This is a genomic window from Mucilaginibacter sp. (assembly GCF_028288225.1).
Classification (GTDB): Bacteria; Bacteroidota; Bacteroidia; order Sphingobacteriales; family Sphingobacteriaceae; genus Mucilaginibacter.
In genome coordinates this window covers 57672-115342 of record NZ_JAQBOC010000062.1, presented here as the reverse complement: position 1 = coordinate 115342, position 57671 = coordinate 57672, and the positions used below count along the sequence as shown (strand labels likewise).

The window sequence follows — 57671 nt, the reverse complement described above, 5'->3', positions numbered from 1 at the left end:
TTATAGTTTCACTGCCGTTGTAATTATTTCAGCAAGCTGCTCCCGGTTGCCTATAGCATTCTTAACACCCAGCATTCCCGCGATCAGCGTATAAACATCAGCTGGCTTTTTACCAATTTCGCGCAGGTAATGTACCGAGACCGCTCCGGCAGACTTGGAAAGCTTTTTACCTTCGCTCATAAGCAAGGGGTGATGATAAAATGTGATATCAGAAAAACTATTTTTCCCGAGCGCATTTGCCAGTAAATGCTGTGCCAGTGTTGACGGCCACAAGTCTTCGCCCCTTACCACCAGATCAACCCCGAAAAAAAGATCGTCAATAACTGAAGTAAGCTGGTATGCCGGGAAACCATCCCTTTTTTTAACAACAAAATTGTGCATCTCTGCCGGCAGAGCAGCTTCAATCATTTGGCCGCCATAACTTTTAATCTTTAGATGCTTATTGTTTGATGTTAACAAACGCCAGGTTGAGTTTTCTGCAGATAAAGGATGCCTTTTGCCAGCACACAGGCACTCATTGCCCGAGTCTAACCAGCTGCGCGAACAGGTACAGGCAAAAACCAACCCTTCATCTGCTAATTGTTTAAGTGCGTCCCGGTACACGGGCATCCGGCGCAGTTGCGAATAATCATTTTCAAACTCTTTTAAATTACACGGACCTACATCCCAAGGGATCTCCAAAAAGTTCAGGGTATCAAAAATATCCTGCAGATACCGCTTATTCACCCTGGCCTGGTCCAGATCATCTATCCTCAACAATATTTTTGCCCCGCTTTTACGAGCCAGCCACGCAGTGACCGCAAATGACAGTACATTACCCAAATGCAGATAACCACTGGGGGTGGGGGCTATGCGGGTTTTGTTAAAACTTTGGAGCTTACCGGGCATTTATTTAATTGGATAAACATTAAATGTACTCATTCGGTGGCAATCTAAGGTGCTTTTCGATACATTGCTTTCTCCGGCTGAAATAATATGAACGGACAAATAAATTTCGCATCAGCTAATATTTGATGTTTTATTTTTCAGGGGTTTGAAAAATGATAGGATGTTAAATTCAGATTAAGAGAAAATAAACAAAACGGATTTTGTCTGCACTTTTATTTCGTAAATATTACCCCGAAATTATCATTCCGTTATGCAATTGTAATTCGCGTTTTAATTCAGAATTTACCCAGAATTGGGGCGGTTTCTTTGCGTTTTATTACGCACTTAGTTAAGATAAAATACCCCTGCATGAACCCGTTTTTACAATTTAAACACTACCTCGTACTATTTTTTTTACTTACAAGCTTCAACATTTCATCATTTGCCCAAACCATCAGGGGGAATGTTTCGGATGCAAAAACAAAAGAAACGCTTATTGGCGCCACTGTTCATATCGAAAAAGAAGATTTTAAATCAAATACCACTGTTAAGCTTGATGGCACTTATGTTTTTAAAAATGTTCCTGCCGGAAATTATAAACTACAAGTAAGTTTTATTGGATACAAAACCACCAGGGAATATACAGTAGAAGTATCGCAAACTAATATAGCAGTCTTAAATATTGCTATGGTTAATAACTCTACAGCGTTAAATGAAGTAACAATTACCGAGCATGCCAGCAGGGAAAGCGACAGGTCAGCCAGGAATGATGAAAAGAATGCTGATAATACCCTGAATGCGGTATCGGCAAATACAATAGCAATATCACCCGACGTGTTGGTTTCTAACGTATTGAGCAGGGTGTCGGGAATAACTATTGACAGGAACAATACCGGAGACGCAGAACATGTGATTATCCGTGGAATGGATAAACAATATAATACTACTTTAATAAATGGCATAAAGATCCCCAGCCCTGATAATAAGAACAGGTACGTGCCTTTAGATATTTTCCCGGCTGGCTTAGTTGAAAGAATAGAGGTTTCCAAATCACTTACGCCGGCAATGGAGGGCGATGCTTCGGGCGGCGTGGTTAATTTGGTAATGAAATCTGCACCAGACCGATTGAGGGTAGAAGGAGACTTTGGCACGGGTTATAGTCAATTATTTTTCAACAGGAGTTTCAGCAGCTTTAATGGCAGTACCGTTAATAGCAAGGCCCCGGGTGAATTAATGCCGGGATCACCAGCATTGATAAGCAATTTTCCATACCAAAACCTGTTAACCAAAACCGGAAATGCACCTCCAAATGCCAATGCAAGTTTAACGATAGGCGATCGCTTTTTGAATAATAAATTAGGAGTGCTTTTTTCAGGTACTTATCAAAACTTGTACCAGGGTAGTAACAGCTTTGTTGTTGTTCAGGAAAATACTGTAGGGCCATCGCCAGACATTAACACACCAAACCAGGAAACAGCTTTTCAAAGTTCTTATAACCGCCAGTATTCATCACAACTTAGCCGGTTAGGCGCAATAGCATCAATTGATTATAAATTTAATGAAAACAACGTTATAGATCTATTTGGCACTTACTTGCAATTAAATGAACACCGGGTGCGCCAAACCGAAAATTCAACTTATGGCGGATATTCATACCACGGATACTATGGCACAAACGGGGTTGATAATTTAACTGAAACCAGGACTGACCTGCAAAGTATTTATAACATAACCCTTAAAGGGAAGCATAAAATAAATAAGGCTTTTTCATTTGATTGGATTTTGGCAAACTCTAAAGCCAGTCATAAACAACCGGATATTGCAGAATTTAAAACCTCGTACCGAACAAATCCGGATACTGTTGTTGCTCATGGTTATAAGCAAGTGCCAGACCCCAACAACCCCGGTAGCAGAGTTTCTGTAACCCCGGACATCATAAATGATCCTGCATTGGTGGGTAATGAATCAAGAACATGGGCCCACAATACAGATAAAGATATTTCAGCTTATTTAAATCTTCATTTTGATACGAAAATTTTTGGCCGCAAAGCCTTATTTTCTGCAGGGGGAATGTTCAGACATAAAACAAGGGATAATTTTGTTGATAGTTATAGCTTACCTAATACCGTTGACCCCGGTACTAACAACGCTGAAACTTATGTTTCAATTCCGGCATCAACATTCACGTTTGATCAGCAGCCTTATAATGCATACGGCTCCTCAAGTACCGACCCCGGAGTGTACACCTTTACAGAAAATATAAAGGGCGTTTATGGAATGTTAAAATATTTTATAAACAGCCATTTCGATGTTTTATTTGGCTTAAGGTCTGAGAGTACAGATCAGAGTTATTATTCTAATCTGCCTGCAACATTTCCGGGAAAATCGGCAGCAATCTCCTATGTTGACTATCTGCCAAGCATTAATGCCAAATATTCCCTAACAGATAACCAGGCAATAAGGGCCTCTTATTTTCAATCGGTTTTACGGCCTGCCTTTGCGGATTTTATACCATATCCTGATGTAACAAGTGATAATCCTAATGCATTTTTAGGGAATCCTTATCTTCAGCACACTGTAATAAACAATTACGACTTAAGGTATGAGTTCTTTCCAGGTGTTTTTGATGAGTTTATGGCGGGTGGGTTTTATAAATACCTGGTCAATCCTATTGAAACAGTCCTTCAGCAAGGCGGGAGCGGGGCCACCTTGTTCCTTCAACCTGAAAACCTGGGTAATGCCCATAATTATGGAGTTGAACTTGAGGCAAAAAAGTTTTTTGGGAATATTGGTGTAGCTTTAAATTACACCTACACCCAATCGCAAATTACTACATCAAAAAGTATCGACGTTCAGGGAACTGTAGCTATGCGCTTGCAAACCAGGCCATTGCAGGGGCAGGCAGCCAATGTTGGCAATTTTTCCCTGTTATATAAAGATCAAAAAAATGGATTTGATGCGCAATTGTCTTTGGCATATACAGGCGAAAGAATAGCGGCTGTATCACAATATTTTAATTTAGACACCTGGGAAAAGGCGTCTACTTTTCTCGACTTTTCTGCACAAAAAACTTTAGGAAAACATTTTATTCTTTTTGTAAAAGCAAATAACCTCTTAAATACTCCTTACCAATTGTTTATCAAACAAAATAATACCAGCAATTATACTGGTTTATTGAAATATCCGCACCAGGAAAGTCCTAATTACACAACAGTAGAGTATGACCAATATTATTCCCGGTACAATTTGGGCTTAAGGTTCAAATTTTAATACAAATCAATAATTAAAATAATAGCAATACTTATTAATCATTCAATTCATCAGTTATGAAAAAATTAAAATTAATTTCATTTGGCCTGTCGTTTTTGGCGCTTGCTGCTTGCAGTAAGAAAAGCGATAAAGTTGTGGTGTCTGTACCACTAATCCAGGTAGGGAAGCCAATAAGCAACTCAGGAACATTGGCTGCAGGTACTTATAAGGGTACAATGCTGGCCAATGAGACTTATACTGTAGGCGGCGATATTACTATTAATGCAGGAGACACACTTTTAATACAAAAAGGTGTAACCATAAAAATGACCAATGGCGCTAACTTTATTGTAAACGGCGACTTAATTAGTTTGGGTACCAAAGATGCACCGGTTACTATTACCGACCCAAGCAAAACCAAACAAACAGGCGTATCTACAGTAGCCGCCGATCCGGCCTATGTAGGCGGATGGGGTGGAATTTACTGCAGTAACACCAGTAAATTAGTAGTGCTTAAATGGACGCATCTTGATTTTGGCGGCGCAGCTTTAAAAGCCCTTCCTTTTGCTGATGCGAACTCATTGAAAGCTGGCGCTCAATTCATTTTATACTTTGAAAACCCAACAGGTGTTTTTATAATGGAAGATTCATGGATCTATGGCTCACCTGATGATGCTACCCGGTTTTACGGTGGTTTCTTTAACATCATGAGAAATACGATGGAAAAATGCGGCGGAGTAGGCGGTGACGGTTTCAATGCCAAAGGCAGCGCTATTGGCAATATGGCCTATAATCTTATTATCGGTGGGGCAACTAATGGTACAAAATCAGCAAGTGATGGCACTACAGCAGGCGAATGCCAATTTGCTATGTATAATAATACTTACATTAACGATGGTTTCAGAAACACCGGGGTTTTTGGTGCAAGGAGCGGTTCTGTTGAGATAGAAAATAACTCAAGGGCCTTGGTTTATAATAACCTGATTGTTGATTGTGATTTTGGTGTACGTATTGCAGGCGGCCCTGGTGGTGCTAAAGTTTACCTGGCTGATACAACGCTAAACAATTCATCTGAAATTAAAAAAACTGCTTATGGGTATAATTTTTATTATGTTGATAATGCTGCCATGGCCAATCAAATTGTGCCAACAAGCATTGCTCAGCCGGTAGTTACTCATCCGCAGGCTACTGATATTCCAAATATGGCGGCTTTTTTACCAGGTTACACTTTTGGTGAAACTTATGATGGTGCTTCGCTGGTAGGAAAAAACAACCCAATGTTTGTAAATTATCCGCTTCCCGCAACCAGTAACTTCTGGGTAACACAGGCTTCTGTTGATGGTTATAATTTCCGCCTCCAGGCCGGTTCACCTGCAGCAGGCAAAGGAACAACCAATGCTGCTTTGATTAAGCCAATTACTACAAATATCCCTGTTGATCCAAACTTTGGTTCAAGCGAAATTACACTTCCCGGTGCAGATATGGGCTGTTACCAATTAAACGGAAAAGGAAATCAACACTAATACGAGTAAAACATGATCTTTAACATAACAACCCTTTTTAATAAAACATCAAAATGAATTATATTAAAAACGGGTTGTTATGTGTTTTAATACTTGCGGCAATTTCCTGCAAAAAATCAGGTAATTCAATTGTTCCAATAAAAGATCCTTCTGCAAACAATCCCCCGCCTGCCGGAGTAGTATTTTCAAAGCCATCCTACGATCCCTCTTCATTAGACGCCTCAAAGGCGTTTAGCCCCCAACCGGTTACCAACCCGCTTTTCAGGAAGGACCTGTTGGAAATATCGGGCGTCGCCGCAAGCAAAACAAATCCGGGGATCTTATATATTCATAATGATAGCGGTAACGCTAACCAGGTTTATTTAACTAATGGCAGCGGTGCAGATAATGGAACACTCACCATAACTCCATATGGTAACCGGGATTGGGAAGATATTGCTGTAGGGCCAGGCCCCATTGCAGGAAAAAGTTATATATACATTGGTGATATAGGCGACAATGATTCAAAATATGGGTCAGTGTTTATCTATCGTTTTCCTGAGCCCGATTTAAAGGGAACAGCTTTGCCCTTAATTTCGAACATTGCTTCTGTTGATAAAATAGAATTGAAGTATCCTGACGGCCCCCGCAATGCCGAAACACTAATGGTTGATCCACTTACAAAAGATATTTATATTGCCAGTAAGGAAAGTAATCTTTCAAAAATATATGTTGCCCGGTATCCGCAAAGCACAACCTCTCCTGCTGTTTTAACCCCGGTAGTTCAATTATATTTTAATAAGGCAACAAGTGGCGACATTTCACCGGATGGTACCGAAATTTTACTTCGGAGCAATGAATTGATATGGTATTGGAAACTTCCTACAGGCACCGGCATATCAGCAGGATTATTAACTAAACCACAACACGCGCCATATATTAATAATGAGCCGCAGGGCGAAGGGATTGGTTTTGCCGCAGATGGTTCAGGATATTATACCGATACCGAGGTAAGAGATCATCCCGGGAAACCGGCCACCGTCTCTTTTTATAAAAGAAAGTAGGCGGGAAAGAGTTGAAATTCAAATTTAATTAATCTTATTTTTATGCAATACCAATTTAAAAGCGTGCTTAAAACTCAAAAGCCGTTAATTACACTAACTGTTTTATTATTGATAACTATTAGCTTAATCTGCCCAAAAATGGCTGTATGCCAGGATGATGGATCGGCTATTATACAAATGGTATATACATCCGACGCTCATTACGCACTGACACGAAAAAAATTTCAGGGTGATACGAATGTGAGCGCCCACATGGTGAATGCAGCCATGATCAGGAAGATAAATAGCGTACCCGGGTTAACACTACCTGAAGATAAGGGTGTGAGTTCGGGTGGAAAAGCAGGACCTGTTGATTATTTGATCCAAACAGGTGATATCGCCAACCGGATGGAGATCCCTTACCAAAGTGCTGCAGCCAGCTGGTCGCAGTTTGAAACGGATTATATCCATGGAGTAACATTAAAAGATCATCAGCATAAGCCTGTTAAACTTTTATTGGCCCCGGGTAATCATGATATAACAAATGCAATAGGCTCAGCTAAATTAATGAACCCCAAAACCGATCCCACTGTTATGGTGAAGATCTATAACTTAATGATTAAGCCCGCTGAACCTAAAACAAACGATAATTATAATTACGCTAACGATAAGATCAACTATTCATTAAATATGAAGGGCGTACATGTGATGTTTATTACGCTGTGGCCGGACTCTGCAGAAAGGATCTGGATGCAAAAAGATTTAGATACCGTGGATAAAACAACACCGGTTATTATTTTTTGTCATGACCAGCCAACATGTGAAGCTAAACATTTCACAAACCCGGTTTCGCCATACAATATGACCAGTACCAACAAATTTGAAAATCTGACTGCCGAGCGTTATAAGGAGGGGATTGTTGCAGCGAGTGACAACGGTGCCACCGATATTGAACAACGCGGATGGGTTAAATTTATAAAGGCACATGCTAATATAAAGGCATACTTTCATGGCAACAGTAACTGGAATGAGTTTTACAACTACAAAGGGCCGGATAATGATGTTGATTTAAACGTTTTTAGGGTGGATTCGCCAATGAAAGGAGATGTCTCGGCTAAAGATGAAACAAAGTTGTCATTTCAATTGATCACAATGGACACCAAAAAGCAAATTATGACCGTTCGGGAATGCTTATGGAATACACTTCCTTCTGATCCCGCTCAAAAACCTGTCTTTGGCGAAAGTATGACAGTTTCTTTGAAGGTTAACAAATAGTAACGTTGTTATGAAGCAGGTTTTTTCTTAAAATCAGTAGGATTCATTCCCCGGTATTTTTGAAGATGCGGTTGAGGTGGCTTTTATCAGTAAAACCAAATTCATCGGCAATTTCCGTTATCCGCATATTACTGTGGAGCAACCTGTTTTTTACACATCAGCCAGCTCGATCCAAACCGGGCAATGGTCGCTTGTCTTTTCCCATCCCCGTACATCACGATCGACGCCAGCAGCAGTTAAGCGGCTGTTCAGGTGTGGGCTAAGCAGGAAGTGATCAATGCGTAAACCCGCATCACGCCCATATGCATTGCGGAAATAATCATAAAATGTATAGATCTTTTCGTGTGGGTGAAGTTTGCGGATTGCGTCTGTCCAGCCCTGATCAACAAGTGTTTTAAAGGCCGCGCGGGTTTCAGGCCGGAACAATGCATCATCCACCCAGCGCTCAGGTTTGTACACATCAAGTTCCGTAGGCATAACATTATAATCTCCGGTCAAAACCACAGGCATGCCAGATGCAAGCAATTCAGCCCCATGAAGCGTCAGCCGGTCAAACCAGCGCAGTTTATAGTCGAACTTTGGTCCGGGAGCAGGGTTGCCGTTTGGCAGGTAAAGGCAGCCAATAGTAATGCCATTTACAACTGCCTCAATATAACGGCTGTGCTCATCTTCAGGATCACCAGGAAGTACCCGCCTCACCTCATTGACATCGCTGCCACGCGCCAGGATGGCTACACCATTCCAGCTCTTTTGCCCATGCCAGATTGCATTATACCCTGCATCCAGGATAGCCTCCTCCGGAAATTTTTCCTGGGGTGCTTTAAGCTCCTGCAGGCAAACAACATCCGGAGCTGTTTCATTAAGCCAGCGGAGGAGTACCGGCAGCCTTCCGTTAACTCCGTTTACATTGTAGGTTGCTATTTTCATGATATATTTTGATTTGGGTTGAGGATATTATTATAAAAATCAAACCATATTTAATAGGATACTAAGCTAATAAAAAAAGCCGTTATGCTTTAATAAACGGCTTTGCAGGCCAACGGAAATATTTGGCTTTGTATATGTCATGATATATTCTATCAGGCAACTTCCTGAACTGATGGCAATGAAAAATAAAAACTGCTTCCTTCGCCAATTGCGCTTTCAACCCAAATGGTGCCCTGTTGTGCTTCAATAAAGTCTTTAGAAATAGCCAGCCCCAAACCGGATCCTGATTTGTTCTGACCGTCTGTTGGCACCTGGAAATAGCGTTCAAATAAACGTTTCTGATATTGTTCATCAATACCTCTGCCAAAATCCTTTACCGCAAAAATTACCTGGTTGTTTTTTTCGTGAAGCTCAATAACAACCTTTGATTTTTCTCCGCTGTACCGCAATGCATTCGAAAGAAAGTTAACCAGTACCCATGCGGTTTTTTCCATATCTACCTGTACTTTTGGAAGATGTGCATCAGCTTTTACCTGTAAGCCGATCCCTTTTTGCTCTGCCTGGAATTTTACTGAGTCAAGCGCATAATTAACAATTTCCAAAGGATCTGAAAGAACGAAATTTAACTGGATATTGCCTGTTTCTACCTGGGACAGATCAAGCAGCTCACTGGTTATTTTTAGTAAACGGTCGCTGTCATCTTTAATATGCTCAACCAGTTCCAGCTGTTGCTCATTCACAGGGCCTATGCGCTTGTCCTGTAATAGTTTTAAACTCATTTTGATGGAAGAAATGGGCGTTTTTAGCTCATGGGAAATAGTTGCGATAAAATTGGTTTTAGCTTCATCCCGCTCTTTAAATTCAGTTATGTTCCGGAGCATATAAACCCGCCCAACTGATTTACTGCCAATGCTCAATACATCTTCTGGTGTTGCATCCAGGTTAGGAATTACAATTTCCCGGCTGTCAAGCTGAAAATAAGATTCTTTACCATTAAGCACAATCTTAAATGATTTAATGGTTTGGTTTTCAATGATTGATTTAAACAGGTCGTTTGTCGCCGTAAATTTATTTACGTTTTGCCCTACCAGCTTTTTTTCTTTCAGATTTAAAACATCTTCAGCAACAGTATTGATAAACAAGATTTCTTGTTTTTCATTGACACCAATGATCGCGTCCTGCATTTGCTCGATAATTGTTTCAATCCGTTGCTTTTCAGAGAGTACCGTAGCCAGGTTACTATTTTCCCATTCTTTTAACCGGTCTGTCATTTCATTAAAGGCAGCGGCCACATCTGCAAACTCGTCATCGGTACTGAAATTTAGCCGTTGATCATAGTTTTTTTGACTGATCTCCCTGATTCCGTCTACCAGTTTCTTAAGCGGATTGGCTATAAACCCGGGGAAGTTGACACTAAAGCTGAACAGTATCAGGAAAGTAAACGTCCCGACCAGGCCCAATAAAACCGTAGCCTTATTTACCGAAGCCTGTGCACGATCATTTTTACGCACAATGGCCTTCATGTTTAACAATTCAACCTCTCGCAGCCGGGCCCTGGCCTGGTACTGTGCGTTCTCCTGATCTGCAGCGCTGCTGTTTGGGGCCTTCAATATGTTAAATGCTTTTCTTAAACCGGTAGTTGCCTCCGTCTCCCCCTTTTCGGTAATATTATTTTCCTGCCGCACCAGCTGGCTTTCAAAATCCGTTATCGCCATGCTGTTTAATGGCAATTTATTTTCATCCAGCACAGTCCGCATTTCGCGGGCAAAACTTAATGACTCATAGTTGTTTTTCAGAATTACTTTTGCGCTGTCTGAAATTTCATGGATATAAAATATGGCTACGATCCCGAAGGAAAGAACGATCAGGAAAAGGAATCCGAATCCTAACCGTAATTTATTTTTGATTTTCATTTTATTAGCTTTTTAATTATTTACCGGTCATGACAAAATAACCAGGTCGGTTGCTGTTGCTGCTATTTTCTTTAATAACTCGTTAAATACGGCCGTTCGCAATATTACCTGGAAAAGGTTTAAATGCGGTTTGCCAATGCATATTGTAGTGATCTCTCTTTCTTCGGCCACATTCATTATTGTTTGTGTAACCTGGTCGCTTTTAATTTTTACAACTTCGCCGCCAAGCTCCGTTGCCAGTTTAAAATTATTGATCAGGTGGCGTTGTTTATCCAGTTTTATCCGGTCGCCGCTTTCGCTGCTGCTTTGCACATATAAAACTATCCAGGGTGAACGATAATAAGACGCCAGCCGGGCCGTTTTACGGATCACCACCTTTGCCGTTTCCGCATTGGACGAGATACAGGCCAAAAACTTTTCAGGCCTGAGCTTAATTTGCTTTGGTATTTCAATGTCAATCTTTCTTTCCACATGGTGCGCTACTTCTTTCAGCGCAAGCTCCCGTAGTTGTAAGATCTTATCAGCCTGGAAGAAATTTTGCAATGCGGTGTTCACCTTGCTTTTGTCATAGATTTTTCCTTCTTTCAACCGGTCTATCAACTCATCGGCAGTAAGGTCAATATTAACAATTTCGTCTGTTAGCTCCAGCACTTTATCGGGGATCCGCTCGGTGATCGGGATTCCCGTGATCTCTTCAATTTCCTGGTTCATGCTTTCCAGGTGCTGAATATTTACAGCAGAAATAACACTGATCCCGGCTTCCAGTATATCCAGCACATCCTGCCAGCGTTTACTGTTTTTGCTGCCTTCCACATTACTGTGTGCCAGCTCATCAACAATAACAACTTCCGGGTGCCGGTTCAAAATGGCAGGCAGGTCCATTTCTTCGAGTTCCTTACCTTTATAAAAAATTTTTCTTCGTGGTATAACCGGCAATCCGGCTAATAAACTAGATGTTTCAGCACGATTGTGAGTTTCTATATAACCAATTTGAATATCAATACCGTTGCGTAAAAGTGCATGAGCTTCCTGCAGCATCCGGTAAGTTTTGCCCACACCGGCGCTCATGCCGATATAGATCTTAAATTTCCCCCGCCTGGATTTTTTTACCAGCTCAATAAAGGCTTTAACCTCATCATTCTTTTCTTCCGTTTTCATTGTAATTAAAATGAAACCGCTAAGCTGCCTGTAATTAATGGATTGTTTGCAACGTAACTATTATCTTTCAAAATATTTTATCTTTACTAGTGTTAAGTCAAACTTCTGACTTAGAACTCAAGACTGTCGACTCAAGACTAAGCGTCAATTCATGATTGACGCTACACTATTATAGGTCTTTCCTTCCAACCTTATATTACACTAATATAATTCTTCTTATTGCTTAATCAATATAAAGCAGAAAGCTGGCCATAAGATCAAATAACCGGCTTTCTGCTGCAGATGGTCTATTTCAACTGGTCAAGCGCTACGTTTAATTTTAGCACATTAACTTTCGGGGGGCCGAACAAACCCAACAAAGGCGCTTCAATATGGCTATCCACCAATGAGGCAACTTTTTGCTCATCCAGCTTCCGGAATTTTGCCACCCTTTTTACCTGTATTTTTGCAGCTTCGGGAGACACGTCCGGGTCCAGCCCGCTGCCGGATGCGGTAACCATGTCAGCCGGAATATCACTGCGCTTAAGGTAGGGGTGATATTTTAAAAGAGTGTCAATCCGGTTAGAAACATCTTTCAGATAATCAGGATTGCTTGGCCCTTTGTTGGATCCTGCTGACCCGGCTGCGTTGTAAGCCACAGCCGATGGCCTGCCCCAAAAATATTGGGGTTTGGTGAAGCTTTGCCCTACATTAGCGTAGCCAACTACTTTGCCGTTCACCACTATTGTTTCACCATCGCCTCCTCCTTTGGAGAGTTTTCCGGCCAGCGTAATAAATAATGGGTAGATAACACATAATACTATGGTAAGTACGATGGTGATCCTTATGGATGGAATAATATACTTTTTCATTGTGTTTAATTGTTTTTTCAATTGCAATTCAGCTATCATGAGCGCTATTAGTTTATTAAAAGGCAGCTCATGATGGTTTCATTTCTTTAATATTAAATGATGTGTGCAACAATGAGATCAATTAGCTTGATCCCTATAAATGGCGCGATCACACCGCCAACCCCGTAGATCATCAGGTTACGGCGCAACAGTGCGCTTGCTCCTATCGGCTTGTATTCCACGCCTCTTAGCGCCAGCGGGATCAGCATAGGAATAATGATGGCGTTAAATATAACTGCGGATAAGATTGCTGATTCCGGACTATGCAGCCCCATTATATTGATACTTTGCAATGCTGGTATGGAAGCCATAAACAGGGCAGGCACAATGGCAAAATATTTGGCCACGTCATTTGCTATCGAAAAGGTAGTAAGCGTTCCCCTGGTGATCAGTAATTGTTTTCCAATTTCAACAATCTCTATCAGTTTGGTTGGATCGTTATCAAGGTCGACCATATTACCTGCTTCTTTTGCTGCCTGGGTACCGCTGTTCATTGCAACGCCCACATCAGCTTGCGCAAGGGCCGGGGCATCATTGGTACCGTCGCCCATCATGGCCACAAGCTTACCGCTGTTTTGCTCCAATTTGATGTAGTTCATCTTATCTTCGGGCTTGGCTTCGGCAATATAATCGTCAACACCAGCCTTTTCGGCAATGAATTTGGCAGTTAAGGGATTATCACCGGTAACCATTACTGTTTTAACGCCCATTTTACGCAGGCGCTCAAAACGTTCAGAGATCCCGGTTTTGATGATATCCTGCAGCTCAACAACTCCCAGGATCTTTTCATTTTGCGAAACAACCAGCGGGGTACCGCCGTTGGAAGCAATGATCTTTACCCTTTCATCAACTTCATCAGGGAAAGGGTTGCCTGCTTTCAGCGCAATATTTTTGATGGAATCAGATGCTCCTTTACGGATGCGCAAGCCATCGGGTGTATTGATCCCGCTCGACCTTGTTTCGGCAGTGAATTTTACAAATTCAGAACCTTCAGGCGTTGCCGGTAATTTAAAATGAGTGGCTGCAAGCTCTACAATTGATTTACCTTCCGGTGTCTCATCTGCAAGGGATGACAGTACACAAGCAGTTATAAAATCGTCCGGTAACACTTTTAAGGCAGGCCAAAAGTGGGTTGCTTTACGGTTGCCTATAGTTATAGTGCCTGTTTTATCAAGTAAAAGTACATCAATATCACCTGCCGTTTCAACAGCTTTACCAGATTTGGTGATCACATTTGCCCTTAATGCCCTGTCCATCCCCGCAATTCCGATGGCGGATAATAGTCCGCCAATGGTAGTAGGGATCAAACATACAAACAGTGATATTAAAGCTGCTATAGTTATAGGTGTATTGGCATAATTGGCAAATGGCTGCAGGGTAACGCATACGATAATAAAGATCAGCGTAAAGCTGGCCAGCAATATAGTTAAGGCAATCTCATTTGGCGTTTTCTGGCGTGATGCACCTTCAACCAAAGCAATCATCTTATCCAGGAAGCTTTCGCCGGGCTGGGTAGACACCATTACCTTTATTTCGTCAGATAGCACCTTCGTGCCACCTGTTACGGATGATTTATCACCCCCTGATTCGCGGATCACCGGTGCTGATTCACCTGTTATGGCCGATTCATCGATGGTAGCTATCCCCTCGATGATCTCACCATCGGTTGGAATTGTGTCACCGGCTTCGCAAGTAAATACATCACCTTTACGCAAGTCGCTGGAAGATTTGGTTACGATACTTCCATCTTCCATAATAACCTTTGCAGGAGTTTCCTGGCGGGTTTTACGTAAGCTGTCAGCCTGTGCCTTTCCGCGTGCTTCGGCAATTGCTTCGGCAAAATTGGCAAACAGAACAGTTAAGAGCAGGATAAAAAATATGGCAAGGTTGTATCCGAATGATCCCTGGTCATGGTGCGAAAAGCTGTATACGCTTACCACCAGCATAACCAATGTGCCAACTTCCACGGTAAACATTACCGGGTTGTGGATCATTACCCTGGGGTCCAGCTTTATGAATGATTCCTTTAAGGCTGTCTGAACCTGGGCCGGTTCAAATAATTTATTTGATTGATTTTTCATTTTTTCTTACTTAAGCATGGAGAAATGTTCTGCCAGCGGGCCAAGGGCGAGGGCAGGGAAATAAGACAAGGCATTTAATACAATGATGACTGCAAAGGTCATTACTCCAAAAGTGAGCGTATCGGTTTTTAAAGTACCGGCAGATTCGGGGATGAATTTCTTTTGCGCCAGCAAACCTGCTATGGCAACAGGACCGATGATCGGCAAAAAGCGTCCCAATAACATCACAACTCCGGTTGTTACGTTCCAGAATATGTTGCCATCGCCTAGTCCTTCAAATCCGGAACCATTGTTGGCGTTTGATGAGGTATACTCATACAGCATTTCGGAAAAGCCATGGTATTTAGGGTTATTGAGCCAGGCGGATGGCTTTACCGCCCAATCGATATTTGGGTGAACTGTAACGATATAGCTGGCGAGCGCCGTTCCGGTCATGATTAGGAAAGGGCTTAGCAGCGTTATCAATGCCGCGATTTTTACCTCCCGTGCCTCCACCTTGTGGCCGAGAAACTCAGGGGTGCGGCCAACCATCAGGCCGGATATGAATACCGCAATTATTACGTATATGAAATAATTTAAAAGGCCCACGCCGCAACCACCAAAGAAACCGTTTATCATCATGGCCAGCAATTCCCATAAACCGGTAAGCGCCATGGTGCTATCGTGCATGCCGTTAACAGAGCCTGTTGAAGTAACCGTTGTTAATGTGCTCCAATAAGCTGTTGCCGTAGGTCCAAATCTTACCTCCTTACCTTCCATAGCACCGGTTGCCTGGCTTATACCCATTTTGGCAATTAAGGGATTACCGCCTAATTCGCTGCTAATACTGGGTAACATAAGCATCATTACACCTAACATCATCACGCTAAAAAACACCCAGGCTAACTTCTTACGGCGTATAAAATAACCGAAAGCCAGGATCATTGCTACTGGTATAATAAACTGGGAAATGATCTCAGTCATGTTGGTCTGGTAATTCGGATTTTCGAGCGGATGAGCCGAGTTGGCGCCAAACCAACCGCCGCCGTTGGTACCTAAGTGCTTAATGGCGATCATTTGTGCAGCCGGTCCGCGCGACACGTTTACCGTATCGCCTTGTAAGGAAATAAACTTATCCTTGCCGGCATAGCTGCTTGGGGTACCATTAAAGGTCAGTATTAAAGACACAACTATGGATAAGGGTAACAGCAAACGGGTAATGGATTTTAAAAAGAAATTCCAAAAGTTACCCAGATCTGTAGCTGTTTTATCCCTGAAGGCCTTAAATACAGCCACTGCGCATGCAATACCCGTTGCCGCACTCACAAAATGTAAAAACATAAAGATAAAGTGCTGGGTAAGATAGGTAGCGCCGCTTTCTCCTGAATAGTGCTGCAGGTTACAGTTCACCACAAAGCTGATGATCGTGTTAAAAGCAGTATCGGCTGTTTGACCTGCATTGCCGTCAGGGTTAAGCGGTAGTTTACCCTGGTACATCAAAACAAAAAAGCCATAAACCAGCCAGAAGATATTTATGGTCATCATAGCTTTGAGGAACTGTTTCCAGTTCATCGGTTCATTTGGGTTAATACCGGATAATTTAAAAATGCCGTTTTCCAGCGGCTTTAAAAAATCCGTCCATGTTTTTTCCCCGGCAAACATTCTGGCCAGGTACTTGCCCAGCGGGATTGCGATCAGCAGCGTGATGGCAAAGGAGGCAATAATTCCAAGTAGTTCAGTGTTCATTGTGTTTTACAATTAAAATTTTTCGGGTTTAAGCAGCACATATATCATGTATATGAAAACTGCAATTGCTACGATGAATAGGGCTAACATAATTTTTCAGATTTTTTCGAAATAGTCAATGGATTTAAAAATGAGCCAACAGCCAAGAAGCAGGGCCAGGAAAAGAATGATTGTGTTCATTGTCTTATAGTTTTATTGACCTTGGCAAAGGATATACCATCAATTTGAATAACTATTCAATTTGCTTATTATCAGTTAATTATATAGATACAAGCAGCAAATATTAAAAGCTAAAGCAAATAAACCCTATCAAAATGATAGGGTTTATTATCAAAAAGGATAGCAGCGGTTATAATTTCCGGTTGTTTTTTTTCCGAAACATTATCTACCAACGCGTTCCGGTCTGGCAGCGTGCTGTGAAGACACAGCCCAGTAGAGAATAAAAATCAACTACAAAAAAAGCCCCGGCAGTGCGGGGCTCTTCCTGAACAGGGTAGTTCAATCATATAGTCAATAGTTGTAAATTAAAGGCTGGCATGGGCCGCTACTTCCTTTTGCTGAAAGTAAAGGTATTTGAGTTTATATTGGTGGGCAAACTTATCGTAAGCCGCCAGGTCGGCATCCTGTTTAAAGTTGTTTTGAATGCTGTAGCGAAGCCCTGTTTGTCCCGGAAAACTGTTCCATAGGTTTTCAATAGTTAATTCGTGTATGGATTGATTTAAATTTACACTGTAAAAATATCTTTCAACCGGCATATACCCTTTTCCCTGCTGAGTTAGCTTATCTTTCTTATAAAGCATAAAGCCGGCAGTATCTACAATGCTGTAGGCCTCATTGTGAAAGAAGCGAAAGTCCTGGTTGTGCAGTCTGTAACCGAAAAGCCCGCTTTTAGGCAAGGTTAATTTTTTGCCCTGGTAAACAAGGGTAACATTTTTTCCATCCAGGAATTCATTTAGTTGCATTTTATCAGTTGGTGATAAGGTATAGGTTAATTTGTGTGATTTGTAATCCTGTTCAGTTAAATAGATGCCGGTTGATCCATTTGAAGTTTGTGCCTGTGAACGCAGTGCGGATAAACTTATTATTGCTATTACAATAAGTGTTTTGATTAAATTTTTCATTTTATATTTCTTTAATTATTCGGGGTGTTTTTGCCATTTTTTTTAATAAAAGCCGGGCGGCAAAACCCGGCTCTCTTATTCAACCTTAACTTACCTAAACAATGAAAGGTAAGTTAGTGCTACGCTTAATTGTTATCTTTATTTGTTTGATATGGATGGGTTATGCCATCCAAGTGCCAGATAAAAAATGTTAAACCTCCAATAATTTAATGCGCTGAAAATCAAATATTTAATTTTAGCGTGTATGATAATACTTTTCTATTTTCACTCGTATTGATAAAGGCCTATTATCATATTGAGGAAAGCATTTAGTGTTTCAGACCTTTCATAAAAAAGCCGTAGGCGGCTTTAACCCCGCTTACGGCTTAACATTTTAATTTATGTAGTGATAGGTTTTAAATCATTTTTAAAAGCGAACCAGTAACGCAGCTATAAACCTGGTTTCTGAATTCACCAGATCCGGTTTGAAATCTGATGGTACCGGGGTGGTGTTGTATCCGTCAGGAGAGGTTACGCCGCCGTGGCCTGCAAAATAAGGCACATTGGCATGTCTGTGCACCACTTCCAAACGGAAGGTTAAATAATCATTCGGCATAAGGTCCAAAGTAGTTGAGTAATCATATCCATGGAACTGGTCACCCGGGTTTGCAGTAAACGGATGCGAACCTGTTGCACCTGTGTTAATTGCCGGGATAGGGTTTGCATCACCTGTTGGATACAATACTAAATAACGGCCCGGATTATTGATCACGCCTCCGCCAATTGTCCAGCCATAATGGCCCTTACCAAATATTACACGGTTATAAGCCATACCGCTTGCAAAATATTGGGCCGGACCTTTGACCGGGTCAGCATGAAAACCATTTACCCCATCACCTTTTTCAAAGCCAATATCTCCCGTAACTGAAAATGCCATACTGTTTATAAAGCTATTTGTGTTGGTGCTTTTGAAGTAACGCACTTCAACACTGTTATCAGAATGGAAACGCTTTCTTCCTGGTTTGTCCTGCGTATCGGCACCATAGTAAGTATTAGTAAGGGCCTGGAACCATTCAACAGGGCGCCATAAAATCTGACCACCTATACCTGGCTGGCTGTTAAACATACCATACGACTGCCAGCCGTTTATTAACCATGGTTCAATCTTCAGCTTATCAGAAACGAAGATCTGTACGCGAATCCCGTTAAAGAACCAGGGTGTATTGTCAGAAGTAAAAGATGGCTGATATGCCCAGTTTTCTGCATTATAATATGAGAACAAACCAACGTATGACATAAAGATACCGGCGTCAACGTTGATACCATGAAGCACATTAAAATGGTAACCCGCATTGGCTTCGCTTAAGTAACGGTAAGCGGTAGCCAGATCGAACTGCCCGCGTGTAACACTAAAATCGTTACGGGGAACTACCGTGGCGCGGGTACCGAATTGGGTGAGGATGGTTGCCCGAACGTTATCATAATGGAAATCACCTCCAAATGCGGCAGTTGATATTTCAAACTCATGATCATGGGCCAGTGCAGTTGATCCAACTACTGTATGGTCAATTGGATTATTATTTGATGCGGTATAGTTCACATCCAGCAAAATACGGCCGGTAAAATATTTAGAATCCAACAGAGCAGAATGCCTGCGGTCGTTCCCATTTAGCCAGGTAAAATCACCAAATGCAAATGGTTCGCTTTTAGCCTTAACTGTGTCTTTTTTTACCACAGTATCAGCTTTGATAAATGACGGAACCTTAACCTCAGAATTGTTGGTGGAGGCAAGGACAGACTGACTTTGGGAGTAGGCATAAGTTAGCGACACACCTAAAGTAATCGACAATAGAATTTTTTTCATTTTTTAAATAATTTGATGTTAAATACCTGGTACAACTAGTATCCAGTTTACCCCGGGTATGTTGTTTGGATTAAAATCAAAGGATCCTGACCCGTGCCAGAAAAGGCAATCGTTATTCCAGCTTTTTATAATTTTTAATAAAGTGTTGTTTATCAGATTGTTATTAAAAAAAAGAACCGGCTATGTTAAGCTGGTTCTTTAAAAGGTTCTCATTTCGCTTCGGTTGTTTTCTCAAAATGATCAATTTAAAAGAAGATGGTATTCTTCAATTTTGCGATAGAGAGTTGCCAGACCAATTCCCAGGATCCTGGCAGCTTCAGACTTATTGCCTTTTGCATACTTTAGTATCCGGTTAATATGATACTTCTCCACGCTATCCAGGTCAAGAGCCGCCAGGTCAAAATAGCCGCCATTATGAAACTCATAAGGCAACAGTTTTGGGGTCAGGATCGGCTCATCCATCAAAATGATCACCCTTTCAATCACATTTTTTAATTCCCTGATATTTCCATTCCATTTGTGCTGATTGAGCAGCTTAAAAAAACGCCCGTCAATTTCAGGGACCTTCTTTTTTACTTTTGCAGCATAAATTTTTATAAAATGATGCGTAAGAGTTTCTATATCACCGGATCTTTCACGTAAAGGAGGTAATACGATAGAAAAACCCGATAAGCGGTAATACAAATCCAGGCGAAAGTGATTTTCTTCAGCTTCTTTCTGCAGATCGCGGTTGGTGGCTGCTATCAGGCGAATATCAACTTTGGTCATTTTTGTTTCGCCGACTTTTATAAAGGTGCCGTTTTCCAGCACCCGCAAAAGCTTCGCCTGCAGGTCAAGACTCATTTCACCTAATTCGTCCAAAAAAATAGTTCCACCGTTAGCTTCTTCAAACAGGCCCTTTTTATCTTTTACTGCACCTGTAAAGGCACCGGTCTTATACCCAAACAATTCACTCTCCAATAGCTCTTTACTAAAAGCACTGCAGTTAACAGCCACAAAGGGCTTATCCTTTCTTAAGCTTTCCTGGTGTATAGCCTCAGCAAAAACCTCTTTTCCTGTCCCGGTTTCACCAAGTAAAAGCACGGTAGCATCTGTTTTGGATACTTTTTTAGCCAATTCAACGGCTTCCATAATTGCCGGAGACTGACCTAAAACTATTGGGAAACCTCTTTGCTCTTCAATCTGCTGCTCCAGCTTATTTAACCGGAATTGCAGATTGGCCTTATCAAGGGCCTTACTAACCAGGGGGATAATTTTTTCGTTATCGTCACCTTTTGTTAAATAATCAAAGGCGCCGTTCTTAATCGCCAAAACACCATCACTGATGGAGCCAAAAGCCGTAAGATTGATCACTTCAACCCAGGGTTTAACCTGTTTTATCTTTTTAACCAACTCCACACCATTGGCATCAGGCAGTTTCACGTCGCATAACACCACACTGATGTCTTCAATCTCTAACAAACGGATGCCGGTCTTTGCTGTTGATGCCTGGGATACATGATATCCCTCCATTTCAAGTATCCGGGCCAGCAAAGCGCTGAGCTTTACCTCATCATCAATTATTAATATGTTTGATTTCATTTTTGTACTTGTTTGGATTATTGATCAGCATCAACGGGAGCGTATCCAGCAGTTTGATATATAAATTGACCCCGTTCTTTATTTCTTCCAGGAAAATATACTCATCTGAAGAATGTGACCGGGCAGAATCACCCGGCCCGATTTTTACGGAAGGGATTGTAAGCCAGGCCTGGTCTGAAGTAGTTGGCGAACTATAGGTTTTACAGCCTATGGCCATCCCTGTTTTTACTATGGGATGGTCAAAAGGTACGGATGATGGCCCTAACGAACCCGGACGGACACTGATTTCTGATAACACAGCATTTTTGATCGTATTTAGGATATAATCCTGGGTATAGGTATCATCATTGCGAATATCCACGGTAAATTCACATTTACCCGGCACAATATTATGCTGCAATCCTGCTTTAATAGTTGTAACATTCATTTTAACCGGAGCCAGGCCCTCCAATTGCTGGGGGAACCGGAAAGTTCTGAACCATTCCAGGTCCTTCATGCATTTGTAAATGGCGTTTTCTCCTTCTTCTCTTGCAGCATGGCCCGAGCGGCCTTTGCTGATACAATCAATAACCAAATTGCCTTTTTCAGCTACAGCCATCTGCAATAAGGTTGGTTCGCCTACTATGGCCAGCTCCAGTTTACCCAATAAAGGCAAAATAGACCTGATACCGTTTTGCCCTGAATTTTCCTCTTCTGCAGTTGCTGCCAAACAAACATTAAATCCCAGGCCCTGGTAACAATAAAAGTGAAGGAAAGTAGCAATAAGCGATACCAGGCAACCCCCGGCATCATTGCTGCCTAATCCATATAATCGCCCTGCAATAATTTCCGGGCAAAAAGGGTCATTGGTATAACCATCATTAGGCTTAACCGTATCAATATGAGAGTTCAATAGAATGGTTGGCCATGATGGGTCATAAAATTTATTGTAACACCATAAATTATTACCCTTTCTTTTTACTTTGATGGCATAACTTGCCAGGTACTCCTGGATTAGGTCGGCCGCTTCTTCTTCCTGTCCGCTAAACGACGGTGTCCTGATCAATTTTTGCAATAAAGTGACAGCTTCACTAAATAAATGGTTACTTAACGGCATCTTTTCGCGCACCGGCGAAAGTTCTCTTGCTTTAAAATTTCTAATCATGGTAGTTTTAGTTTAGTTTAACTTTGGGCTAAACAGCATAGCTGTACAAAGACAATTGCACCTGTTCTTACTTTGCAAAACATCATAGTTCACGCAGCTTTTACAGCCATCCCAAAAGGTAGTTTCCCGTGCTATTTCTGCATAGGTAACCGGCTCGAAACCCAGGCGGGTGTTCATCTTCATAACAGCCGAACCCGAGGTGACACTAAACACCTTTGCCAGCGGATACCTTGTGCGTGAAAGTTCAAATATTTGTGTTTTGATGAGAGAGGCTACACCTTTGTTGCGATGATCCGGAGATACGATCAGACCGCTGTTCGAGACAAACCTTTCATTGTCCCAGGTTTCGATATAGGAGAAACCGGCCCACTCACCATTTTCGGTTACGGCAACGATTGCTTTGCCGTTGTCTATTTTTTCAATGATCGAGGCTGCTGATCTTTTGGATATTCCCGAGCCTCTTGCTATTGCGGAACTTTCCATTTCATGAATAATTTGGTCAGCAAAAACCACATCAGAGGGTATCGCTGACCTTGCAATAATTCGTTCATCTTCCATTTCTTTTTTGTTTATTTCAGTTAAAGCTTTAAAAAGGTTTTAACCGGATATAGTCTATACCAAAAGAATGCCTATTATATATGTATGCTGCAAAATGTGCATTTAAAGCATGCAAAGGCTGTTTTTATTAATTTTAGGATATTTCACACATAAAAAAAACCTCTCAAAATGAAAGGCTTTTTTTTCAAAATAATCTGTTTACAGAATTAATGTACCGGGTGACGGCTCACATTATTGATGGCATTATTTTCCAGGTAACCATGTTCGTTTACTGAAAGGTTACTATAGGCCTTTACAACTACTGCTTTTTTCTTTTTTGGGCCCCTTAAAGGAATAATAATAATTGCCAATAAGGCACTTACTTTTAATAAGATATAAAATATTGTCATGACGTTTTTGTTAATAAAAAGTATAAAAAATAAACTTCTGGTCTATAATTAACTAATGCCATGCCATATATTGATGTAATTGAATTAATGGCTTTATTATGTTAGGAAAGCGGGTTTTTAAGTATTCAAGGTATCATTGTTTTTTAAATGCCTTTCATTTTGACAGGACTAAATTATCATAATGATAGTTTAATGCTTGAGCCAGGTTCAGAGATCTATTTAATAAATGAATCCAAAATTTCTGCATTTGTGACTAAGAGGCTGTATCAAAAGACTTAAATCTAAAAAACACTCAAAATAATAGTTGGTCCCTGTGATCTCCGTGCCTTCTTTGTGATCTCTGCGGTAAAAAATCATTAACCACGAAGTGCAAAGGAGACGCAGAGCAGCACGGAGTTTTATTACCCCAAATTTATTTTTGTTCGGTATCTTATAATTTTACTTTTGATACAGCCTCTTCCTTTGCTGGCAGCTATTTTATAGAACAGGTTTATTCATTTAAAAATTCTTCAACCAGGGCAGCGGTCATCCCGGGTAATTTACTGCCATTTTTTGCAGTGCCGGCCTCGCCAATAAATGAGCCATGTACACCAGGCAATACAGCCAGCTGTGCACCTGGTATTAAGCGCGACATTTGTACAGTATGCTCAACCGTTATCACATCATGATCTGCAACCATAAACAAAGCCGGTGCTTTTATCGATCGCAGATCATCATCATTCCAGTCTTTAAAGGTTATCATCCGTTGTTTATCCTTATTGAACATTGTCTGTAACCCGTTTTTATTTGGTGACACCTTTAAATAAGCTGTTTTTAGCGGCGCGGGCATATTATCTAATGTAGCATTGGGCATGCTCTCAAAAAAACCCGGTATAAATCCGTCTCTTTTATAAGCCCCTGCAACAACAACTATTTTGTTAACTATATCCGGATGCCTTATTGCAATTTGCATAGTGGTGCTGCCGCCATTGCTGAACCCTAAAATATCAGCTTTATCTATTTTGAGATATTTAAGCAGGGCTGCCACATCATCAGCATCCTGCATAAAAGATTCGGGAGCGTCCCTGTCGCTTGTGCGGCCATGGGCCTGCAGCTCAATTGCAATTATTTTACCATAACCCGAAAGCAACGGCAGCATATTACCGAAGCTGGTTTCAATGGTTGAACCACCCCCATGGATCAACACTAAAGGCATGGTACCTTTGCCATGTATTTCATAATACATATTCAGGCCATTTACCGGGGCATAACCTGATGTTTTTAAATTTTCCATGTTTTTAATTTGTTTTTGTTGTGCATTTACTAACATTCCTGATGCTATAAGAAACAAAGCAATCAGGATAGAAATTTTTAAATTGATGGTTAGTTTATTAAAAGCTCTCATAACGTTAATATTTTGGTTCGCGCCTAACTGTTTTTAGGGCCTGCTTTTGATGTTTAATCCTGTTAAGTACACCCCAAGTTTCTCTATATTCTGTTTTAATCCTTCGTCGGCCTTAAAGGTTTTGACCACCTTGATAAATTGCTCAGCAGATTCAAAAAGCATATGCCAGGTAATAAGCGTTTGTTCACCCTGTTCTTCAAAATTAATGGTTGCAAGGATCCAGGGGTATGAGATATGCTCATACACTATCTTTTTAAAGGGGATTATCTCTTTAAATATGCTTTTGTTTATATAATCCGTTTCATCAGGGCCATGCATAACCAGGTTCCACTCGCCGCCGGGTATTACATCCATCGTACTTATGGTGTTTGTAAATCCATCAGGGCCCCACCAGTTAGCAATATGTTCGGGATTGGTCCACACTTCCCAAACTAACGCTACCGGGGCATTTAGCTTTCTTGATATTAAAAGCTCCCGGTCATGTGTGCTGCTTTTTTTATTTTCCATATTTTTCTTTTTTTAGTTTTTCAATATATGTTTCCAAAGCGTCCAATTTACTTTCCCAATGCTGACGGTACTGATCTACAAATGCGGATACTTCACTTAGCTGATCTAACCGTGCTTCGCAAAACCTGTCTCGGCCGCGCTGTTTAATGGTGAGGAGGCCGCAATCGGTTAAAATCTTAACGTGAAGCGAGATAGCCTGGCGGGTCATATCAAACTTTTCGGCAATGGAGTTTACATTATGGGGCTGAGCGGCAATCATGTTGATAATTGCCCTGCGGGTAGGGTCGGCTATTGCCTGGTATACATCACGTCTGGCTTTCATATTACGCAAGTAAGTGCTTGCAAATATAAGCGCAAGTATTTACTTGCGCAATAGTTTTTTGATTTTTTTTACGAGTGATATCACTGCCGCAAGGAATTATGAAAACCAGATCCTGGACAGCGTAAAAACCGGGGGAGATTGCAATACTTCAATCGCATCAGGTACGCGCCTGCTGCCAATATTTGGAGGCTATAAGTTATTGGTTTAAAATTATTTAATTCACCAGAACACTCAATTCAGCAATTAAATGGTTGTTAATCGTAACAATTATATGATTTAACTAATTTAACAAAAATGTTACTTGTAACGAAACTTATTTTTTCCCCACTTTTGTACGCCCCTATTAAGATAACCGGAAATCCCGCCCAGCAGCCGATCTCTGGCTATTGCAATAGTACATAAAGCAAGTTTAATTTTTAACACAGCATTCTGAATTCAGAACGCTGTATAGCTTTTTATATGGATAGCATCCGCTTTAAAATATTTATCTCCTGTTTATGTTGCTTACCGCTGACTGCCTTGTGCCAGGTAAAGCAAAAAAACAATTTGCCGCCGGTTACCCAGCCCGATACCAGCAAAAACACACTGTTAGTGCCCTTTAATCCGCAGGATACCGGCAAAAACAGCCCGGGCCAGTTTTTTACCCTGCAACAATGCATTGATTATGCGATGACACACCAACCGGGAGTAAACAAAGCTTTAATAAATGTAAGCATCGCCAAAGAAACAAACGGGGTAAATTTATCAGGATGGCTTCCGCAGGCAACCGCCTCCGGCGATCTGATCCATTACCTGCAAACATCAAGTAATGGCAATGTTAGCAATCCGGGTACAACTACGCCAACAGGTGCATCAACATCGTCTTCCAGGGGGCAATCCACTAATACCTTTATCCCCGGGGTGTCAGTTTCGCAGGCCATATTTAGCCCAACCTTATTATATGCCTATAAAAGCGCGCCTTTGTTCTTAAAACAGGCACAGCAGATTACTGACAGTACTAAGATCTTCCTGGTGTCGTCTGTAAGCAAGTCATTTTATAATGTGCTGCTTACGCTTGAGCAGATCAATGTATTAAAAGAGGATACCACCCGTCTTGGAAAAAATCTGCGTGATGCTTATCATCAATACAAGGGTGGAATTGTTGATGAAACAGACTATGAGCAAGCGGATATCACCCTTAATAATTCCAAAGCACAGCTTAAGCAGGCTAATGAAAATGTGGTTCCGCAATATGCCGCTTTAAAACAGCTAATGGGGTTCCCTGTAGAAAAGGAGTTTAATGTAAGCTTTGATACCGTGCAAATGATCAAGGGCATTTATATTGACACCGCGCAGCAGCTGCAATATGAAAGGCGCATTGAATTTCAACAGATCGAAACCAGCAAAGCGCTGCAAACACAAACTGTAAATTTTTACCGCACTTCGTATTTGCCAACTTTATCAGCATTTTATAATTATAACCTGGCTTTTCAAAATAACCGGTTTTCTGATCTGCTGTCAAACTCATACCCAAGCCAGTTGGTTGGCCTTTCATTCAGCATTCCCATTTTTACCGGGTTTTCACGAACTCACAATCTGCAAAAGGCAAAGCTGCAGCAACAGCTTATCAACTGGGACGAAACAGACCTTAAGCTGCAGATAAACAAAGAATATAAAACGGCCATAGCCAATTACAAAAGCAATTTTTATAACCTGCAGCTGCTGCAAAAAAATGTGGCTATGGCAAAACGGGTATATTTTGTTGTAACACTTCAGTACAAGCAAGGTATCGTGCCTTATTTAAATGTGATAACTGCCGAATCAAACCTGATAACTTCTGAAACAAGCTACCTGAATGCCCTATTTCAGTTGTTATCAAGCAAAATCGATCTTGAAAAATCAATGGGAATTATTTCTTACTAATTATTAAAACAACCGCCTCAATGAATAGAGTAATTTTGAATGCTGTTTTTTTAAGTTGCCTGGTTATTACTGCCTGCAAAAAAAAACAGCCGCCCGTAAATCCCGAAGTGCCGGTAAGCTTAATAAAGTTAAAAACAAAAAATGTTTTATACTTTGATAATTACCCGTCAACAACGGCAGCGCTAAGCCAGGTAAGCTTGCTTCCGCAGATACAGGGTGCCATTACAGGGATATTTTTCACAGAAGGAACCAACGTTAAAAAAGGCCAGAAACTGTATGAAATAGATGAAAGGATCTACCGCGACAACTATGATGCCGCAATTGCCAACGCAAAAATGGCCGAGGGGAACCAGGTACAGGCCCAGCAGGATGCAGACCGGTATGATTACCTGAACAAGTACAATGCCGTAGCCAAACAACTGTATGACCATGCGATAATAACACTGCAAAACGCTAAAAACTCGGTTAAATCGGCAGAACAGGCGGTTAAAACTGCTAAAACCAATTTAACTTATGCTATAGTCACCGCTCCGTTTGATGGCACAATAGGCTTTAGCCAGGTAAAGCTGGGCAATGTGGTTACGCCAGGTACAACGGTTTTAAATACGATCTCAACAGTTGATCCGGTAGCAGTTGATTTTATTATTAATGAGAAGCAGCTGCCGCATTTTGAAAAGCTGCAGGGTGGCAAGCACAATGTCGATTCTTTGTTTACCATTCTTCTGCCTGATAATTCACTTTATCCATTTACCGGGAAGATCTCTGTTATTGACCGTGCCGTTGATTCACAAACAGGTTCCATCAGGGTAAGGCTGGTATTCCCTAATCCTAAAAATTATTTAAGGGTGGGCATGAGCTGCGTAGTGCGCGTTCATAACGAAGAAACATCGCCGCAAATGGTATTGCCAAGCAAGGCTGTTGTTGAGCAAATGGGCGAATACTTTGTATTTACGGCAAAGGATAGCATGATAAACGATAAAACAGGCCCCGACACTACGAAAAAGAAAAAAGCGCTGGTTGCAGCTCAAAAAAAGGTGCAGGTTGGCCAAACTATAGGCCCCAACGTCATTATAGAAAGCGGTATAACCCCGGGCAGCAGGATAGTTACCGACGGCGTTCAGTTACTGCATGATGGCTCGCAAATAACTACAGCTAACAAAGTTGCTCCAACACAAGGTAAAGGCGGCAGGCAATAAAATTCACGCAGGCTATACTGCATTTATTTAGATGAAATTAAAGTATGATTGCTAATACCTTCATAAAAAGACCCGTAACAGCCATAGTGATCTCTATTGTACTGGTAATTACGGGGATAGTATGTATCCTGCTGCTGCCTATCGATCAGTACCCGGATATTACTCCACCCGTAGTACAGGTTAACGGCCAGTTTACAGGCGCCGATGCCCAAACGGTGGAACAAACTGTGGCCACTCCTATAGAAGAACAGGTTAACGGCACCCCGGGCATGGAGTACATGCAAAGCAACAGCACCAATAATGGGTTGATGTCAATGAATGTTACCTTTAAAATAGGGACCGATATTGACGTTGCCGCATTAGATGTTCAAAACCGGGTGAGTATTGCTACACCTTTAATGCCGGCGGTTGTAAGTCGTTTAGGGCTAACTGTGCGGGCGCTAAATCCAAGTATGCTCATGATGGTTGCTGTTTACGCGCCAAAAAACACACACAACATTACTTTCCTGGATAACTATACCAATATATTTATCCAGGATGCGTTGCTACGCGTTCCGGGTGTGGGCAGCATTAACAGGTTTACGGACGATTTTAGTATGCGGATCTGGATGAATCCCCAAAAAATGGCTTCATACAACCTTACGCCAACCGATGTTATAAATGCGTTGAACGCCCAGAATGTACAGGTGGCAGCCGGAACGGCCGGTGTGCCGCCGCAGGCCTCCAGCCAAACGTACGAGCTTGGAATTTTGGTGAACGGCCGTTTAAGCAAAGTCTCTGAATTTGAGAACATCATTGTAAAAACAACCCCTGCAACAGGGGCGCTGGTGTATCTTAAAGATGTGGCAAGAGTTGAACTGGGTAAATTTACCTTTTCAAGTAATTCATTTGTCGACGGTCACCGGGCATCATACCTGCAAATTTACCAGGCGCCTGGAAGTAATGCGCTGGCAACGGCAAAAGGAGTCTATGATGCGCTGGCAAAGTTAAAGCAAACCTTCCCCGCCGATGTTGAATACAGCGTTCCGTTTGAATCAGTTACGGTAGTAAAGGTTTCCATGCAGGATGTTGTTGGCACCTTGTTAAAAACATTAGCGCTGGTTGCAGTGGTCGTATTCCTGTTTTTACAAAACTGGCGGTCAACACTCATCCCGGTTCTGGCAATCCCGGTTTCTATTTTTGGGACGTTCTGCTTTTTTATACCCCTTGGCTTTACTATCAATACCCTAACCATGTTTGGTTTTGTGCTGGCCATTGGTATTGTGGTTGATGATGCCATTATCGTGGTCGAAGCGGTGCAGCATTATATCGACCATGATAAAATGTCGGCCAAGGAGGCTACCTACCAGGCTATGAAGGACATTTCTGCTCCGGTAATAGCTATTGCGCTAATTTTAGCGGCGGTGTTTGTTCCGGTAGGCTTTATACCGGGTATAGTTGGCCGTTTGTACCAGCAGTTTGCTATCACAATCGCTATATCTGTAATAATATCAGCATTTATAGCATTATCATTAACACCTGCATTGTGTACTTTGTTGTTAAAGCCTACTGACCCTGCCAAACAGGGAACCGGGTTAAATAAATGGTTCAATAAGTTTAATGCCTGGTTCGACAGGATAACCGCACGTTATACCAATGGCGTTAAAAAAAGCATCGCGGGCTCACGATATATTATTATTTTATTATTGTGTATTGGCACCGGTGCCTATTTTATGTTCCAGGCAAAACCATCGGGATTCATTCCTTCTGAAGATGACGGGAATTTATACGTAACCTTTCAGTTGCCGCCGGCTGCGTCAACAGCGGCTTCGGTTGATGTGATGAACAAGCTGATGCATGTTATCGGCACAACTCCGGGTGTGGCACATTATGCAGCCCTTTCCGGCCTTAATGTGGTAACCAATGCAAGCAACTCAAACAATGGCACCATTTATTGCCAGCTTGCCCCCTGGGATGACCGCTCCAAATCAAGCGAGCAGGTGCCCGGGATAATAAGCGTGTTGCAGAAGCGCATCCGTGATGCGGGGATCAACAATGCAAATGTAGAGGTGATCCAACCGTCCCCATTACCCGGTGTAGGCTCAACCGTTGGCTTTAGCATGCAGATAGAGCAGCGCAGCACCAATGACGATGTGCATGCCTTTGAAAAGGTGGTAAATGATTTTGTGGCCCGGGCTAATAAAAACCCTGCTATCACCAAGGCATACAGCTTTTTTACTGCCCATACTCCAAATGTTAGCCTGAATGTAGACCGCGAAAAATGCGAAAAGCTTGGCGTAAACGTAGCCGATGTGTTTACCACTATCCAGGCTTACATGGGGAGTTTGTACATTAATGATTTCACCACTTATAACCGCACTTTCCATGTGGTTGTGCAGGCTGATACTGCCTTTAGAACGATGGTATCTGACATGGATAAATATTACGTGCGCAACCAGGCGGGTACCATGGTTCCGCTGGGAACGCTTATCAGCTATAAGCCTACTGAAGCAGCGCCGCTAATCTCGCATTTCAATATCTTCCGTACTGCTGAAATTGACGGAGCCAATGCCGATGGTTACAGCAGCAGCCAGGCATTAACCGCCTTGCAGGACCTGGCCAAGACATTGCCAGAAGGCTACACCTATGAGTTTTCGGGCTTAAGCTATGAGGAGCAAAAAGCCGGGTCGACAACTATTTATATCTTCCTGTTTTCCATCACGTTTGTTTTCCTGTTCCTCGCGGCGTTGTATGAGAGTTGGTCGGTGCCGTTTTCGGTGCTGCTTGCTGTGCCGGTTGGGGCTTTTGGCGCTATCCTGGCCTTATTGTTCGTGCCCGGCCTTACCAATAACGTTTATGCACAAATAGGTTTGATAACGTTAATAGGCCTTGCTGCAAAAAACGCCATCCTGATAGTGGAGTTTGCCAAAGTGCGGGTCGACAGGGGAGAAGATCTTCTAAAGTCGACCCTGGATGCGGTTAGCCTGCGTTTACGGCCTATTATCATGACGTCACTGGCATTTATCCTGGGCGTGTTACCGTTGGTTTTGGCAACAGGCGCAGGGGCTGTAGCAAGGCGCACCATTGGCTTTACCGTGCTGGGTGGGATGCTTGCGGCATCAACTATCGCCATATTTGTGGTGCCGGTGCTATATGTGGTGATAACCCGTTTATCGTACGGAAAAGAAAAACTGGAATACCTGAAATCGCACCACGAGGAGTTGATGGAAAAAGCCAGGAAGGTAGAAGCACAAAATATTGACCCTGAGCTGGAATACGAGATTGAAAAGTCACGTTCGCTTAGTAATCCAGATCATATATGATTGCAAATACATTCATAAAACGACCGGTTACCGCTATTGTAATATCAGTAGTTTTAATGATCTCGGGTACCATCTGTCTTTTTAACCTTGCGGTTGATCAGTACCCCAATATTTCGCCGCCAAGTGTTTCGGTAAACGGATCTTATACCGGGGCCGACGCGCAAACGGTTGAACAAACGGTGGCTATCCCGGTTGAAGAGCAGGTAAACGGAACGCCCGGGATGGAATATATGACCAGCACAAGTACCAACAGCGGCGGTGTGGGTATCAGGGTAACATTTAACATTGGCACCAATGTGCAAATTGCTGCGTTGAATGTGCAAAATCGTGTTGGTATTGCCAAGCCTATATTACCGGCTGTAGTGAGCAAGCTTGGTTTAACAGTACGTGCAAGTAACCCGGATCAGCTAATGTTGATCGCCATTTATTCGCCAAAGAAAACGCATAACATCACTTTTCTTGATAACTATACCAATACGTTTATTGAGGATGCCATATTGCGTGTTCCGGGGGTTGGCGATGTGAGCGCCCGTACAGATAATTTCAGTATGAGGGTTTGGATGAACCCCGAAAAAATGGCATCGTACCAGTTAACACCAGCGGATGTTGTTGCCGCGTTGAATGCTCAAAACGTGTATGTGGCAGCAGGATCAGCCGGTGCGCCTCCGCAAAAATCAACGCAGGCTAACGAGATAGGGATCCTTGTTAATGGCATGATCAATAAAGTGCCGGAATATGAAAAGGTTATTGTAAAAACAATTCCTGCAACGGGCCAGTTGGTGTACCTGAAGGACGTTGCGCGGATTGAGCTTGGAAAATTTACATTTTCAAGCAATTCCTTTGCCGACGGGAACCGATGCTCAACTATCCAGGTGTACCAATCGCCGGGGAGTAATGCGCTTCAAACAGCCGAAAACGTTTATGCCGAGCTGGCAAAGTTAAAAAAATCATTCCCTGCAGATGTTGATTACACCGTTCCGTTTGAGTCAGTAACCATTATAAAGGTTTCCATGCAGGAGGTTATCGGCACCCTGCTAAAAGCACTCGGACTGGTAGCAATAGTTGTGTTCCTGTTTCTTCAAAACTGGAGGTCGTCTTTAATCCCTATCCTGGCTATCCCGGTATCAATTTTAGCTACCTTTTGCTTTTTTATCCCGCTTGGCTTTACCATAAATACCCTAACCATGTTCGGCTTTGTCCTGGCCATAGGTATTGTGGTAGATGATGCCATTATTGTCGTCGAGGCGGTTCAGCATTATATTGATGAGCAGCACATGTCGCCAAAGGAGGCTACCTACCATGCCATGAAAGAAATTTCTGCACCGGTGATTGCCATAGCGCTCATTCTCGCTTCGGTATTTGTGCCTGTAGGGTTTATACCCGGTATTGTGGGCCGGCTGTACCAGCAATTTGCAATAACAATTGCTATTTCGGTTATGTTTTCGGCCTTTATTGCGCTTTCGTTAACTCCTGCTTTGTGTACCTTGCTTTTGCGGCCAAGCCACATCAACAAAAAATCATCAAACTGGCTGGATAAGCTTTTCTATCATTTTAATACCTGGTTTGAAAAGGTGACTTTTAAATATTCAAACGGGGTAAAAAGGAGTATTAAACATTCCAGGTTTATCGTTATTATCCTGGTATGCATTTGTGTGGGCACCATCCTTTTGTTCAAAACAAAACCATCGGGCTTTGTGCCTTCAGAAGATGGGGGGCGGCTTTTCATCACCTATCAATTACCGGAAGCATCTTCAACCACGCAATCGGTAAACGTAATGGAGAAGCTGATGAAAATAGTTGGCTCAACTCCCGGTATTTTACATTATACAGCCATATCGGGCTTTAACATATTAAACGGTGGCGCAAACTCAAACAACGGTTCTATGTTTTGTATGCTCACCCCCTGGGATGACCGTACCACACCGGCAACCCAGGTAGCCGGTATTACTGATGCAATAAAAAAGCGGATTGCCAAAGCTGGGATAAAAAATGCAAACGTGGTGGTTATCCAGCCGCCGCCAATAAGGGGCATTGGCCTTGCAGCCGGGTTCAGCATGCAAATTGAACAGGGAAGCTCTACTGACGATATTCACCAGTTTGAAAAGGTTATTAAAAAATTTGTTGCCGAAGCGCATAAGATCCCGGAAATATCAACCGCCTTCAGCTATTTTTCAGCACACACCCCAAGCTATGATCTTACAGTCGACAGGGAAAAATGCCAGAAGCTTGGCGTCAATATTTCAGATGTTTTTTCAACCATGCAGGCTTATATGGGCAGCTTGTTTGTAAATAACTTTACCCTTTATAACAGAACTTACCACGTAGTGGTGCAGGCCGATACCGCTTATCGTGCGCTTATAACTAATATGGATAAATATTATGTCCGGAATTCGGTGGGCAATATGGTGCCACTGAGCACAGTTATCCATTATAAGCCAACCGTTGCAGCCCCGCTTATTTCGCACTTTAACATCTTCCGCTCGGCTGAAGTTGACGGTTCTATACCAGATGGTTACAGCAGCGGGCAAAGTTTGGATGCCTTAAAAGCGCTGGCAGCTAAAACCCTGCCCCGGGGATACACCATTGAGTTTTCGGGATTGAGCTATGAGGAGATCAAAGCGGGCTCAACCACAGTTTATATCTTCCTGTTCTGTATCATATTTGTATTCCTGTTCCTGGCTGCATTGTATGAAAGCTGGTCGGTGCCATTTTCGGTGATGCTGGCTGTGCCGATAAGTGCTTTTGGCGCTATCCTGGCACTTACCAGTATCCCGGCACTTACCAATAATGTTTATGCACAGATAGGCCTTATAACTTTAATTGGCTTGTCAGCCAAAAATGCGATCCTGATTGTTGAATTCGCCAAAATAAGGGTTGACCGGGGAGAAGAGCTCATCAAATCAACCCTTGAAGCCGTGCGTTTACGCCTCCGCCCTATTATTATGACTTCGCTGGCATTTATATTGGGCGTATTGCCGCTTGCCCTGGCAACCGGCGCCGGCGCAGCTTCCAGGAACACCATTGGTGTAACTGTATTGGGAGGTATGATAGCTTCATCAACCATCTCCATATTTATTGTACCTGTGCTATTTGTACTGTTTACCCGTTTTTCGTACGGTAAAAAACAGCTAAAATGGCTTCAGGCGCATCACGAAGAACTGATGGAAAAAGCTAAAAAGGTTGAAGAACAAAATATTGACCCTGAATTGGAATATGATATAGCTATGGCTCATGCCGAAAATAAATCATCGCGCGAGGCGCATGAACGAAATAAGCAGAACGGAAAATAATTTACACCTATTAAAAATAGCCTATGAAAAGTGTACAGTTAATATCACAGCGATTAAAAAAGATCAATCACTTATACACCAAAATGATCTCAAAAGAGCTTTCTGCTTTTAAGCTCGGTCATCATTTTGAAGTTGTACTGGCCCTTGCTACGCAGGAAAAACCCGTAACTCAAAACAAACTTGCGGAGCTGCTTCAGATTGATAAATCGCGCACCACAGTAATTGTTTTTGAGCTGGAAAAGCGCGGCCTGGTACAAATAAACATCAACCCCGATGACAGGCGTCAGCATTACGTATCGCTTTCCCAGTCAGCTGTCAGCTCCATTCCGCATATTGAATTAAGCGTTGAAAAAATAAACCAGCTGGCCGGGGCCGGTATAGAGCGGCAAAAACTGATGACGTTTTTCGAAGTGTCAGAAATGATCCAGCAGAATTTGGCGAAGAAGGTGGCTTTTTAGCAAGGCCCCTGCGCCATTAAAAGTTAAAAAATGCTTTTGTCAGATCCTTTATAGTTTGATAAAATGCTCTTTTTTTTTACTAAAATTTCACTAATGGATTAGGATAATTGTTACTTTGGTCTTCGGCTACATTATCCAAACATTTAAAATCTTTTTCAACCAGCAGGTATAATCCGTTATCATTATCCTCAAAACCAACCCGATCCGTCAATACCCAATCTTCGGCCATAAAAACAGGCATAAAAAGAGTTATTTTATTATTTTCAAATGTCGCAGAAAGTTTATTACCAGTGTTCCGTTGCAGTGCATAGCTCAGCGTTTGCCCCAAAAAGCAGGTGTGTTCTTCAATGTAGCCAACTTCTTTAAAACTATTTACATCGCTTTTAATCAGCCTGTAGCGCAGCGAGTTTCCTTTAATGCGTATTTTCATTTTAGTATTTCAATTAATTAAACTGGTTACGGCCCCTATGATAATTATTGCAGGATAGGTTAATTGTTTGCTTTCGGCCATTGTGGGAAGGTACTTAACCATTCCCCTCGCAGATTTTTGATTAGACCTGGAGGCATGTTGTATAATTGCTGCCGGTATATCGCCATTGCCTGATTCTATGTAGATTTGGGCAATTTCACGCAGTTTTTTCATGCCCATATAGATTACCACGGTAGCATTGCTTTGAATGGCTAATTTTAAATCGGCCGATAGCATGCCATCTTTTTTAGTTCCCGTAACTATCCAAACGCTTTCACTTATGGCGCGGTGTGTAAGTGGTATATCTTCCAGCCCGGATGCCTGCATGCTGGTGATGCCCGGTATAAAGTAGGTTTTGATGCCATTTTCTCTTGCGAACAGGACCTCTTCAAATCCCCGTCCGAATATGAAAGGATCGCCGCCTTTTAAACGTACAACACTGCCTTTGGTAAAAGCAAAGTGCTTGATCAGTTCATGTATTTGTTCCTGCGGTGTATAATCGCCATAAGGTTGCTTACCCACATATATTTGTTCGCAATCATCGGGAGTAAGGCTTAATAATTCTTTATTGGCAAGATTATCATATAATACCACTTTAGCCTGCTGCAAAATACGGTATCCTTTTACAGTAATCAATTCCGGATCACCCGGTCCGGCCCCTAATACAAATAATTCTGGCAAATTGTGGATATTATTCATTGTTTTTTCAAAAAATGTATTTTTTATCGCGTTATTTTAAATAAAACTCACTTATTATTTAAATTTTATCATGAAAAATTAGAAATTTATAATTTAAATCATATAATTAGACAATTATATTCAATAAATAAATAAATTATATGACCAATTTAATAAAATGATTTGAATAATTGAATTTTTTTATTTAAAATTGTTTTATAAACATACTTGAGGTCGCATTTTGGTATGATTTATTTGAAATTGCTTTAACATTTAAAAAAAACCGTGTATGTCAAATCCAACAATCATCGTAGTTGGCAACGGCATGGTAGGTTATAAGTTTTGTGAAAGACTGATAGCCAAATCATCCCGATTCAATATTGTAGTTTTTGGCGAAGAACCGCGCCGTGCTTATGACAGGGTTCACCTGAGCGAATATTTCAATGGAAAATCTGCTGATGACCTATCCCTTTCATCTCAATCCTGGTATGCTGAAAATGGACTAACGCTGCATCTTGGTGATCCGATCCAGGAAATAAATAGCGCGGCCCAAACAGTACATTCCTTATTGGGCCTTACTATAAAATATGACTATTTGGTGCTGGCCACAGGTTCATCAGCTTTTGTGCCTGACCTTCCCGGAGTGGAAAAAGAGGGCGTTTTTGTTTATCGTACCATTGAAGACCTGGAGCTTATAAAAGCCTATGCCGCAAATGCAAAAAATGGGGCAGTAATGGGAGGCGGACTTTTGGGATTGGAGGCAGCAAAAGCATTAATTGACCTGGGGACAAAAGAAACACATGTTATTGAATTTGCGCCCCGCCTAATGCCAAGGCAGATCGATTCGGCCGGCAGCTCCCTGCTGCAATCGAAATTGAAGGAACTGGGCTTAAATGTTCATTTAAATAAAAGTACTTCCTATATCGGCGGAGATCATAAAATAGAGGCGCTGCATTTTAATGATAGTAGTGTACTTGCCATTGATATGCTGGTGATATCCGCCGGGATACGTCCGCGCGATGAGCTGGCAAAGCTGGCTGGTCTGCATACCGGCACACGTGGCGGAATTACAGTTAACGAGAAAATGCAGACCAGCGATGAGCGCATTTTTGCCATTGGCGAGTGCGCCTTATATGAAGGGATGATTTATGGCCTTGTTGCACCCGGTTATGAAATGGCTGATATTGTGGTGTCTCAATTAACCGGGGGTAGTAAATTATTCTACAGTTATGATATGAGCACCAAACTGAAACTGATTGGTGTGGATGTGGCCAGCTTTGGTGATGCCTTTGTTACGGAGCCAGGCTGCCGGACCATAGTTTTTGAGGATACTCATAAAGGTGTTTATAAGCGGATCAATCTCAGCAATGATGGGAAATATTTATTGGGCGGAATTTTAATTGGCGATGCAGGTGCGTATAATATCTTACTGCAAACTGTTAATAATAAAATAATTCTTCCGCCAAACCCTGAAGACCTGATATTGGGTTCAAGAGGAGGGGCTGAGAACGAAGGCGCCGGTGTGATGAGCTTGCCTGATGATGCACTTATTTGTTCATGCGAAGCAGTTAATAAGGCGTCGATCTGTTCAGCTGTTACCGAATTGGGTGTAAGCAATATTGATGGAATGAAGAAATGCACCAAAGCCGGAACGGGTTGTGGTGGTTGTATCCCGTTGGTTAAGGACCTGATAGCGGGTACCTTGAAGGCTAACGGGCAGTATATTAAAAATGTAATATGCGAGCACTTTGAATACTCACGCCAGGAATTGTATGACCTGGTGAAGATAAATAAAATTAAAAATTACGACCTGGTGCTTGATCACTATGGTAAAGGTGATGGCTGCGAGGTTTGCAAGCCGGTTGTTGCCAGTATCCTGGCAAGCTTGTGGAATGATGTGATCGTGAAGCAGGACACCATTCAGGATAGCAATGATCGCTTTTTAGCGAATATTCAAAAGGGTGGCACTTATTCGGTTGTGCCACGTATTCCGGGTGGAGAGATCACCCCTGATAAACTCATCGTTTTGGGGCAGGTGGCTAAGAAGTATGGCTTATACACCAAAATAACTGGCGGTCAGCGCATTGATATGTTCGGAGCTCATTTAAATGACCTTCCCTTAATATGGGAGGAGTTAATAGACGCTGGTTTTGAAAGCGGTCATGCTTATGGTAAGGCATTACGTACGGTAAAAAGCTGTGTAGGCAGTACCTGGTGCCGTTTCGGCCTGCATGATAGTGTCTCGTTCGCTATTGAAATTGAGGATAGGTACAAAGGCATCCGTGCGCCTCACAAATTAAAAGGCGGGGTAAGCGGCTGCGTGCGGGAATGCGCCGAAGCTAAGTCGAAGGATTTTGGCATAATCGCTACCGAAAAAGGCTGGAACTTATATGTATGTGGTAATGGTGGTTCAAATCCGCAGCATGCACAATTACTTGCCACTGATATTGACAAAGAAACGCTTGTGCGATACCTGGACAGGTTCCTGATGTTTTACATAAACACAGCCGATCCGTTGACGCGTACAGCAATCTGGCTTAATAAAATGGATGGCGGAATGGCCTACCTGAAAAACGTAGTTATAAATGATAGCCTTGGTTTGGCTGCTCAATTGGAAGAAGGGATGCAGTCGCTGATAAATACCTATCACTGCGAATGGAAAGAGGTAGTTGAAAATCCGGAGCTGCGTAAACGATTCGCGCATTTTGTTAACGCGCCAAAAGAAAAAGATCCGTCTGTTCAATTTGTGCCTATGCGCGAGCAGGTAAAAGCAAAGTGGTAGTATCGTTATTAGTGCATTATATTAAGATTAAATAATATGGAAACAACTATTGCAATTGAATGGATCCTGGCTTGTTATGCTGATGATGTTCCCGAAAATGGTGGTGCTTGTGTAAAGCACGGCGATGAACAAATTGCTGTTTATAATTTCTCCCGGCGGGGAGAGTGGTATGCAACGCAAAACCTTTGTCCGCATAAGCAGCAAATGGTTTTATCCAGGGGAATGATCGGAAGTGCAGGTGAAAATTGCGAACCCAAAGTTGCCTGCCCTTTCCACAAAAAAACGTTCTCGTTATTAACAGGAGAGTGCCTGGGCGGTGATGATTATAAAATAACTACCTATCCTGTTAAGGTAATAGATGGTAAAGTTTATATAGGTGTTGCCTGATTATATTTAAAATGACTTTTCAATACATTGATTGCAATATATTGGACCTAAATCCATCTGGAGAAGAGAAGATGGCCTTTAAGTTTCCCCGCCACCGGCGGGGAATACTTAAAGCATGTAAATTAAAGATCGTCTGCTGTTAGTTGCAAAAGTTTTTTCTGGTTAATAATGATGATCTTCTTGCCGCTTACTTCAACCAATTCTTCCTTCAATAGTTCATTCATTACCCTGAATACGGTTTCATAAGTGGCACCAGCAAACGATGCCAGGTCCTGGCGCGAAAGCTCAATGGCAAGAGATCCATCGTCATTTGTGCCAAATTGCTCTTTTAATATGATCAAGGCCTGCGCAACACGACCCTTAACAGACATGTGAGCAAGATTTCGCATTTTTTTTTCAGATTCCTGGAGTTCGTCGGCAAAAAATAACATCAGGTTATAAGCGAAATTGTTATTTGTTTTTAATGTAGCATCAAAAAAGCCGATATCGATATAGCATATAAGTCCGGGTTCAAGTGCTGTTGCAGAAACCGGATAAACGTTATGAGTCCCTAGGCCCCTGTGACCAAAAATGGCGCCTTTTGTGGCAAACCTTATGATCAGCTCTTTGTCTTTGCCCCATTTCTTATGAATTTTTACCTTTCCTGCATAGGCAAAATAAATACCAGTAACCTTATCGCCTTCTTTAAAAATTACCTCGCCTTTTTTAACCTTAAAGTTCTTTTTATGTACTTCAACAGCCTGAAGCCACTCTGGCAATGAATGTCTGCATAAAAAACAGTCTTTCAGGTTACATGCTTGTTTTATTTCTTTCATTTTGCGGAAAAGAGTGAATTTTTAGTCCGATGACCGGGTAATAATGTGGGTTTTCTGATTTGCCTGACATTTGGTGTATTTTTTACATGATTTTATAATAAATTGAGATAATATGTTAATTATCTGATTTATTAATGGCTATTTATCAATAAAAATCAATAAATGACCTGGATAAAGTAAGTTTTAATTGTCAATATCCGAATTTTAATTATCAAAAATTCATTTAAGTTATTTTTTATTAAAAAAGTCAAAAATTTACCCCAATGTTTCAATATTTTATGATGTTAATTATAAAAATTATGATTTTTTTAAGCTGAAGTGGAATTTTTATATTAAATTGGATATATTTATAACGATAAAAGTTAATATCTGGATGAATATCAAAAAACATATAGCCTATGACAAAAAATCAAACTTAATAGAATAAAAAAATCCCTGCCGGGAGGTCGCATTCCCGGGCAGGGTTAAACAGTTTTTATCGCTTTAACAAAAAAAACCATTTCAAATGTACAAAAATGTATCAAATCAATACACTATTGCGCTAATTCTATTACTTTCATCATGTTTTTCTTCATTTAAGGCATCTGCACAGCTCTCTTTGGCAGGTCAGTTGCGAACCAGAGGCGAATTACGTGATGGTTACGGTACTTTAGAACCCACCGGGAATAAAAATGCAGTATTTATCTCTCAGCGCACCCGGCTTATCTTCAATTATAATAGTAGTAAACTTATTTTTCACACTTCAATTCAGGACGTAAGGCTGTGGGGGCAGGATGCCTCTACCTTCAGCAGCACTGATGGCAACAAACTGGAATTGCATGAAGCCTGGGCAGAGATCATTTTATCGAATAAAAAGGATACATCTTTTAAACAATCCCCCTTTGATTATTTTGCCATAAAAGTAGGAAGGCAAGAGTTGGTTTATGACGATGAACGCCTGCTTGGAAATTTAGACTGGGTGCAACAGGGGCGGCGACATGACGCCATAGTTTTAAAAGCATTGCAAAAAGGATGGCAATTCGATTTGGGTGGTGCTTTTAACCAGAATACTGACGCTATTAATTATAACGGCACCTATTATACCCCTGCCAACGTTCCTGCCACGGTAAGGGATAGCAAAGGTAATGTGGCCAACACACCTGCAGGTTTTATCCCTTTAGTAAACGCCGCCGGTATCAGCTCAAAAAATGGGAGCCCGGTGTTTGTGAATCCACCGGGAACTAATGCATTGAACCAGAACTATAAAGCGCTTCAATATCTATATGTATCCAAAAAAATAGATAAAACAAAAATATCAGGCATATTCCTGACTGACCAGTTTGGGAAATATATTCTGGATTCTGTTAAAAACGTTTCGGGAACTGATATTGGCTATGTATACGGCAAGCATTTTAATCAATCGGGTGTAAACCTGCGCTATACTACAGGTTTATTGATCAACCCCGTATTTGGCAGCGAAAATCAATGGTCGGCAAACGGATCATACTACTACCAGGGAGGGCATGACAGGGACGGACTTTCTTTAAGTGCCTATATGTATAGCATCTCTTTAATGTATAAGCCTAATACGGTTAGCTATATGGCAGGGATGGATTATTCGTCTGGTAACGATGCCTTTTCTACCTCAAAAATCAATCATCGTTTCGATCCGCTTTATGGAACCCCGCATAAATTTCATGGCTATATGGATTATTTCTATGCAGCAAGCGGTTCACCAACCGGTGGTTTGAATAATCCCTTTTTAAAAGTAAAGTATACATCATCCGGTAAAAGATTTTCTGCCGAATTAGCCAATCATTATTTCTACCTGGCTGACGACCAGAAGAATATTAACGGTACCGTGGTAAGTAAATACCTGGGTACCGAGTTTGATCTTACAACTGCTTATAAGCTCAATAAATTCACTGTCGTGGATTTTGGGTTATCCTATATGGCAGCTACAAGCAGTATGGAGTATGCAAAAAACATAACCCCCGGCAGCAGCAGACTAAGCCCTGTTTGGGCCTACCTGCAATTTAACATCAAACCCGAATTTCTGAATAAATAATATGGTTTTACACTATCATAAATTTTAAGAATTATGAAGAATCAACTCAGCAAACTCAATATATTTTCTTTTAAGGGTGTACAGATGCGCACTTTTCATATTACCTGGCTCATGTTTTTTGTATGCTTTTTCGGCTGGTTTGGCCTTGCGCCGCTAATGCCAACTATAAGGGCCGAATTGCATTTAACAAAAGGACAGGTAGGCAATACTATTATTGCATCGGTAGCCGCTACAATCATAGCGCGTTTAATTATAGGTAAGCTTTGCGATACCTGGGGGCCACGAAAAGTTGCCGTCAGGTTATTATTAATAGGTTCAGTGCCTGTATTCCTGGTAGGATTGGCGCATGACTATACTTCGTTTCTGCTCTTCAGGTTAGCTATAGGAGTTGTCGGGGCATCATTTGTGATCACACAATTCCACACCTCTATGATGTTTGCGCCTAATATAAAAGGTACTGCAAATGCTGTTACGGGTGGCTGGGGCAACCTGGGCGGAGGTGTAACTAACATGGTGATGCCGCTCATTTTTGCTGCCATAGTAGGATTTGGTTATACCAAAGCTGAAGCCTGGCGCTTCGCGATGATAGTACCTGGAATAATGATGCTAATTATTGCTTATTTATATTATAAGTATACAAAGGATACTCCTGAAGGCAATTATGACGAGATTGGGTATACTAAAAAACAAACTAAAACCGACTGGTCTATATTAACCGACTGGCGTGTTTGGGCATTAACAATAGCCTATGCCATGTGCTTTGGTATGGAGATCACATTTGATAACGTAGCATCACTGCATTTTGTTGATTCATTTCATCTCTCACAAAGTACGGCTGGTTTTTGGGCCGGCATATTCGGATTTATGAACCTGTTTGCAAGGGCACTGGGTGGCATCGTATCTGATAAAGTTGGGAAGAAATTTGGCATGAGAGGCAAAGGTTTATTACTGGCAGGGGTTTTATTATTGGAAGGCTGCGGGCTGATCTTATTTGCACAGTCCGGAACATTGCTGGTTGCTATTGTATCCATGCTTTCGTTCGCCTTGTTTCTCAAAATGTCCAACGGGGCTACCTATGGTATAGTGCCTTTTGTAAATACAAAAAATGTAGGCATGGTAAGCGGCATAGTAGGAGCAGGGGGCAACCTTGGCGGAATGATGTTTGGCTTTCTTTTTAAATCATCTGCCATCACTTATGTCCAGGCTTTTACTTATATCGGTTACACAGTAATTGCGGTGGCATTGATCGTATTGATCACCAGGTTTCAAAAACAACCTGTTTCAAACGAAGCTTTTGATGGTGCAGAAGTATTAGCAGGTGAGATAGCCCGGTAAGTTAACAGATACAAAATCAAATGTCGGTAAAAAAGCAGCACATAAATACTTCAACCTCAACCTGTTGTTATTGCGGGGTTGGATGTGGTGTGGTTGTCCATAAGGATAAAAACGGTAATGTTTTAGTTGAAGGAGATAAAGAGCATCCCGTAAATAAAGGGATGCTTTGCAGTAAGGGGCTCAACCTGCATTATACAGTCAATGATAAGTCTGACCGATTATTGCATCCGCAAATGCGGTATAATAAAAGCATGCCCATGCAGCGTGTTAGCTGGGATGAGGCGCTTGATCGCACCGTTGCTGTTTTTAAAACCTTCATTAATAAATATGGGCCCGATTCAGTGGCGTTTTATGCTTCCGGGCAATGTTTGACTGAAGAATATTATGTGATCAATAAACTGATGAAAGGGTTTATCGGCAGTAATAATATTGATACCAACTCGCGCTTATGCATGAGTAGCGCTGTTGCCGCTTATAAGATGGCTTTGGGCGAGGATAGTGTCCCGCTTTGTTATGACGACATTGAACTGGCCGATTGCTTTTACGTTACAGGCGCCAATCCGGCCTGGTGCCATCCTATTTTATGGAGAAGGGTTGAGGCACACAAAACAGCTAATCCTGGTGTTAAAATAATTGTAGTCGACCCGCGTGTTACCGATACCTGCAGCATCGCTGATCTGCATCTGCAGATCAACCCGGGAACTGATATTACGCTTAATCATGCTATCGGAAGGGTATTGATAGAGAATGGCGACATTGATCTTGATTTTATAACCAATCACGCCGAAGGCTTTGAGAAATACAATGCCTTGGTGTTCCAAAAAAGCCTGCCCGAATCAGCAAAAGTATGCGGGGTAAGCGAACACGATATCCGCCTCGCCGCAAAATATATTGCCGAAGCAAAGGGTTTTATCTCCATGTGGACGATGGGGCTTAACCAGAGTTCAGTTGGTGTAAATAAAAATCTTAGCCTCATTAATCTTAACCTCATTACCGGGCATATTGGTAAACCGGGATCAGGGCCGCTATCTTTAACAGGTCAGCCCAATGCTATGGGTGGCCGCGAAGCAGGCGGGTTGGCAAATTTATTGCCTGCCCATCGGGAGCTGAGCAATCCGCAGCATCGTGAAGAAGTACAAAAGTTTTGGGGTGGTACGGTGATTGATCCCAACCCCGGATTAACGGCTACGGAAATGTTTGAGGCGCTGAATGACGGAAGGTTGAAAGCGATATGGATACTTTGCACTAATCCATTAACCAGCTTGCCTGACGTACGATTGGCTGAGGAAGCTTTAAAGAAAGCTAAATTCGTAGTGGTGCAGGAAATCAGCAATAAGCCGGAAAGCCTGGCCTATGCGGATGTGATATTACCTGCCGCCGCCTGGGCCGAAAAGGAAGGCACCATGACCAACTCCGAGCGGCGTATAAGTTACCTGAACAAGATAATTGAGCCGCCTGGTGAAGCATTGCCTGATGCAGAGATCATTTGCCGCTTTGCCCGCAAAATGCGGTATAAAGGATTTGACTTTGAAAATGCTGCAGCTATTTATGCTGAGCATGCCAGGCTGACTGCCAAAACCAATATTGATATCAGCCTGGTAAATTATGAGATCCTGAAGGCGCAAAAAACGGTGCAATGGCCATACAAAAAAAAAGGCCCTGAACAGGGAACTGCCCGTTTGTTTACCGACAAACATTTTTATACGCCTTCACAAAAAGCCATCATTCATGCGGTGCCTGATATTTTGACCAGCGAAATGCCGGATGGTGATTTTCCATTTATCCTCACTACCGGCCGCATTCGCGATCAGTGGCATACCATGAGCAAAACGGGCAAGGTAAATAAGCTTAACCAGCATCATCCGCAGTCATTTATGGAGATACATCCAAAGGATGCTGCTGCTTTAAAAATAAGCGAAGGGAATATTACAGTGATAAGTTCACGCCGCGGTGAAGTGCGGGTTAAGGCCAAAATATCAACTCAAATAAAACAGGGAGTTGTTTTTTTACCTATGCATTGGGGTAAAATTTTAGGCAATGATCTTAACCGGGCCAACAACATTACTTCACGCCAGGTTGACCCCATATCAAAAGAGCCTGATTTTAAATATTGTGCTGTTAATGTTTCCAGGTATAAAAAACCATTTCAGCGTATTGTGGTAATAGGAGCGGGGGCCGGTGCTTATGGTTTTGTAAAATCATACCGTGCGCTTAACCCGGATGATGAAATTACCATCTTCAGCAAAGAAAATTTCCCCTTTTACAACCGGGTGATGCTGCCTGATTATATCAGCGGCGAACAGCAATGGGAGCAACTGGTGAAAATGAAAGATGAGGATGAGCCTGCATACAATATCCGTTTATTGCGGGGTGTGAGCATTGAAAAAATAGACCGGGTAAACAAACAGGTTACTGATTCAAGAGGCATAAAAACCAGCTACGATGTTTTGCTGGTGGCTACCGGGAGCAGGGCGGCTGTACCCAAAAATGTACCGTCATTGCCCGGCATTTTTACGATGCGCAGCCGTACAGATGCTGATAGTTTTAAGAGACATATATCCAATAACAGTCATGTAGTGATTGTTGGCGGTGGGCTGCTGGGCCTGGAAATGGCTGCCTCTTTGCGGGAGATGGGAATAAAGATCACCATAGTTCAGCGTATTTCGCGTTTTTTAAACCGGCAACTTGATGACCTGGGTAGCCGGTTATTGCACGAGGAGATGGCTGACCAGGGCTGCGATATTTATTATGATGATGAGGTGCAGCTTTATTACGGTCGTTCAAAACTTACGGGTATCGGCTTAAAGAGTGGCCGCAAGATCAATTGCGATGCCATGATACTGGCTATAGGTACCACGCCAAACCTTGAAATTGCCAAAGAATGCGGTTTGGAATGCCGCAGGGGTGTAGTAGTCAACGAACGTTTGCAAACCAGCGATTCGCATATTTATGCCATTGGCGAAATTGCTGAGTTTGAACACACCTTGTACGGTATTACCGCCGCTGCTGAACAACAGGCCGAAGTGGTTGCTGGTTACCTGAATGGTGATATAGCAAGCTATTATAAAGGCAGTTTATTTATGAATATCATTAAAATTCATGGCTTTGACCTATGCAGCATTGGTTTGCCTGAATGCCCCGACGATAAAGACTACGAAGAAGTGGTGTTTATTGACAAGGCAAAACGATATTATAAAAAATGCATCATCCACCAGGACAGGCTGGTAGGTGCCATACTGATCGGTGATAAAAGTGAATTCCTTGAGTTTAAGGACCTCATTGCAAACAAGACCGAGTTAAGCGAAAAAAGGCTGCAATTATTACGCAGCGGCAATAAGGCTGATCCGGTGCTGGGAAAATTGGTTTGCAGTTGCAATAACGTGGGAAGGGAAAATATCAGGAAGAAAATCGAGGATGGGTGTGACAATATGAAGGATTTATGTGCTGCTACAGGTGCGGGTACAGGATGCGGCTCATGCAGGCCGGAAGTCAAACGCTTGCTGGATGACGCATTGCAAAGTATTATAATGACTAAAGTGGTTTAGATAATGAACACATGAAGCAGCAAATAATTAAAATAAATTTGCCGGGCGGTTTCATTTCGGCGGGCGACCTGTATGAAATACTGGCGATAGCTGAAAGCGCAGGGGCTGAATATATTCGTTTCGGTAATCGCCAGCAGCTATACTTTGGTATTAATGAAACTTGCCTGGAGGATCTGGAACTGGATATGCTTAAAGCAGAAATTAATTACGAGATTTCTGCAGATCTACATCCCAATATCATTAGCTCATACGTAGCTGATACAATATTTAACCATGAAGGCTGGCTGCGTGAGGGGGTTTATAAGGATATCCTGGATATGTTTGACCATCGGCCGCGTTTAAAAGTAAATTTAATTGATAACCAGCAAACCTTTGTCCCATTCTTTAGCGGGAACATTAACTTTATTGCATCCAACACTAATAATTACTGGTATTTATATATCCGTTTCCCAAAAACCGGTAAACTGTGCTGTTGTCCGTCGCTGGTGTATTCGGATGATATACCGGTGATAGCAAAAATTGCAGAAGAGATTATCCTGCAAAACAAAGCACTTTTTTATGATCGAAATGATGTGGATGAGAAGCTCTTTTATAAAATGCTTTTGAAAAAAAGTGGCGCTATGCTTCAGCCGGTAACAGAGGAATTAAAGCTGCCTGATTTTTATTTGCCATATTACGAAGGCTTCAATAAGTACAATAACAAATACTGGCTTGGAATCTATCGTCGTGACGAGCTTTTTTTACTTGATTTTTTAAAGGAAGCTTGCCAGTTGTGCCTTAAAAGCCGTATTGGGCAAATATATTCTACACCCTGGAAGTCAATCATAATAAAAGGTATTGAACCTGCTGACCGTAACCAATGGGGAATTATATTGAGTAAGTACAGATTGAACGTCAGGCATGCTGCGAACGAGCTGAACTGGCAGATAGAAGATATTTGCAATGAGGGCCTAGCGCTTAAAAAGCAGTTGGTACGTGAGTTTGAGGAAGCAGATCTGCGCACATACCAGCTTTGTTTCGCTATTAAAATGCAGCCAAAAACTGGTTTAACCGGCTCGGTTATTATAAAAAAGGACAAAAACACATTATTTGATATTTTGCACACAAGGGATTTTAATCCGAACTCAAAAGATTATGTTACTTATTTGCAGGAAATAGCGCCTTCAGAGCTAAGCACACATTTGATAAGGCTTTGTGCGGAATTTTATACTATACAAAGCAATAGTGTTTCACCTGTAGCAGTTAGTGAAGAAACTACCCCCCTTCATCAGGAGAAGGAAGTTTATCAATGCAATAATTGCTTAACCAGGTACGATAAAGTATACGGTGATTGCGTAAATAACATTGAAAAAGATGCTGATTTTGAAAATCTATCCGAATATCTGTGCCCGGTATGCGAAGCTACCAAAAGTGAGTTTAGCCTGGTTGGATCAATAAATGAGCACCTCACCTAAACAGCAAAGCTTTTATGAACACCATTAAAAATAAACAAAATGTGAATAATCTCTCCAAAGGAGAGGACTTTGGCTTCGCTCTTCTTCAGAATCCTCTCCTTTGAAGACTCCGGTGTGTATACATTTTTATAAATCGAAAGATGTCTGTAATATTTACCTGGACCTATGACCTGTAGGGCCTACCCCTTTGTAGAAACATCAGGGTCATTCTTTTTTGCCTCATTAGAGGCTACCCTTTGTCCATCTGAAGGTCATGCAGGTCAAGGGTAGCCTCTAACGAGGCAATACATTTGTTATTATATTTTTTCTACAAAGGGGTAGACCCGATGGGTCATTGTCGATTTTCTGTGTGTTTTATACTTAGAGGTTGCTACCAAAAGCATATTTTAAAGGCATTCATGTAGGCTGCGCGTTTGGAGGGGGTAAATTATTAGGATTTCCTTAACACAATGACCATTTACTAAAAACCCCCGCTCGATCCGCCACCGCCAAAATCACCGCCGCCAAACTTTGCACCATCGTTTGCCGGAGCAGCCGGGGCATGTGAGAATGTTTCAGCAACTATGAGCGATTCAGCTTTAAGATGATCCAAAAGGTTTACTTCATCCGGCTCTGCAGTAGTGAAGCCGTGCCTGGGTGTTTTTAAGTATTTCACTACAGCATAAACCGCTGTAAGTACTATTGCTCCGGCAACGGTAAGGGCTGCATCAATTGGGAGGATTTGGTAATACGTACGGAAAGTCACTATCGCTGCGGGGACCAATATCAAGCCAGCACGCAACAGGATCACATCCTTCTTTTTTATACCAAAACCTATGTAAATAAATGGCACTGATATGGTCCATGCCCAGAAGATCATCCCAAAAGGAACCGGACCTGTTTTGCCCATCATTTCGGCGCTTAACGTTTGGATCACATAATAGTTTCCTGCTGCGTATAAGGCTGCCAGGCTTACAACCTTTGCAATAGCCAGGCTGCTATCATAATTGATAAATTCTTTCCGGCCGCTATAAGCGCTTGCTATCCAATACATCCCACCCGAAACCAGCATCATAACAAATGGCGCTGTTGATAAGCCACCCGGCACTATTCTTATCCACCCAAAAAATATAAAAGCCAAGAAGGAAATACAGCATGCAGCAGCAGCCAGTATATCGGCAAAGCGAATACTTAACCAAAGTGTAAGCAAAAAAATAAATCCGGATAATGGCAGGTAATGCGTGCCGGATAGCATTATAACAAACCCAATGGTAAACAAACAGCCGGATATAAATAAGAGCGCATCATCCACTCCGGAACGATAATGATGTTTAGCGCTAACCATAACCTCCAAAGCAATATAGCTCAGCAATCCCAGGAAAAAGAACCAGCCAAAGGTTTCAATTAAACGTCCGCTGGCAGCCATTAAGCTTAACAAGCCATCAGCAAATGAAACAATAACACAGGTAAGTATAAATAAACCAACCCGTACAAAAATATTAGGAGAATAAAAGCCCACCGGATATTTTTGAGCGATAGCATGGAACTCTGCATTACTGATATTTCCTTGCTGCTCATCCTTTTTTACTTCCTGCTGCAAATGCAGGTTAGCCAGCCATGTTTTATTGTATGCTATCATGCAGCTTTAAGTTTTTTATTAAGATTGATCAATAAGAGGATCAGCCCGATGCCTGATCCGATAAAATAGATTAATACCAGGTAAACTCCCCCAATATCGCCCACACCCATAAAAGCCCTTATAAATAAACTGCTTATGGCAATGTAACTATACAATACCACCAGCAATAAAAAGTAAAATGATTTGTTTTTAAAAGCATCCTTATACATCAAAAAGGATAGCAGCAAGATGCCCAACATCCATACTGCAGCTATCATAGAATCATAATAATGAAAGTACCCGGCCAACAGTGCAATATAGGTTATATGGATGCCGTAATGCTGGTAGCTGAATTTAAAGTGCTTTTTATAGTTGAAATGCTGACTGGCATAAGCCCCGGCAATTAACAGGATCCCTAAAAGCAGGTAGGTATAAATAATGGTCTCACTATTAAAATCGCTGTTGAGCAATAGCTGCTTTGGGGTAACGGAAACGCCCATCCAAATGGCAAGATTGGCAATAGCCATACTAAGGATGCCCAGATGATCAAAATAATAGGCAATAAAAAATAACACCAGCATGGGAATAAAGGTGGCCATGCCATAATTGGTGCCAAACACTTTATACTCAAATTGCAGGTATCCTGCAAAGATCAATAAGCTGGTACAGGCTAACAGCAATAGGTAATCGAAAAATGAATTGGGTGAAAGCACCTTACCCTTACTAAAAGGCAGCTTGTTTTTAAAGCAATAGTAAAAGCAGCCCAGGCATATTGCTCCTATCAGCATTAACACAAACCCGTGCCCAATGGTGTCTATATTCTTGTAGATCAGCAGGCCTAAACCGGCTGCAAGCAGCAAAACCCCAACGTAAAGCAAGATTCTTATTTCCCAGTGAACAGAAAACAGCAGCGGTTTTTCTTCCTTCAGCCTGATCTTTTGAAGCGACTCATCACTTACCAGGCCTTCGGCATGTAGGTTGTTATAAAGGTTATCGGCCATCCGGGTTTTCAGGTTGATTAACCAAGTATAGCAAACATTATCGGCATTTAATAATTCTTGTTATTAGACGCTACCTGGCAATCAATTAGTTGTGCTTACCAGCTGTAACGTTTGTAACGTTTGTAATCCCCTATTACAAACGTTACAGGCGTAACAGGGAAAAATCATGAAATCTTTTAATCAAGGTTAAAAAACGCGTCGACATTAAACGCGGTTTACCTGTGCTGTGAGGTGCTGAAATCAGCATGACGTGGTTATATTGAGCGTGGTGGATGATCAAAGCGGTAAAACAAAAATCCCGCATACCCCAATACTTAAAGTACCGGCCATGCGGGAAATCCTGAACTATTATTTTATGAATTGATAAGAATCCTAAAATCTTATCAATCCTGCAGATCTTAGTTTACCATTTATTGCCCCAGGGGTCTTCAATTTTATATTGTTTAAGCACATCAGCTGGTACACCATCCCATTTGCCGGGGGCGTTGCCTACATAGCCTAAATCCTCGATCCCCATTTTGGTGGTGAAGAACCCGGATGCCGTTAAATCGCGCATGCGGTTAAAAAAGGATACGCCCTGTGCCATTTCGGGTTTTGCTTTTTTAGGATAGGCAATAGCTGTTACCATTTCAATCTGCTGGCTATTGCTGGCTTCAACAAATGTTTTGCCATACCGGTTTAAACATTGCAGATCAAGCCAGCGTAGTCCGCCACGCATAGGTGTTTGGTGCTCGGGCATGTCCTTTACAATAAACTCTATAAAAGCAGGCACTTTGGCATCTGATGCACTGCCTGAACGGGAATCTTTAGGAATAATGATATCGCCAAGCACGGTAATGGTAGCCATCTCATGGTCGTTAAAAAACTTGTCGGCATTAAGCTTTTTATCGCGCTCAACCTCAAAGGGCTGGCGGCCGGCCTCGTCGGCAGCAGGGGCAGCTTTATCGGTATTGTCTTCGGCTGTTTTATTATTGTTTGGCTTACAGGCCTCCAGCAGCATCCCTGTTGAAAGGGTACCGAAGCCTATAGCCTTTAATGTGTCGCGTCTGTTCATGTTGTTATAACTGATTAAACGTTTAATTTTTTACGTTGAGATAAAATGTATTCGGCGGTACGCATACTTAATGCAAGGATTGTCCAGGTGGCATTTTTATCGCCCTGCTGTACAAATGGGGCGGCATCAACCACAAAAAGGTTTTTGCAATCATGCGCCTGGCACCACTTGTTTAAGGCAGATTTTTTAGGATCATCACCCATACGTACGGTTCCAACCTCGTGGATGATCATACCCGGCGCCTCCAAACCGTAATTGGTGTCGGCACCTGCCGGCGCATCATAAATAGCACCGCCCATCTCGTGCATTATATGCTGAAAGGTATCCTGCATGTGTTTGGCCTGCTGAATTTCATAATCGCTCCATTTGTAGTGAAAACGCAACACAGGAATCCCAAACTTATCAACCACATTGGGGTCGATCTCGCAATAGTTATCATAACGTGCAATGGCGGTACCGCGACCGGCCATACCAAAGCCTGTTCCGTAAAAACGACGATAGTCATTCTTTAAATCGGCGCCAAAACCTCCGGCTTCCTTCATTTTACCATCCTTGCCCGGTACAGCGCCGTTCATATTCTGGATGCCGCCGCTAAAGCCGTAGCCCGGCATGTGCAGGCCTCCGCCAAATTCAATATGGTATCCGCGCGGGAAATTCAATTTTTTATTATCAGTAACCCATGGCCCATAAATATGTACACTGCCCACACCATCTTCATTATAGCGTTTGCGGTCCATCAGTTCAGGCAGCCATCCGCCTGCGCTTGACCCGGTTGAATCATGCAGGTAACGGCCCACCACACCACTGCTGTTTGCAAGGCCGCCGGGGTGTTTGGATGATTTTGAGTTTAGCAGCAACCTTGCAGATTCGCCGGCACTGGCACCCAGTATAACAATATTTGCCTTTACCTGGTACTCCTGCATATCTTCCTTATTGATGTATGACACACCTGTAGCCAGGCCATTATCATCAGTAAGCACCTCACGCACCATCGCATTAGCAATAACTTTTAAATTGCCTGTTTTTATAGCCGGGATAACCAGGCATGACGATGATGAGAAATCACCATAAATTTTACAGCTGCGTCCGCATTGTCCGCAAAAAAAGCAAGCGCCACGGTCCTTATTACCTGGCAAAGCTTCAGTTAAAACCGAGCCGCGGCCAGCAATTACCTTTACCCCGGCTTTTGCCGCCCCCTTTTTTATAAACAGCTCATTAAGCCTTGGTTTTGGAGGGGGGAGGAAGATCCCGTCCGGCTCGTTTGGTAAGCCTTCAACGGTGCCGTACACACCTATCATGCGGTCAACCTTATCGTAGTAAGGCTTTACTTCATCATAAGTTATTGGCCAGTCGTCGGTTAGTCCGTCAATATGGTGTCCTTTAAAATCATCAGGCCCCATACGTAATGAGATGCGGCCCCAATGATTCGTACGACCGCCAAGCATGCGCGAGCGGAACCAGTGAAATTCTGTTTTATCTTTTGTAGTATATGGCTCGCCCTCAATTTCCCATCCGCCGTAAGCAGCATCAAAATCGCCAAAGTAGCGGGTGGTTCCAGCTCCCCTGCGGGCCGACTCATAGGGCCATTTAAGCTGCATGGAATCTTTTGCCGGGTCAAAGAACGGACCAGCTTCCAGCATTAAAACCTTTAAACCGGCATGGGCCAATACATACCCGGCCATGCCACCGCCTGCACCCGAGCCAACAACTATGGCATCATATACGGTTGACGACTTTTTTATTTGTATATCGTTATTCATTTTTCGTTTAGTTCTGAGTCTGAAGTCCTGAGTCTAAAGCCTAAAGTCAAATTTCCTGACTCAAGACTGCGAACTTAAGACTAATGACTAATAAATTAAAGTTCTTTAATGGTGATGTCTTTAAATGAAACTACTGCGCCGTGATCCTGCAGGGCAATATGGCCTTTTGGATAAGCGGCAAAACCTTTCCAGGTTTTAAACTTACTGTTATTTAACAATTCCTGCCACTCGGGGCTGCCTATTTTTACATCAATTGTTTTTGTACCGTTCATCCAGAAGGTTAGCTGGCCATTATCTTTACGGATCTTTACTTTATTCCACTCGCCGGCAGGTTTTGCAGGGCTTGAGGGAGCTTTCATATCGTATAAAGAACCGGCAAGATGATTGGCTTTCTTATTGTCCGAAGCGCCTTTATCATCCAATACCTGCATTTCAATGCCTGTTAAATACGATTCATTAAATGATGGATCTTCATGAATCCCGAAAATGATCCCGCTGTTACCGCCTTCGGCAATTTTCCAGGTAACTGAAAGTTCATAGTTTTCATATTCTTTATCGGTAACAAGGTCGCCCTGGCCTTCTGCTTTAGGATCGAGCTGCAAAGCGCCGTCAACAACTTTCCATGCACCGGACCCGGTTTTTAAATAGCTGTGCCAGCCGGTAGTAGTTTTGCCATCAAATAGTTTTGTGGTTTGCGCCATAAGCGAACAATTTACAGCAGTAAATGCCAGGATACTTAACAGGACTTTTTTCATGTTGATATTTAAGTTTTTGTTTGATTGATGTATTGCTGCAAATAAATGCATTCATCTTACAATGAAACGCATTACGTCAACAGCTATTACAATGGAGTAGTAAAATTAGGATAAAAAATTGTTTGAGTGAAAAAGAGCAGGAATATTGTTACAGAAGGGGCAGGAGTTGTTGATTACCAGGCCATAACTTATTAATTAGTATTAACCTTATGTAACAATAACAATCTTTACAATTCAATTATGGGCATTAAAAGCAAGCCCCGCCGCAAAGCCAAGGGTAATATAAGCGTAACTATCCTGAAAAAGTATATTGTAGTCATCCTGTCCGCGGTAACCTGCACCGGCAACTAAAGATACATTTTGCATAAACGGGAACCTGTAATAATATTTAAGGTTGATGTTGAGCCGCTTTTTAACATCGGTAATTTTATAGTTATCGTATTTATCAGCAATGTAGGCAAAATCAAGCTGAATGTGCTGCCAGTTTTCAAACGCCTTTTTGTTAGGGTTAACAATATCCCGTCTTGCTTTTGAGATAATATAAAGCCAGTTGCCATTTACACGCACAAAACCATAACGCCCCTTTAATCCTTCTGAATACCCTTTATCCACCAATGCCGAATGCAGCTCGAGCCCGATAGCATTATAACGGTTAATTATTAGGCCTTTCCTTTCAACGCGTTTGCCGGCATGAAAGGTTAGTGTATAAAAGTTTGTGGTGAATTCCCCGCTATCAATATTAAAGCTGTTATTGCGGTTTAAAGTTGCCGCCCGTGCGCCGTTTGAATGATGTGTATATGATACCGATAAAAACCTGGGATTATAACTATCGCTGTTTGTTCTGAAGTACAAAGTACCGCCGGGCATATAGCTTGGTGACTCAACAGGTGAGCCATGGTCTGCCAGGAGCCGAATATTAACCCGTGCAGACGCAACAAAAAAGAAAGGCAGCTTTGGTGTATTTAACAAAACGAAATGGGTTGACAGATCAGCAACTAAAAGCGTTTTTTTAGGGTCAAAAAAATCCTGCCCGGCGTATGATGGTCTCAGATTTTGAAGATAAGCATTATTAAAATTACGGTTTATTAACCGGGATGCATTTATTTTAGCAGTATCACGCTTATGCAGTTGCAGGCTGTCGCTATAAATAGCAAATGCAGTTGTTGAAAAGCTATTGAAAAAAAAAATTATTACAGGAATAAATTTTTCAACATGCATGAATAAAGCAATAAGTTAAAATGCATATAACAATATTGAGCACACAATTGTTGAGGCAACAGGTTTCCTTAATGAGATAAATTACCTAAAGATGATATTATCTGATATTATTTGGAAAAGGATAAGATTTTTTATTGAATAATATACCTATATGCACTTACATATAACCCAGTTATACTCTGTGGTAGGCTTTTAATTCCTCTTTAGTTATTAAGCGATAACGGTCTGTCAAACATTTTGCGCAGAAATACCTTTTAATGGGGAGAAAGAACAGTAAATTACGCCCTATCCAGTTTCGTGGTTTTTCGAAATGATAAGGGGCTGAGCATTTATGACATCTTAATATCTTTTTTTGCATTGGCCAATTAGCATAAATTAAATTAGGGGAACGCAAAAATACATCTAATATTTATAAATAATATTACGTAAAAAATATTTTACAATTACTTATGTTATAATACATTAGCTTTTTGAATTGTTTAAGTTCAAATACGTCCGGTTGCTGCAAAAATTTCATATTTCTTTAATGCTAAATTTTAAATATCATTTATTATATTTGATTAAGCCCTATTCATTACTTAATTACCAGATCGCTATGAAAAAAGTATCAAACATCCTGACCCGTAAGGGCAGCAGCGTGACAGCCATTGATGGCGGCACCACTGTTTTAGACGCATTGAAGCTGATGGCAGATAAAAACATCGGCTCGGTAGTTATTACGGAAGATGGTGAGTACGTGGGCCTGCTTACCGAGCGCGACTATGCCCGCAAGGTGATATTACAAGGAAAATCGTCGCTCGAAACACAGGTACGGGAAATTATGAGCACGGAGTTTCCCCGTATGATCCCCGAAAATACGGTTGAAACCTGCATGCATGTAATGAGCGAGAACAACCTTCGTTACTTGCCGATTTTTAGGGATAACGCCTTGTGCGGTATTATTTCCATCAGCGACGTGGTTACAGAAACCATTATTTCGCACGAAGAAACTATTGAGCAATTGAAGAGCTATATACAATCGTAATTGGTTGATTGAGTTGATTAAGAGAGTGGTTAATTAGGTTAGCAATGGTTTTAAATCTTCAATACTTATTTCATAAATACTCCGCAGCCCGTTTTTGGTTGAATGCAGCAGCTTGTTGATTGC

The 57671-nt window shown here is 41.9% G+C and carries 44 protein-coding genes (1 of these 44 only partly in view); 17 read left to right on the top strand and 27 right to left on the bottom strand.

What is annotated here, in order from left to right; all coding sequences use genetic code 11:
* Nucleotides 1–23, top strand: the 3' end of a protein-coding gene (locus JWQ54_RS19430) for a HAMP domain-containing sensor histidine kinase (RefSeq protein ID WP_299588196.1). 1354 nt of this gene lie to the left of the window's left edge; only the last 23 of its 1377 coding nucleotides appear in the window; the start codon falls outside the window, past its left edge; it ends in the stop codon at nt 21–23.
* On the opposite strand, the gene JWQ54_RS19425 is transcribed toward JWQ54_RS19430, so the two are convergent.
* Nucleotides 1–888, bottom strand: coding sequence for a glutamate--tRNA ligase family protein (locus JWQ54_RS19425; protein WP_299588194.1), 888 nt, complete (start codon nt 886–888; stop codon nt 1–3). The two genes, JWQ54_RS19430 and JWQ54_RS19425, sit on opposite strands and share 23 nt — an antisense overlap.
* 348 nt (nt 889–1236) lie before the next feature.
* Here JWQ54_RS19425 and JWQ54_RS19420 point away from each other — a divergent pair, with 348 nt between their 5' ends.
* From JWQ54_RS19420 to JWQ54_RS19405, 4 genes are read left to right on the top strand one after another with little or no spacing between them, the layout of a single operon-like run.
* On the top strand, nt 1237–4137 hold the full coding sequence (locus JWQ54_RS19420) for a TonB-dependent receptor (protein ID WP_299588193.1): 2901 nt from the start codon (nt 1237–1239) through the stop codon (nt 4135–4137).
* A 56-nt stretch (nt 4138–4193) separates the two neighbouring features.
* Nucleotides 4194–5639, top strand: coding sequence for a hypothetical protein (locus tag JWQ54_RS19415; RefSeq protein ID WP_299588191.1), 1446 nt, complete (start codon nt 4194–4196; stop codon nt 5637–5639).
* 53 nt (nt 5640–5692) lie between these two features.
* Nucleotides 5693–6682, top strand: coding sequence for a hypothetical protein (locus JWQ54_RS19410; RefSeq protein WP_299588188.1), 990 nt, complete (start codon nt 5693–5695; stop codon nt 6680–6682).
* 42 nt (nt 6683–6724) lie between these two features.
* A complete protein-coding gene (locus tag JWQ54_RS19405; RefSeq protein ID WP_299588186.1) occupies nt 6725–7936 on the top strand; it encodes a metallophosphoesterase in 1212 nt (403 codons plus the stop codon).
* A gap of 43 nt (nt 7937–7979) precedes the next feature.
* Here JWQ54_RS19405 and JWQ54_RS19400 read toward each other — a convergent pair whose 3' ends face one another.
* The 17 genes from JWQ54_RS19400 to JWQ54_RS19325 form a co-directional block, all read right to left on the bottom strand.
* Complete coding sequence (locus tag JWQ54_RS19400; protein WP_299588350.1) at nt 7980–8063, bottom strand: AraC family transcriptional regulator; 84 nt, start codon at nt 8061–8063, stop codon at nt 7980–7982.
* A gap of 23 nt (nt 8064–8086) precedes the next feature.
* Complete coding sequence (gene xth, locus JWQ54_RS19395) at nt 8087–8863, bottom strand: exodeoxyribonuclease III (RefSeq protein ID WP_299588184.1); 777 nt, start codon at nt 8861–8863, stop codon at nt 8087–8089.
* A 152-nt stretch (nt 8864–9015) separates the two neighbouring features.
* Complete coding sequence (locus JWQ54_RS19390) at nt 9016–10776, bottom strand: ATP-binding protein (RefSeq protein WP_299588181.1); 1761 nt, start codon at nt 10774–10776, stop codon at nt 9016–9018.
* Nucleotides 10777–10803: 27 nt separating this feature from the next.
* Complete coding sequence (locus JWQ54_RS19385) at nt 10804–11934, bottom strand: sensor protein KdpD (protein WP_299588180.1); 1131 nt, start codon at nt 11932–11934, stop codon at nt 10804–10806.
* A gap of 287 nt (nt 11935–12221) precedes the next feature.
* Entirely contained in the window at nt 12222–12785 is a 564-nt protein-coding gene (locus JWQ54_RS19380) for a K(+)-transporting ATPase subunit C (protein WP_299588178.1), read from the bottom strand.
* A 92-nt stretch (nt 12786–12877) separates the two neighbouring features.
* Nucleotides 12878–14905: a potassium-transporting ATPase subunit KdpB gene (kdpB, locus tag JWQ54_RS19375; RefSeq protein WP_299588176.1), complete on the bottom strand. Its 2028-nt coding sequence runs from the start codon at nt 14903–14905 to the stop codon at nt 12878–12880.
* Nucleotides 14906–14911: 6 nt separating this feature from the next.
* Nucleotides 14912–16630: a potassium-transporting ATPase subunit KdpA gene (kdpA, locus tag JWQ54_RS19370; RefSeq protein WP_299588173.1), complete on the bottom strand. Its 1719-nt coding sequence runs from the start codon at nt 16628–16630 to the stop codon at nt 14912–14914.
* A 12-nt stretch (nt 16631–16642) separates the two neighbouring features.
* The gene (locus tag JWQ54_RS29215; RefSeq protein ID WP_073406113.1) at nt 16643–16720 is read right to left on the bottom strand and encodes a potassium-transporting ATPase subunit F; all 78 of its coding nucleotides are present in this window, start codon (nt 16718–16720) and stop codon (nt 16643–16645) included.
* Nucleotides 16721–17154: 434 nt separating this feature from the next.
* Nucleotides 17155–17751, bottom strand: a complete 597-nt coding sequence (locus JWQ54_RS19365; RefSeq protein WP_299588171.1) for a hypothetical protein — start codon at nt 17749–17751, stop codon at nt 17155–17157.
* A 406-nt stretch (nt 17752–18157) separates the two neighbouring features.
* Nucleotides 18158–19594 carry an outer membrane beta-barrel protein gene (locus JWQ54_RS19360; RefSeq protein ID WP_299588169.1) on the bottom strand — a complete coding sequence of 479 codons (1437 nt, stop codon included), beginning with the start codon at nt 19592–19594 and terminating at the stop codon, nt 18158–18160.
* Nucleotides 19595–19834: 240 nt separating this feature from the next.
* On the bottom strand, nt 19835–21175 hold the full coding sequence (locus JWQ54_RS19355; RefSeq protein ID WP_299588167.1) for a sigma-54 dependent transcriptional regulator: 1341 nt from the start codon (nt 21173–21175) through the stop codon (nt 19835–19837).
* Nucleotides 21150–22319: a M20 family metallo-hydrolase gene (locus tag JWQ54_RS19350; protein ID WP_367187113.1), complete on the bottom strand. Its 1170-nt coding sequence runs from the start codon at nt 22317–22319 to the stop codon at nt 21150–21152. Before JWQ54_RS19350 ends, JWQ54_RS19355 begins: the two co-directional genes overlap by 26 nt.
* Before the next feature lie 12 nt (nt 22320–22331).
* The gene (locus JWQ54_RS19345) at nt 22332–22877 is read right to left on the bottom strand and encodes a GNAT family N-acetyltransferase (RefSeq protein WP_299588166.1); all 546 of its coding nucleotides are present in this window, start codon (nt 22875–22877) and stop codon (nt 22332–22334) included.
* 206 nt (nt 22878–23083) lie between these two features.
* Nucleotides 23084–23266: a hypothetical protein gene (locus JWQ54_RS19340; protein WP_299588164.1), complete on the bottom strand. Its 183-nt coding sequence runs from the start codon at nt 23264–23266 to the stop codon at nt 23084–23086.
* Between the two features lie 490 nt (nt 23267–23756).
* The gene (locus JWQ54_RS19335; protein WP_299588162.1) at nt 23757–24650 is read right to left on the bottom strand and encodes an alpha/beta hydrolase; all 894 of its coding nucleotides are present in this window, start codon (nt 24648–24650) and stop codon (nt 23757–23759) included.
* Between the two features lie 33 nt (nt 24651–24683).
* Complete coding sequence (locus JWQ54_RS19330; RefSeq protein WP_299588161.1) at nt 24684–25157, bottom strand: SRPBCC family protein; 474 nt, start codon at nt 25155–25157, stop codon at nt 24684–24686.
* Nucleotides 25147–25479, bottom strand: a complete 333-nt coding sequence (locus JWQ54_RS19325; protein ID WP_299588158.1) for a helix-turn-helix transcriptional regulator — start codon at nt 25477–25479, stop codon at nt 25147–25149. The genes JWQ54_RS19330 and JWQ54_RS19325 overlap by 11 nt, the downstream gene beginning before the upstream one ends.
* 459 nt (nt 25480–25938) lie before the next feature.
* Between JWQ54_RS19325 and JWQ54_RS19320 the strand changes: the two genes are divergently transcribed.
* From JWQ54_RS19320 to JWQ54_RS19300, 5 genes are read left to right on the top strand one after another with little or no spacing between them, the layout of a single operon-like run.
* Nucleotides 25939–27381, top strand: coding sequence for a TolC family protein (locus JWQ54_RS19320; protein WP_299588156.1), 1443 nt, complete (start codon nt 25939–25941; stop codon nt 27379–27381).
* Between the two features lie 20 nt (nt 27382–27401).
* Nucleotides 27402–28577, top strand: coding sequence for an efflux RND transporter periplasmic adaptor subunit (locus tag JWQ54_RS19315; protein ID WP_299588153.1), 1176 nt, complete (start codon nt 27402–27404; stop codon nt 28575–28577).
* Nucleotides 28578–28621: 44 nt separating this feature from the next.
* The gene (locus tag JWQ54_RS19310) at nt 28622–31879 is read left to right on the top strand and encodes an efflux RND transporter permease subunit (RefSeq protein ID WP_299588152.1); all 3258 of its coding nucleotides are present in this window, start codon (nt 28622–28624) and stop codon (nt 31877–31879) included.
* Nucleotides 31876–35169 (top strand): efflux RND transporter permease subunit, encoded by a 3294-nt coding sequence (locus JWQ54_RS19305; protein ID WP_299588149.1) that lies wholly within the window; start codon nt 31876–31878, stop codon nt 35167–35169. The genes JWQ54_RS19310 and JWQ54_RS19305 overlap by 4 nt, the downstream gene beginning before the upstream one ends.
* 23 nt (nt 35170–35192) lie before the next feature.
* On the top strand, nt 35193–35627 hold the full coding sequence (locus JWQ54_RS19300) for a MarR family transcriptional regulator (RefSeq protein WP_299588146.1): 435 nt from the start codon (nt 35193–35195) through the stop codon (nt 35625–35627).
* Nucleotides 35628–35706: 79 nt separating this feature from the next.
* Here the strand turns inward: JWQ54_RS19300 and JWQ54_RS19295 are convergent, their stop codons facing one another.
* Together JWQ54_RS19295 and cobA are read right to left on the bottom strand one after the other, a co-directional pair.
* The gene (locus JWQ54_RS19295) at nt 35707–36057 is read right to left on the bottom strand and encodes a hypothetical protein (protein ID WP_299588144.1); all 351 of its coding nucleotides are present in this window, start codon (nt 36055–36057) and stop codon (nt 35707–35709) included.
* A gap of 9 nt (nt 36058–36066) precedes the next feature.
* Entirely contained in the window at nt 36067–36795 is a 729-nt protein-coding gene (gene cobA / locus JWQ54_RS19290; protein WP_299588142.1) for a uroporphyrinogen-III C-methyltransferase, read from the bottom strand.
* 268 nt (nt 36796–37063) lie between these two features.
* On the opposite strand from cobA, the gene nirB reads away from it, so the two are divergent.
* Nucleotides 37064–39556 (top strand): nitrite reductase large subunit NirB, encoded by a 2493-nt coding sequence (gene nirB, locus JWQ54_RS19285; RefSeq protein WP_299588140.1) that lies wholly within the window; start codon nt 37064–37066, stop codon nt 39554–39556.
* A gap of 36 nt (nt 39557–39592) precedes the next feature.
* Complete coding sequence (gene nirD / locus JWQ54_RS19280; protein ID WP_299588138.1) at nt 39593–39943, top strand: nitrite reductase small subunit NirD; 351 nt, start codon at nt 39593–39595, stop codon at nt 39941–39943.
* A 122-nt stretch (nt 39944–40065) separates the two neighbouring features.
* Here the strand turns inward: nirD and JWQ54_RS19275 are convergent, their stop codons facing one another.
* Nucleotides 40066–40758 (bottom strand): Crp/Fnr family transcriptional regulator, encoded by a 693-nt coding sequence (locus JWQ54_RS19275; RefSeq protein WP_299588136.1) that lies wholly within the window; start codon nt 40756–40758, stop codon nt 40066–40068.
* Between the two features lie 505 nt (nt 40759–41263).
* On the opposite strand from JWQ54_RS19275, the gene JWQ54_RS19270 reads away from it, so the two are divergent.
* Genes JWQ54_RS19270 through JWQ54_RS19255 form a run of 4 tightly spaced genes read left to right on the top strand, consistent with a single transcriptional unit; the run spans nt 41264 to nt 49139 of the window.
* On the top strand, nt 41264–42805 hold the full coding sequence (locus JWQ54_RS19270; protein WP_299588134.1) for an alginate export family protein: 1542 nt from the start codon (nt 41264–41266) through the stop codon (nt 42803–42805).
* A gap of 33 nt (nt 42806–42838) precedes the next feature.
* Nucleotides 42839–44140, top strand: a complete 1302-nt coding sequence (locus JWQ54_RS19265) for an MFS transporter (protein WP_299588133.1) — start codon at nt 42839–42841, stop codon at nt 44138–44140.
* A gap of 20 nt (nt 44141–44160) precedes the next feature.
* Nucleotides 44161–47685 carry a nitrate reductase gene (locus JWQ54_RS19260; RefSeq protein WP_299588131.1) on the top strand — a complete coding sequence of 1175 codons (3525 nt, stop codon included), beginning with the start codon at nt 44161–44163 and terminating at the stop codon, nt 47683–47685.
* An 11-nt stretch (nt 47686–47696) separates the two neighbouring features.
* Nucleotides 47697–49139, top strand: a complete 1443-nt coding sequence (locus tag JWQ54_RS19255; protein WP_299588129.1) for a rubredoxin — start codon at nt 47697–47699, stop codon at nt 49137–49139.
* A gap of 460 nt (nt 49140–49599) precedes the next feature.
* Here the strand turns inward: JWQ54_RS19255 and JWQ54_RS19250 are convergent, their stop codons facing one another.
* The 6 genes from JWQ54_RS19250 to JWQ54_RS19225 all read right to left on the bottom strand — a co-directional run bounded on the left by JWQ54_RS19250 (nt 49600) and on the right by JWQ54_RS19225 (nt 56524).
* Nucleotides 49600–50757: a hypothetical protein gene (locus JWQ54_RS19250; RefSeq protein ID WP_299588127.1), complete on the bottom strand. Its 1158-nt coding sequence runs from the start codon at nt 50755–50757 to the stop codon at nt 49600–49602.
* Nucleotides 50754–51737, bottom strand: coding sequence for a DUF2157 domain-containing protein (locus JWQ54_RS19245; RefSeq protein ID WP_299588124.1), 984 nt, complete (start codon nt 51735–51737; stop codon nt 50754–50756). Before JWQ54_RS19245 ends, JWQ54_RS19250 begins: the two co-directional genes overlap by 4 nt.
* 403 nt (nt 51738–52140) lie before the next feature.
* Nucleotides 52141–52791: a gluconate 2-dehydrogenase subunit 3 family protein gene (locus JWQ54_RS19240; RefSeq protein WP_299588121.1), complete on the bottom strand. Its 651-nt coding sequence runs from the start codon at nt 52789–52791 to the stop codon at nt 52141–52143.
* Nucleotides 52792–52805: 14 nt separating this feature from the next.
* On the bottom strand, nt 52806–54551 hold the full coding sequence (locus JWQ54_RS19235) for a GMC family oxidoreductase (protein ID WP_299588119.1): 1746 nt from the start codon (nt 54549–54551) through the stop codon (nt 52806–52808).
* Between the two features lie 95 nt (nt 54552–54646).
* Nucleotides 54647–55306: a DUF1080 domain-containing protein gene (locus tag JWQ54_RS19230; protein WP_299588116.1), complete on the bottom strand. Its 660-nt coding sequence runs from the start codon at nt 55304–55306 to the stop codon at nt 54647–54649.
* Between the two features lie 234 nt (nt 55307–55540).
* On the bottom strand, nt 55541–56524 hold the full coding sequence (locus tag JWQ54_RS19225) for a hypothetical protein (RefSeq protein ID WP_299588114.1): 984 nt from the start codon (nt 56522–56524) through the stop codon (nt 55541–55543).
* Nucleotides 56525–57119: 595 nt separating this feature from the next.
* Here JWQ54_RS19225 and JWQ54_RS19220 point away from each other — a divergent pair.
* Nucleotides 57120–57548, top strand: a complete 429-nt coding sequence (locus JWQ54_RS19220; RefSeq protein ID WP_299588112.1) for a CBS domain-containing protein — start codon at nt 57120–57122, stop codon at nt 57546–57548.
* Nucleotides 57549–57671: the final 123 nt, after the last annotated feature.

What these genes read in the sequence shown, in the direction of transcription:
- JWQ54_RS19425 (WP_299588194.1), bottom strand. Translation starts at nt 888, where the DNA reads ATGCCCGGTAAGCTCCAAAGTTTTAACAAAACCCGCATAGCCCCCACC.
- JWQ54_RS19420 (WP_299588193.1), top strand. Translation starts at nt 1,237, where the DNA reads ATGAACCCGTTTTTACAATTTAAACACTACCTCGTACTATTTTTTTTA.
- JWQ54_RS19415 (WP_299588191.1), top strand. Translation starts at nt 4,194, where the DNA reads ATGAAAAAATTAAAATTAATTTCATTTGGCCTGTCGTTTTTGGCGCTT.
- JWQ54_RS19410 (WP_299588188.1), top strand. Translation starts at nt 5,693, where the DNA reads ATGAATTATATTAAAAACGGGTTGTTATGTGTTTTAATACTTGCGGCA.
- JWQ54_RS19405 (WP_299588186.1), top strand. Translation starts at nt 6,725, where the DNA reads ATGCAATACCAATTTAAAAGCGTGCTTAAAACTCAAAAGCCGTTAATT.
- JWQ54_RS19400 (WP_299588350.1), bottom strand. Translation starts at nt 8,063, where the DNA reads ATGCGGATAACGGAAATTGCCGATGAATTTGGTTTTACTGATAAAAGC.
- xth (WP_299588184.1), bottom strand. Translation starts at nt 8,863, where the DNA reads ATGAAAATAGCAACCTACAATGTAAACGGAGTTAACGGAAGGCTGCCG.
- JWQ54_RS19390 (WP_299588181.1), bottom strand. Translation starts at nt 10,776, where the DNA reads ATGAAAATCAAAAATAAATTACGGTTAGGATTCGGATTCCTTTTCCTG.
- JWQ54_RS19385 (WP_299588180.1), bottom strand. Translation starts at nt 11,934, where the DNA reads ATGAAAACGGAAGAAAAGAATGATGAGGTTAAAGCCTTTATTGAGCTG.
- JWQ54_RS19380 (WP_299588178.1), bottom strand. Translation starts at nt 12,785, where the DNA reads ATGAAAAAGTATATTATTCCATCCATAAGGATCACCATCGTACTTACC.
- kdpB (WP_299588176.1), bottom strand. Translation starts at nt 14,905, where the DNA reads ATGAAAAATCAATCAAATAAATTATTTGAACCGGCCCAGGTTCAGACA.
- kdpA (WP_299588173.1), bottom strand. Translation starts at nt 16,630, where the DNA reads ATGAACACTGAACTACTTGGAATTATTGCCTCCTTTGCCATCACGCTG.
- JWQ54_RS29215 (WP_073406113.1), bottom strand. Translation starts at nt 16,720, where the DNA reads ATGTTAGCCCTATTCATCGTAGCAATTGCAGTTTTCATATACATGATA.
- JWQ54_RS19365 (WP_299588171.1), bottom strand. Translation starts at nt 17,751, where the DNA reads ATGAAAAATTTAATCAAAACACTTATTGTAATAGCAATAATAAGTTTA.
- JWQ54_RS19360 (WP_299588169.1), bottom strand. Translation starts at nt 19,594, where the DNA reads ATGAAAAAAATTCTATTGTCGATTACTTTAGGTGTGTCGCTAACTTAT.
- JWQ54_RS19355 (WP_299588167.1), bottom strand. Translation starts at nt 21,175, where the DNA reads ATGAAATCAAACATATTAATAATTGATGATGAGGTAAAGCTCAGCGCT.
- JWQ54_RS19350 (WP_367187113.1), bottom strand. Translation starts at nt 22,319, where the DNA reads ATGATTAGAAATTTTAAAGCAAGAGAACTTTCGCCGGTGCGCGAAAAG.
- JWQ54_RS19345 (WP_299588166.1), bottom strand. Translation starts at nt 22,877, where the DNA reads ATGGAAGATGAACGAATTATTGCAAGGTCAGCGATACCCTCTGATGTG.
- JWQ54_RS19340 (WP_299588164.1), bottom strand. Translation starts at nt 23,266, where the DNA reads ATGACAATATTTTATATCTTATTAAAAGTAAGTGCCTTATTGGCAATT.
- JWQ54_RS19335 (WP_299588162.1), bottom strand. Translation starts at nt 24,650, where the DNA reads ATGAGAGCTTTTAATAAACTAACCATCAATTTAAAAATTTCTATCCTG.
- JWQ54_RS19330 (WP_299588161.1), bottom strand. Translation starts at nt 25,157, where the DNA reads ATGGAAAATAAAAAAAGCAGCACACATGACCGGGAGCTTTTAATATCA.
- JWQ54_RS19325 (WP_299588158.1), bottom strand. Translation starts at nt 25,479, where the DNA reads ATGAAAGCCAGACGTGATGTATACCAGGCAATAGCCGACCCTACCCGC.
- JWQ54_RS19320 (WP_299588156.1), top strand. Translation starts at nt 25,939, where the DNA reads ATGGATAGCATCCGCTTTAAAATATTTATCTCCTGTTTATGTTGCTTA.
- JWQ54_RS19315 (WP_299588153.1), top strand. Translation starts at nt 27,402, where the DNA reads ATGAATAGAGTAATTTTGAATGCTGTTTTTTTAAGTTGCCTGGTTATT.
- JWQ54_RS19310 (WP_299588152.1), top strand. Translation starts at nt 28,622, where the DNA reads ATGATTGCTAATACCTTCATAAAAAGACCCGTAACAGCCATAGTGATC.
- JWQ54_RS19305 (WP_299588149.1), top strand. Translation starts at nt 31,876, where the DNA reads ATGATTGCAAATACATTCATAAAACGACCGGTTACCGCTATTGTAATA.
- JWQ54_RS19300 (WP_299588146.1), top strand. Translation starts at nt 35,193, where the DNA reads ATGAAAAGTGTACAGTTAATATCACAGCGATTAAAAAAGATCAATCAC.
- JWQ54_RS19295 (WP_299588144.1), bottom strand. Translation starts at nt 36,057, where the DNA reads ATGAAAATACGCATTAAAGGAAACTCGCTGCGCTACAGGCTGATTAAA.
- cobA (WP_299588142.1), bottom strand. Translation starts at nt 36,795, where the DNA reads ATGAATAATATCCACAATTTGCCAGAATTATTTGTATTAGGGGCCGGA.
- nirB (WP_299588140.1), top strand. Translation starts at nt 37,064, where the DNA reads ATGTCAAATCCAACAATCATCGTAGTTGGCAACGGCATGGTAGGTTAT.
- nirD (WP_299588138.1), top strand. Translation starts at nt 39,593, where the DNA reads ATGGAAACAACTATTGCAATTGAATGGATCCTGGCTTGTTATGCTGAT.
- JWQ54_RS19275 (WP_299588136.1), bottom strand. Translation starts at nt 40,758, where the DNA reads ATGAAAGAAATAAAACAAGCATGTAACCTGAAAGACTGTTTTTTATGC.
- JWQ54_RS19270 (WP_299588134.1), top strand. Translation starts at nt 41,264, where the DNA reads ATGTACAAAAATGTATCAAATCAATACACTATTGCGCTAATTCTATTA.
- JWQ54_RS19265 (WP_299588133.1), top strand. Translation starts at nt 42,839, where the DNA reads ATGAAGAATCAACTCAGCAAACTCAATATATTTTCTTTTAAGGGTGTA.
- JWQ54_RS19260 (WP_299588131.1), top strand. Translation starts at nt 44,161, where the DNA reads ATGTCGGTAAAAAAGCAGCACATAAATACTTCAACCTCAACCTGTTGT.
- JWQ54_RS19255 (WP_299588129.1), top strand. Translation starts at nt 47,697, where the DNA reads ATGAAGCAGCAAATAATTAAAATAAATTTGCCGGGCGGTTTCATTTCG.
- JWQ54_RS19250 (WP_299588127.1), bottom strand. Translation starts at nt 50,757, where the DNA reads ATGATAGCATACAATAAAACATGGCTGGCTAACCTGCATTTGCAGCAG.
- JWQ54_RS19245 (WP_299588124.1), bottom strand. Translation starts at nt 51,737, where the DNA reads ATGGCCGATAACCTTTATAACAACCTACATGCCGAAGGCCTGGTAAGT.
- JWQ54_RS19240 (WP_299588121.1), bottom strand. Translation starts at nt 52,791, where the DNA reads ATGAACAGACGCGACACATTAAAGGCTATAGGCTTCGGTACCCTTTCA.
- JWQ54_RS19235 (WP_299588119.1), bottom strand. Translation starts at nt 54,551, where the DNA reads ATGAATAACGATATACAAATAAAAAAGTCGTCAACCGTATATGATGCC.
- JWQ54_RS19230 (WP_299588116.1), bottom strand. Translation starts at nt 55,306, where the DNA reads ATGAAAAAAGTCCTGTTAAGTATCCTGGCATTTACTGCTGTAAATTGT.
- JWQ54_RS19225 (WP_299588114.1), bottom strand. Translation starts at nt 56,524, where the DNA reads ATGCATGTTGAAAAATTTATTCCTGTAATAATTTTTTTTTTCAATAGC.
- JWQ54_RS19220 (WP_299588112.1), top strand. Translation starts at nt 57,120, where the DNA reads ATGAAAAAAGTATCAAACATCCTGACCCGTAAGGGCAGCAGCGTGACA.